Genomic DNA, 57,671 nt, shown 5'->3' with positions numbered 1-57,671 from the left:
TAGATGTACGCCTGGCCGCGATGGCGCTAGTGATTGTCCCCTTAGTTTATATTTGGATGATTCTGTACCGAAAATATGCGTCGAACTACAATCATATCGTTCGTACAAAACTGGCTGATATGAATGCGATGATTAATGAATCGATTCAAGGGATGTCAATCATCCAAGCGTTTCGTCGTGAAAAACAAATGGCTCGTGAATTCGAAGAAATGAATGAAAGTCACTTTAAGCATCAAAGCAAACTGTTAAAACTTGATTCAGCCACATCATTTAATTTAGTATTTGTGCTCCGTAACATGATGTTCCTCGGCTTTATTCTTTATTTTGGAGCAGCCTCTGTAGGAGCAGAAGCAGCCGTGACGGCAGGAACACTTTACGCATTTGTCGATTACATCACACGGTTGTTCAACCCATTGACTGGAATCGTGAATCAGTTTTCACAACTAGAGCGCTCTCTCGTGGCGGGAACACGCGTATTTGAACTTCTTGATGAACCAGGAGAGCAAGTATCTGAACAACGAGTTCCTCGCTATCAAGGAAATGTCGTCGTCGAAGATGTCTGGTTTGCGTATAAAGATGAAGAGTATGTATTGAAGAATTTAAACTTCTCGGCAAACAAAGGAGAGACAGTAGCGCTTGTTGGTCATACAGGATCGGGGAAGAGTTCAATCATGAATTTATTGTTCCGTTTCTATGACCCGTCAAAAGGCAAAATTTATATAGACGGTCAAGATATGACGTCTCTTTCTCGTCAAGCAGTTCGTGAACATATGGGAATCGTACTACAAGACCCTTATCTCTTCTCGGGAACGATTGCTTCGAACATCAGCTTAGATGACCCACGTATTTCACGTCGTCAAGTGGAAGAGGCAATTGAAGCTGTTGGTGGGGACCGTGTACTGAAGAATCTAGCACTCGGTCTGGATACGCCAGTCGTTGAAAAAGGGAGTACATTGTCTTCAGGGCAACGTCAGCTGATTTCATTTGCACGTGCTTTAGCCTTCAATCCAGCTATTTTAATTTTAGATGAAGCAACGTCGAATATTGATACAGAGACTGAAGAGTTGATCCAACATGCAATGGATGTGCTGAAAAAAGGACGTACAACATTCATTATTGCGCACCGCTTATCAACCATTAAAAATGCCGACCGAATCTTAGTGCTTGATAAAGGTGAGATTGTTGAAAACGGAAATCACGACGAATTGATTGCACTTGGTGGTCAATATGAAAAAATGTATCGTCTCCAAGCCGGAACTGCCCAACTAGCGTGAAACTTTTTTATTTTCTCAAACGTACTAGTAAGTAATCTAACGTAAAGGAGCGTTTCTCATGTCTTTATTCAACAAAATGTTAGCAAGTATTGGTGTAGGTTCAGCAAAAGTCGATACAGTTCTCTCGAAAGCAGTATTTCATGCAGGAGAAGTGATGGAAGGCGTGGTCAAGATTTATGGAGGGAAGACAGAGCAAAAAATTGATGCTCTATATCTAGCCGTCTATACGACCTATATTCGTGAATCAGATGATCGAAAGTTTACAGACAAAGCAATGATTCAAAAACACAAAGTTTTAGATGGATTTACACTAGCCGCGAATGAAGAAAGAGAAATTCCATTCTCATTCGTACTTCCTTTTGATACGCCTGTCACAAAAGGGGCCACACGTGTCTGGATTCAGACAATGTTAGATATTGCCTCAGCTGTGGATCCGACTGATAAAGACTATATTCAAGTAGAACCTACCACCCTTGCCAATACGGTGTTGAAAGAGATTGAAAATCTAGGTTTCCGTTTACGTAAAGCAGAATGTGAACAAGCATCAAGAAAATACAGAGGTGTCTATCCATTCATGCAGGAATTTGAATACGTGCCGATGACTGGAGAGTTTTACGGAAAGTTAGATGAAGTGGAAGTGGTCTTTTTAAGTCAAACTCCTGAAAAAGCAGAGCTGCTTCTTCAAATTGATCGGAAGGCTCGCGGGTTCGGAGGTTTCTTAGCAGAAGCGATGGATCAGGACGAAACATTTGTCCCGTTGACAGTACACAAGCACGAGGCTTCTGAAATTAAATCGCGTATCTATCAGCTTCTTCGTAAATACTCATAACAAAAAAACCAGTAGTTTCTCTTAATTAAGATTGAGAGAGCTGCTGGTTTTTTTGTACCAAGGTTTCATAGGTGCCTGTCACTCTTTACCAACTGTTTCCATTTGGTGCCTGTCACTCTTCTTCTTTTCTTGAGATACCACTTAAAATCGAAAAAAGTTTCCATAATATGACTTCGGTAGAACAAATATTGATTTGGGTAGAATAAATCATGAATAGTGTTCAATAAATCGCACATTCGTCCGATGAACGTTCGCTCAGTTCTTGATATGCGGAACGCAACGTCTTGAACAGTCGGCTCCACATCTAAATGGAATCGAGTTCCGAACGCCAGAAACACGCTCCGGAATCAGCCGCACCCGTAAAGGCTGAAAAGAGCCTTCACGGGCACGTCTGATTTCCTCGGAGTTTCTAGAGCGGCGTTCTCCACATCTAAAACTCAATCATAAACATGAAAAACCATTAACTCATGGATAAAAGACTTCACCTTGTCCTCATCTTCCGGAACACCATCCAACCACTGAATCGTGCCATCCTTCTCGTAAATTCCACGATACTTTTGTTGACGATAATAAAAACTAATCTCCCACCCAGGGAGCGACTTGTTTTCAAAAAGGGATTGATAACTAAAGTGTTGTAACATAGGGACACTCCTTTCATAGCTACATTAAGTGTAGCATATTGTGTTTCTATGAGGAGGTTCGTCTATGAGTAATGAATTAGAAAAAGCGATTCGGGATGAATACCAAGCGTACTATTCCTATCGACAATTGGAACAATTGACAGAAGATCCATTTTGGAAATAAGTAATCCGCCATATATATGAGGATGAGAAGTCGCACTATGAGATGTTTCAACAATTGCATTTCTTACAAACTGGCCGCTATGTAAGAGGTATTGAAAAGCCTAAGCCAATAGAATCTGTTCGGAAATTTTTACTGCAAGCATGGGAAGAGGAATTGGAAGCTGCGGATTTTTATAAAGTAATGGTACTAAAAACACCCTCGCCACAACCTTTTTGGATTGCGATGCATGACGAAATGGAACATGCCATACGCTTACCAGGATATATCCATTGGTTTGACGAGAGGTCCTGATATAGTCAGGGCCTCTCTTTTTGGTATACTATCACCTAGAGACTAAAGAAAAAGGTGAATGACATGGAAATCGTAACAACTATCGTCTTCATGGCTCTCATTGGAGCTGTCATCGGCGCATTTACAAATCACATTGCCATCAAAATGTTATTTCGACCATACGAAGCAAAATATATTGGGAAGTGGCGTGTTCCATTTACCCCAGGACTTATTCCAAAACGCAGAGAAGAACTGGCTTCTCAGCTAGGGAAACTGGTCATCCATTATTTATTGACGCCAGAACTCATCGAGAAGCGGTACTTAAACAAAGAAGTACAAGGGAGAATCCAACGTGTTGTTGAGGAACAAATTACTTCTGGTCTTGGATTTGAGACGACACCAATATCTAAGTGGCTTGAACGTGCAGAACTAAAAAATGTAACGGGTTCTGTGAAAGACTTAATTGATAGCCAAGTGGATTTTCAAGCCCTGAAAATTACGGATAAGCTTCAGACGGGCACAGTCCAAACCGTATTGCCAGTAGCTTGGCAGCTAAAAGTGGAAGCGAAGTTACCAGAGCTCACATCTGCCATTCTTCAAAAAGGAACCGACTTCATCGAATCACCAGAAGGCAATCGTACACTTAAACAATTAGTGGATGATTTTCTTGCCTCTAAAGGCACTTTTGGAAATATGATTCTTATGATGGTTGGCGATTCCAATACACTTGCGAACAAATTACAGCCAGAAATCAAGAAATTTCTAGATGCTCCTTCCACCCAAACATTGATTACAAATCTTCTTGTACAAGAATGGGACAAAATAAAAGAGCGTCCTTTAGTTGAGTTGTTGAACGGCTTTGATGCTGCACCAGTAGTAGAGCAAATCAAGGCGTATATCCATAAACAAGTCGCAATTGAGGAGCAATTGGAAAAACCAGTTACACACTTATTCCCAACAATTGGAGCAGTGGTGAGCGATTCGATTTTGCCAAAAGCTTTTGACTATACATTTAAGCGCCTGCATGCGGAACTTCCAGCCCTGTTTGAAAAGTTGAAGCTCGATCAAGTGGTAAAAGAGCAAGTGAATACCTTCCCGGTTTCGCGATTAGAGGAACTTGTGTTAGGCTTGTCTAGAAGAGAATTTAAAATGATTACAATTCTCGGAGGGGTTCTTGGAGGTCTGATTGGGGTCATTCAAGGAATTATTGCCCTCGTTATTAATAGTTAGGAGCTGTTTTGATGAACATTTATGACGATATTAACAAATTAGAGACAACATTGCGTTCAACTTCTGAAATGCAAGGAGTCAAAGAAGCAATTCAAGCCGTGAAAGACGATCAAGAAGCAAAAGAACTTTTTGAGTCGTTCCGTAAGATTCAAATGACACTACAAGAAAAGCAAGTCAAAGGGGAAGAAATCCCTGGAGAAGAGCTTGAGTACGCTCAGAAGACAGCGCAACTTGCTCAGTCAAATGAGAAGATTATGGCTATGTTAGAAGCTGAAATGAAACTTAGTCAGTTAATCGAAGAAATCAACCGTATTTTATTGAAACCAGTTCAAGAGCTATACGAGCAGTTTTAATAGACGTAAATCCAACCTCGCTTAACGGGGTTGGATTTTTTTGATGATTCAAGAAGTAGACATGGTGCCTGTCACCCTTTACCAACAGTTCCCATTTGGTGCCTGTCACTCTTCTTCTGAATAGACCTAAACAGAAAAATAGTTTCCATAATATGACTTCGGTAGAATAAATATTCATTTGGGTAGAATAAATCATGAATAGTGTAGAATAAATCTCACATTCATCCGATGAACGTTCGCTCAGTTTTAGTCCTCCAACGCAAAATTTCTGAACAGCCGGCTCCACATTTAATAAAAAAAGGACTTTTACAAAAGCTGTCGAATAGATACTAGGGGAGGGGAATCACAATGACATACGAAACACTAAAAATCGATCAAACAGGTGAAGTCCTGACAGTCACGCTCAATCGACCAGAGGCACTAAATTCTATGAATGGACAAATGATTGATGAACTAACAAATTTTTTTACAGACCTACATAACGATACAACATCAAAAGTTGTCGTTTTAAAAGGGGAAGGTCGTGCATTTTCAGCAGGTGGAGATATCAAAGCGATGCTTGCAAATGATGGGTCGTTCGACATTGGGGATATCATGAGTAAACTTGAAAAGTTAGCTCTCGCGTATTACACGCTACCAAAACTTACAATTGCGGCTGTTCACGGAGCAGCAGCGGGATTAGGGTTCAGTCTCGTATTGGCGAGCGATTTTATTTTAGCTGAAAAATCAGCAAAACTAGCCATGAACTTTATAGGCATTGCACTTGTTCCGGATGGAGGAGGCCACTTCTTCTTAAAAGAGCGAGTGGGTGTACCAAAAGCGAAGCAGATTATTTGGGAAGGCAAGATGATGACGGGTCAACAAGCTCACGAAGCTACACTTGTCGATCAAGTAGTAGAAGATGGTCATCTTCAGGCGACCCTGGATCACTTTACAAACCAGCTAACAGCATCTCCAGTTCAAGCTATGCTAGAGTCTAAGAAGATTTTACATGGAATTAAAACTAAAGAGTTGCAACAAGTTCTTGCAGGTGAAGCAGCTGCTCAGACAGCTATGCGTTCTGCAGCGGATCATCTAGAAGGCATCGATGCTTTTGTAAACAAGCGCAAACCACAATTCAATCAATAAAAAATAGCCGCTCTCTCAGGAGGCGGCTATCTTCTATACATGGAATAAAATTAACTTTCCAGAAGTATTGACTAAGCGATGCGTCGTTTCCCCGTATCCTAGTTCTTCAATACGCGATTCCCCTTGACGTTTCGCTTCTTCATCTGAAGCGTATTCCCATTTTTCTTCCGCTAAAAGTTTCCCCGTTTTTTCAAACGCAGTAAAAGTGTACGTATGCATGTGCTTCTTCCCCTTTCTCTCTACTATCAGTATACAGAAAAATCCCATATGATATAATAGAACAAATATTCGATTTAAGGAGTAGACTATGGTAATCCGATTCTTTCATGCAGCAGATCTTCATCTAGAGAGTCCTTTTGCAAAAATTCAAAGCATGCCGGAACACTGGCAACAACGCATCCGAAATGCATCGTTTGGCGCATTTGATTCCTTCGTCCAAGATGCTATTACGAATAAGCCGGACTTTATCCTACTTGCAGGAGATATTTACGATGGTGAAACCCGTAGTTTACGCGCACAAGCCTATTTTAAGAAAGCTATGGAAACACTTGCACAGTACGATATTCCGGTTTATATCATTCATGGAAATCACGATCATTTGGCAGGGAATTGGACGCGTTTTAAGCTTCCGCCAAATGTGACTATATTTGGTGAAACTCCTGAATCGTATGAACTCGAAATAGATGGACAAGTTGTTCAAATTAGTGGGTTCAGTTATCCACGACGTCATCTTCCTGAAAGTTATATTGAAAAGTATCCACCAAGAAAATCCTATGCAGATTATGCGATTGGCTTGCTTCATGGAAGTGAGCAAACACAACAAGAACATGATGTATACGCACCGTTTACACTAGAGCAACTTCGCCAAACTTCCTATGATTATTGGGCTCTCGGCCACATCCATAAGAGGCAACAACTTAGCACAAAACCAGCAATTGCGTACGCAGGGACTTTACAAGGTCGCAATCGAAAAGAGCAGGGAGTTCAAGGCTATTATCATGTCGAACTATCAAACGGTGAGCCTACCATTACATTTCAGAAGGCTTCACAAGTTGTATTTGACGAAATTGAAGTTGTATTCGAATCGACAGCGTCAATTGATCACTTCCAAGAACAACTAATCAAAGCGCTGGAGCCGAAAACGGATCACATTTATACATTAGTACAAGTGACTATAAAGACTCCGAAAGAAGACTGGATGCTGACGACGAACGAAAACGAACTGCGAGAATTTATACTAGAGCAGGTGAATCAAACAATTCAAACTGTTTATATTACTCATCTAAACCTGCATTGGACTACTGAACTGGACCCAGCATTTCAACAGTTGATGAATCAGTTTGCTTTACCAACGATTCCTACAGCTATGCAACAAGTACTTGATTCATCTACTTTAGAAGATCAAGTGAAAGAGCGAATGCACGCCATTCTTACTGATCGGAGTGGTGGTCAATGAAACTTCTCGAAGTCCATCTTTATGGATTTGGCAAACATGTTGATCGTACATTTTCATTTTCAACACAAACAGTGGTTGTAGGGAACAATGAAACAGGGAAGAGTTCTCTTTATGAAGCGATTCTGCAAATCTTCTTCGGATTTCCGACTCGTGCGTCTGCGAATCGTTTAGAACCTAAATTTGGAGTTCGGTATGGTGGCTGGGTGAAAATTGAGTTACAGGACAAGCTATATCAAATTGAGCGCGTGGAAGGGAAGTCCTCTGGAGTAGTTACTGTTACTGAAAATGGCATCTACTACGGAGGCGAAGAAGAACTACGGAGTTTACTTAAAGGATTAACAAGAGAACAAGCAGAATCTGTCTACGCTTTTCACCTTTTTGACTTGCAGCAAATTCACCAACTTTCTCAAGAAGACCTGACAGAACTTTTTTTTGCTAGTGGAACGACAGGTACGAATCCCTATGCGGTGTTAAATAAAGACGCAACGAAAGAATTACAAGCGCTCTATAAACCAGGTGGAAAGAAACCGCACATCAATCGCCAGTTAGAAGAATTGCGTGATTTAGAGAACCAACTCGTGAAAGGGTTGGAACAAGAGCGGTATTATGCAGAACTTACACAGCAACAACAGCAAGTAGAGAATCGTCTAGGTGAGGTTCGAAATGAAATTCGACTTACAAAACAGCAGATTTTTGAAGCGGAAGAACAGCAGATGTTGCATCCACTATTTGAGGAATATGAAATGTTGCTCCACGTTACAAATGAGAGAGTCGACGTCTCCCAAACCGACCAAGACGACGTTCGGGAACTCTCGAATCGCATTTTGGATCTCACGCAAAAAGAAACGACGCTTTTGAGTACTTCCGTTGATGCTAATCAGTTGCATGAAAAAGAACGGGAAATTGAAGAGTTAGAATTGATTTTAGCTGATGAGACGTCTTGGAGGGAAGTGCACAGTAAAATTGCCGAATTAGAAGAGCAACTTGAAGGTATCGTCCGCGAACAACAACCTGCACTTGCAGCTTTAGCAATAGACCCATTCGACTTGGAAACAAAACTGGAAGGGTACGATTTGTCTTATCAAAAAGAACAACAACTGGATACATTACTCAAACCCACGTCTAATTGGGACAATACGAAATATAAGTTTCTTTTACTGACAGCTGGAGCTTTTGTCGTGCTTGGATTTGTGACGGATTGGCTATTCTTCTATCTTCTCTCACTAGTTCTCATTGTAGCTGGAATCGTTGTGCCTTCTCGATTTAGTGATGTGGAGAGCGATAAAGCAGACAATTTCTTAAAAGAGTACGGTGTAAAGCCAACAGGAAATTATAGAGCGCGAGATATTTTCGATCAACTACGCAAGTTGCAACAGCTGCAGCTAAGTTACCGACAAATCGAAGAGCGTTTAACTAGCACACTACTTGAACGTGCAAAAATTGCGGCAAAGTTTCCTCAACATGCACAATCTGAATCCGTATTCCAAGAGGCTAGAAGACGACTTACAAAGCTTCATGAAGACTATCGCCTTTTGAAAGTGCGAGAAGCTGAACATATGTATACTGTGGAGCAGAGAAAAAAAGCTCAGAAGGCTAAACAAGTAGTAGAGGCGCAGTTACAAACGATCTATGAAAAGTATAGCGTTCCTAGTAGAGATGCTTTCGACACCTTAGTCAAAGATGCACAAGAAACCGCCAAAAAGATGGAGCGGCTTCAAGAATTGAAACGTCGATTGCATGGCAAAGCTCGAAAAGATTTTGACAATGCAAAGCTCATCTTTGAACTGGATCGTTTAGAATCGGAACAGACAGAACTTACACGATCTGTTGTCACAATCGAACAACAGATTGATCAGCTAGTGAGTGATGAACAAAGAGCCAAATTGCTTCAACAGATCGAAGCAAAAAAAGGACAGCTAGAAGAACTGGTCATCGACTATCTTGCGTGGCAAGGAATAGCATCAAGTATAGAAGCACACTATGAGCATTATCAAAAAGATGTCTTTCCAGCCACTATTCAGCGAGCTAGTGAGCTGTTTGCTCGGTTTACTGCAAGTGCCTACAAATCATTAGGTTATAGCGAGAACCGATTTGTAGCAGTATCAAAAGATGGTACGCTTTTCGAGATGAAAGAGCTGAGCCAAGCTACGAAAGAACAAGCCTATTTAGCGCTACGATTCGCACTTGCAGAAGAACTATCAAAAGAAAAACCATTTGTTATTTTGATGGATGATCCATTTGTCCATTTTGATGCGATTCGTTTTCAACAAGTGGTACAATGGTTGATGAGTGAGGAGAATCAATTGCCTTATCTATATTTCACATGCCGCGATGAGTGGCTGTCTCCACACAAAGTGCTGCATATGGAGACTGAAAGGAGCAAATCATGAAGGGGATTACAACACTTCGAGTAGGCGATCCAGTCGATCACTATTTACTAATAAAGCAGAGTACTGTTGGAGTTACAACAGTTGGAAAACCATTTATGTCTCTTGTATTGCAAGATAAAAGTGGGGATATTGAGGCGAAACTTTGGGACACGACAGATGAACATGCCCGTCTTTATGGAGCGCAAAAAATCGTTCGTGTAGGCGGCGAAATCCACGACTACCGTGGAAAGTTACAACTGCGTGTTAAGAGTATCCGTCCTGTAAAAGATGAAGAAGGGATCACAATTACAGATCTTGTACCATCAGCAGAAAAGTCTAAGGAAGAGTTAATGAATGAATTGACTCCATATATTTTCGAGATGACAAATCCAACCATTCAACGTCTTACGCGTCATCTTTTGAAAAAACATCACCTCGCATTCACAACGTATCCAGCTGCTACCCGAAATCACCATGACTATGCAACAGGGTTACTGGACCATGTCGTGTCGATGTTACGTCTTGGCAAATCGTTAACGGAGTTATACCCGAGCCTTAATAAAGATTTATTGTATTCAGGTATTTTACTACACGATGTAGGAAAGGTCATTGAACTTTCTGGGCCTGTAGCGACAAGCTATACAATAGAAGGAAATTTGCTAGGACATATTTCAATCATGGTAAATGAGATTGCGATGGCTGCAAAAGAATTGGAAATCGAAGGGGAAGAAGTCATGCTTCTTCAACACATGGTGCTATCTCACCACGGCAAAGAAGAGTGGGGAAGCCCGAAACGTCCGATGCTTCGTGAGGCTGAAATTCTGCATTATATTGATAATATAGATGCGAAGATGGCGATGTTAAATCGTGCGCTTGAAAAAACAACGCCAGGTGAATTCTCAGAACGCCTATTCCCGCTCGAGAACCGTTCATTCTACCGACCTACGTTTGATATTTAGATGTGGAGCCGACTGATCAGAAATTTTGCGAGATGACAGCGTAGACTTTGAAGGCGAAGTATACTTGAGAAATCCAGATTCACCTTCCGACGATTGCTTTCAAGATCAAATTAAGAAAGAAAAGGACTGGGGCCGCTCGATTCGAGCGGCCCCAGCGCGGTTCTTCTTAGTTTGCCCTTACGCAATCTTCTACAGTTGAATCAGGCTAGTTCAAGTGCTTGTTGAGATGAAGTTGTGACCTGCAAGTTTAAGATTCGGCTTCGCCTCTATATAATAATTGAAATAACCTTTATAGCTACAACTGACATTAGTAGTGCCAGGCTGTGCTAACGCAAGGCCTGATTTAACAATCTATAGAACACAGTTTAGGACAGCGAGTCTTATGGTGATGAAAGGTGACAGACACCATTTGTAACTCAATCTCTGGCACTACCTCCTCTTGTCGATTGAGACTGCACTAGAAAAAAACTCCGATCACATGCTGATCGGAGTTTTTTGTATTATTCGTTTGTTTCTTCTTCTTCAGCTGGAGCCTCGTAATCTAAGAAGTTTGCTAATGCGCCTTCAAGCTCTTCGTCTTGAATTTCAACATTTGCATCTTTCATTAGTTGTGCAACTGTACCGAATAAAGCAGATGAATCTGCTTTCGCAATTTTCACTTCACGCTCTAACTCTTCACGCATATCCTCGAAAGATTCTTCCGTTTCACGCTTTTCAATTACTTCAATGATATGGAAACCAAAATCAGACTGAACAGGTTCACTAATAACGCCAGGCTCTAAAGAAAACGCTGCTTCTTCAAATTCTGGAACCATTGCACCGCGACCAAACCAACCTAAATCGCCACCAGAAGTTTGAGCTTGTGGCTCAGTTGAATACTCAGCAGCAAGTGCAGCAAAGTCTTCGCCTGCATCAAGCTTTTCTTTCACTTCGTTTGCAGTAGCTTCATCTTCTACTAAGATGTGACGAGCATTTACTTCTGTTTTAATCTCATCGTATTTCGCTTGAATTTCTTCTTCTGTTGCCTCAACACCATCAATTAGTGCTTCTTCTTGAAGAAGATTCAATTTAAGAAACTTTTTATAAGACTCTTCTGTATAGCCTTGTTGAGCGATGAATGCATCAAAGTTTTCACCTTGTTCTTCTTTGTCCGCAGCTAAGGCCGCTTCTACTTGCTCATCGGATACATCGTATTCAGCATCAAGAGTTTTTTCAATCATTAACAATTGAAGTGCTTGATCACCGATAGATGCTTTCATTTCATTGTACAAATCATTTTGAGTAATATCGCCATATTCAGAGCTTACAACCACAGGTGATGAAGCTTCTTCGTCTGAGCATGCGCCTAAAGTAAAGATTGAGGCTGCCAGAGCAGTTGTCATTAATGTTTTTTTCATTTTGGTATCTCTCCTAACTAGATTCAGACAATGCTTACTATAACATAAACGTTTAAAAAACAAAATAGTTCCATATTTGCCTACGGACTCACAGAGACATCCGCATACTGTAAAGGACAAGGAGGTGATTGTAATGGGTCATAGCTATTAAAACGGCTCAGGCTTTTCCTTGATTGTCGTTCTTTTCATTCTTCTTATTATTGTCGGCGCAACATCCTTAATGTAACAAAAAAGAACGGATGCCATTTGGCGTCCGTTCCATCTATACTGCATATGTTATTTTTACATAAAGTGAAACAAATAATAGAGTAATACAAATATTTACCATTCGGAATACTTTTGTCTGCTTCTCTTCTGATAGTTCGCGAGACGTGACAAATGCAAGTGCCATTCGATTTATTTGAAAGAAATAGAAGGCGGCAAATCCAAGTAGTGCCAAAATAATCATACTGTGACTCCCTTCGTGAACACTTTCATCATAGCAAAACAACGAGTTGCTAGCAATAGTTACGTACGAGGAGAGACGAGGATCTCATAACCATCCTCAATTTCTTCAATCCAAGCCTTCTTAGGTGAACGAATTAACTCTTTTACATAAATCAAGTCAATGACACACATGCCACAATGGTATGCAAAAAGTAAGATGAAGTAGTGAGCGAACTCTGGGAATATATAGATTCCTAGTAAAAACACAGTGGATAGCACTAAAAACGGCAATAACAATGCAAAAATGAATCGACTTTTTCCAATCGGTTCACAAATTTTAATCATAAACATTGGAATCACACCGAAGTGCATAGATTTTTTTAATTTCACACGCCCATTTAAACGAGAGAGGGGAATGTAATGCAACAACTTGTGCACAGGATATACTGCTAAAGATGAAGCAACAAAGATGATGAAATATTCACTAGAACGCGTGCTTTCACTTACAAAAGACAGGCCAATATATGCGAATGAAAAAATCAAGAAAACAATAAAAGATGAAATTAAAAACAAACGGTCATAGCCGTACTGACGGCGGATATTAATGCTTTTCCAGCATTGCATGTAAAACACCCCTAAACTGATAGTTCAAGAGTTTACAATACGATGTTTCACCAATTAATTCAAGAGGGAAATTGTAAATTATTTGATGGCGCTTTCATCTTTTTCGTCAAAATCGAATTCATGTTCAATATTTGCAAGTGATCGTTCGAAAATATCCATGAAATCATCCCCGTAAATATTGCGTATGACTGCCATCATATCCATAAATTCTGGGAAGCGACCGTAAAGTTGTTTGATAGGAAGAGAACCTTCAATGACTGAATGGGAAGTATTGTGATAATTCTCATACATTTCTTCTAACAAGTTTGCGCCTTTTTCTGTAACGGTAACATAAGTGTTGCGCTTATCGTCTTCTCTTTTTGAAAAAGCTAAAAGTTCACGTTGCTCCAACTTTTTCGAGAAGTTAAATGCCGTAGAAACATGCATCACACCGAACTTCGCTATATCAGAAATTGTGGCACCTTTTAAATGATAAGCAATCCACAAAATATGGTGCTCATTGATATTCAAGTCGTATGGTTTGATCCAAGTTTGCCAATCTTTTTCAACAGCTTTCCAGAGTGCTTTTGACAATTGACCAAGTCGCTGACTAAAAATCATTGCTTCTTTTAGAGAATAATTTTGTGACATAGGGTTCGCCACCTTTTCTTATTGGATTGGGAAGAAGACTTTGTGCATTTGGTTATGTAGTGAGTGGATTCTGTAGTTCTTTCTAGTATAACAACTGAGAGGAATAAACGGAAATATAGGAGTATAATATTATGATGATAAAAATAAAAAGCATCTTCTCTTATTAAAAGAAAGAGAAAATGCTTTTTGATGTCAACCAGCCTTATCGGATTTTTTTGCCGGTAATGCTTGCTGAATTTCATCCATTGATTTTTGAATGGCCTCAAGGTCTTGTTGAATTTTTGCTTGAATGGGTGCAGTTTCTCGTTGCCACGTATCCACGCTTTCCTTCATTCCTTGTAAAGCATCCGGTGCCACTTCTTTCGCTGACGTGATCAATTGTTGCAATGCAGTTTTCATTTCTTGAAAATGTGTCTTTACCTCATTTAAATCGTATTTAACAGTGGTTGAAGTAGCACGAAGCTGACTACGCACTTCAGGCCCGCTTTTAGGAGCAGATAATAAAACGGCTGTCGCTGAAACGGCAGCACCTGTAAGTAGGCCCCAAACAAAACGACTTTTATCCATGGAATGTCCCCGCCTTCCAAACTATGTAGTTGTTTAAAGTATACCAACATACCTATGTATATAAACATAATACCATATAAATTAAAAAACCCTCCACCGTATACGGGGGAGGGAGTACGTATTATGAATTAGCTACAGATGTTCGCAAAGTTGAACGTTTCAATGTCTGCTGAACAATCGGATAGATGACCACAAATGCAATTGTATTTAATGCAATAGCTGGCAGAACGACACCAAGATACAGTGCTCCGAATGGAACGTCCGCGCCCATAATGAAAATTGCACTTGCTAAGAAAATTGCTCCTGAAAGTGCTGTTCCTAAAGCTGTGATAACTGCTTGCGCGGCAAGCTTTTTAGCGAATCCTTGAATAGCGACTGCAACTGCGAAAAACACTAATGCTGTAATGAATTTGTCGATTACGTTTGGTAGGAAGCCTCCTGGGAATGTTGTAAATAATCCAGAAAGAATTCCAGTTGCAAGACCGACTACTATTGTATGTTTAAGATTTAAAGAAAGTAAAATCGTGATGAACATCATCGTAAGTAGAAAATCGGGCTTCATTCCTCCGTTAATCCCTGGGATCACAAGGTATAAAACAGTCCCTACTCCTAATAACATTGCGGATAATACTAAGTTTTTTGTATTCATTTTTTTCTCTCCTCTGCTATGTCTAAACTCGTACTCTCCTTGTATGCACTCATTGCTACAAGCGAAAGCTTATTGATTAGTATACAACATTCATCTAATAGTGCAATAGATAGAGTTTATATATTTTCAGATAATTCAGTAGCAAGTGCCTGAATCTTCTCGAGTGGGTATTCTTTTTCTTTCGTTCTCCATGTTGCTTTAAATCCATCTGTCTCATCATAACGAGGAATTAAGTGTAAATGGAAATGAAAAACGCTTTGTCCTGCAGGAGCTCCATTATTGTTTAATAGGTTCATTCCTGCCGGATGGAAGGTTTTTTTCAAAGCTGTCGCAAGTTTTGGGACCACTCGAAAGAGATTTGCTGCTTGTTCTTCTGAAAGGTCGTAAACAGATTCTTTATGTTCTTTTGGAATCACAAGAATATGGCCTTTAGTAAGCGGCATAATGTCCATAAAAACAAATACATGGTCATCTTCATAAATCTTCGTACTCGGGATTTCACCAGAAATTAATTTGCAAAAAATACAATCTGACATCGTGAACACTCCTTTTCGTATGACTAGTTGTAGTTTACCATATGCTAGAATGAGATAGAGCAAGATGCTAAATTGAAATGTGAAAGGGGTCACTTTGATGTCACTCTTAAAATTAGATAAAGTAACGGGCGGCTATTCCAAAAAAGCAGTTATCCATAACATTTCCTTTACTGTTGAACCGGGGGAACTGGTCGGACTGATTGGCTTGAACGGAGCAGGGAAAAGTACAACGATTAAACACATTATCGGATTATTACAACCTCATTCGGGTGAGATATCCATCAATGGTCATACGATTTCAACGCAATCGGAAGCCTACCGTAAATCATTCACATACATTCCTGAAACACCTGTATTATATGATGATTTAACACTGCAAGAACATCTTGAGTTAGTTGCCCTTGCTTATGAGATTGATGAAGACCAAGCAAAACAGCGAGTGGACGCTTTATTAGAAGAGTTTCGTATGCAAAAGCGATTAAAATGGTTCCCTACGCATTTTTCTAAGGGAATGAAACAAAAAGTGATGATTATGTCTGCTTTCATGGCGAATCCTGCACTCTATATTATTGATGAACCGTTTGTAGGTCTTGATCCACTAGCAATTCGAGCTCTTTTAAATCAACTTGAAACGCGCAAACAAAATGGAGCGGGTATTCTTATGACGACACACGTTTTAGCAACTGCTGAAAAGTATTGCGATAAATTGATTCTTCTGCACAACGGAAAAATTCGAGCAGCAGGTACGATGGAGGATTTACGAAAAGCTCTAGGAATGCCCGGGGCGAGTCTGGATGACTTGTATATTGCGATGACTGAGGAGCAAGAGTATGCGTAATTTACAGTCACTTTATGGCCAACGCTTTCAAAGCTACTTCCTCGATATCCAAAAGTACATGCAATTTATTATTTCCGGTCACATCGCAATCGTTCTATTATTTGTTATCGGTGCAGCAGGTTACTCCTATAGCGAGTGGTTGAAAACTCCGCCTGAAGGGTTTCCTGTATTTTTGGTAGCGGCTAGTTTATTAATGCTCGTTGTCGTGCCTAATCGGCCCGCCTTGTTATTAAAGCAAGCCGATCACTATTATTTACTTCCAATGGAAAGTAAACTACTGTTCTATTTGAAACCTGCTTTGCGTTGGTCAGTCACCATTGTCGTCATTCGTGCACTCGTCGTAACAGTCGTGTTACTACCATTGCTTACGCGTGTCGGTGAACTCGAAACGTCTATGCTTCTTGCTCTAGGGGGAGTGGTGGTAGCGGCGAGTTACTGGAATGTGCACACGAAATTTCATGTACTATGGGGTAGACCGGATGCTTTGCTATTAGATTTTTTCGTACGTGCACTCCTGTTGTTTGGTATTTTTTATTTTCTACTCGTGGGCAATCTAGTATTGTTCATTGCTTGTTTGGGACTAGCCGGAGGATACTTCCTCGCTACGAAGAAAATGGCTATGACTCCATTCCCGTTTGATCGAATGATTGATTTTGAACAACAACGGATGCAACGCTTCTATCAATTTGCAAATTATTTTACTGAAGTGCCACATGTACGCAGTAAAGTATCCCGCAGAGCGTGGGCAGATGGGATTTTGACGAAAAAAGATTTACACAGCTTCTTAATCACCCGAAGCTTCATCCGTAAAGATGAATTGTTTTATATGTGGATACGCCTTGCCCTGTTAGTAATTGTATTCCCATTTCTTTCATTTTCGTATGTGGTGGCAGGTTTGATGGTCGTTTTTACATTTGCGATTGCAATCCAAACGTACCAAGGCCTGTTGTTTAACCAATTGTTTCGGATGGATATGTTATATCCGCAAACACATCTCACAAGGTCACAAGCTGTCAGCCGTTTTGTGCGAATTGTGAGTTATAGTCCACTGGCAATCAGCCTTCTTGTTGCACTGTCGCAACATCCTCCAATTTTTGGGGGGCTTGGGGCACTTGCAGCTGTGGTGTCTGTAGAATGGTATTTACTACGTAAAAAGAAGCAGCCTTAATCGGCTGCTTCTTCGTCGTTTTTCGTACGGTACGTTTGTGTATAAGGCGAACTTGTGAAAATGTTTTGTTTAGCTGCCAACGTTTCGAGTGACGTAAGGTGGCGGTCTGCCCATTGTTTATAACTTGAAGGACCTGACCACTGGGAAAGAATCAAATATGTGTCGGCTTTTTTAGGGCGTAATATTCGAAGCGCAAACAATCCAGGTTCATTCGTCACACCTTGCATCATTTGCTGAGCAGCATGTTCAAACACTGGCCTTCCTTCATCTGTAACAGGAATGTGGTAGAAGTAAAAGTAACCTTTCTCTTCAAAAGTGCCGTGACTCGCAAGTACTTCGTATGAACGAGGTGTTTGAAATTTTGTTTTGCCAGTTGTTTCATGAATGAGAAGTGTACCGGATGAGCCGTATAAAACGTGCATCGATTCCGAACTGTATTTCTCCTGAAGCTTTATCATAAATTCTGGTGTTCCGGACGTTGTATAAAAATTAGTCATATATGTACCCCCTGTGGCTAGTTTTACTTTAGTATTTCCCATTGTTCACAATTTGAAAACACTTTCGCTTGATAGAAAGGCAATTCTATGACATTTTGCCTCGAAATCTATACAATAGATGAGAGAAGTTCTAAAGTAGTAGATAGACTAATTGTGTAGGGAAGGAAAGACTTCAATGAAAATTACAAATGACACGCTATTGCGTGCAGCACGTGGCGAAAAAGTAGAGCATACACCTGTGTGGTTTATGCGACAAGCTGGCCGATCGCAGCCCGAATATCGTGAAATCAAGAAGAAGTATTCGTTAGAAGAAATTACGCGTCAACCTGAGCTTTGTGCATACGTCACAAAACTTCCTGTAGATAACTACAACGTAGATGCAGCGATTTTGTACAAAGACATCGTGACACCACTTCCTGGTATGGGTGTAGATGTTGAAATCAAAGCGGGTATCGGACCAGTCATCTCCAATCCGATTCGCTCTGTGGCGGATGTTGAGAACCTTCAACAGTTTGATCCGGAGACGCATGTACCGTTCGTGTTAGAAACAATTGAAATGCTAACAAAAGATCAGCTGACAGTGCCTTTAATCGGATTTGCGGGTGCACCATTTACATTGGCAAGTTATATGATTGAAGGTGGACCTTCAAAAAGCTACAACAAAACAAAAGCATTTATGGTCAGTGAACCACAAGCTTGGTACGCACTGATGGAAAAGCTTGCGGATATGATCATTATAGATATTAAAGCGCAAGTAAAAGCGGGTGTTAGTGCCGTTCAAATCTTCGACTCATGGGTAGGGGCATTGAATGTAGAAGATTATCGTCTTTACATTAAACCTGTTATGACACGCATCTTTACGGAGTTACGTGAAACAGGTGTGCCACTGATTACATTCGGAGTTGGCGCAAGTCACTTGGCTAACGAATGGCATGATCTACCTGTCGATGTTGTAGGGCTTGACTGGAGATTATCCATTGAAGAAGCCCGTCAGCGCGGGATTACAAAAACGGTTCAAGGAAACTTGGATCCATCGTACTTGATCGGCTCTTGGGATGAAGTTGAAAAACGAGCACGACGTATCGTAGAGCAAGGGGTCGCTCATCCTGGCCATATCTTCAATTTAGGCCACGGTGTATTCCCAGAAGTTGATCCAGACGTTTTAAAGCGACTAACAGATTTGGTTCACACATATAGCCGTGAATTGATCTCCCAAAAATCGAATTGAGGTGTCTTTGATGAAGAAAAAAGTTGGATTACTAGTCATGGCGTATGGCACGCCTTATACAGAAGCAGATATTGAGCGTTATTACACGCATATTCGTCACGGGCGTAAGCCGAGTGAAGAGGCGCTAAACGACTTAACAGAACGTTACCGTGCGATTGGTGGTATTTCTCCTTTAGCAAAAATTACAGAAGACCAAGCAAAAGCAATTCATGAAAAAATGAATGCTTCACAAGATGAAGTAGACTACGTATTATACATTGGGTTGAAGCACATCGAACCATTCGTAGAAGATGCAGTGGAAGCAATGGCAAAAGACGGTATTAAAGAAGCCGTGTCAATTGTATTAGCACCTCACTTCTCGACATTCTCTATCAAGTCATACAATGGCCGCGCAAAAGAAGAAGCGGATAAATATGGCATTGCTATCAAATCTGTAGAAAGTTGGTACGATGAGCCAAAATTCATCGAGTACTGGAATCAAAAAATTTCAGAAACGTTCAATGCGATGTCTGAAGAAGAGCGCGCGAAAGCTGTTTTAGTCGTGTCTGCCCACTCGCTACCTGAAAAAATCTTGGCAAATGGTGACCCATACGCGCAGCAACTTGAAGAAACAGCACGTTTGATTCAACAAGCAACAGGTGTTGAGAATGTTGAAGTCGGCTGGCAATCGGCTGGACAAACTCCTGAGCCATGGATTGGACCAGATGTTCAAGATTTAACAGAAGAGCTCTATGAAGAAAAAGGTTACCGAAGCTTCGTCTACACGCCGGTTGGTTTTGTAGCGGATCACCTAGAAGTTCTTTATGATAACGACTACGAATGTAAAGTTGTTTGTGATCGATTAAACGCAAATTACTACCGTCCAGAAATGCCAAACACGCATCCTCTATTTATTGAAGCGGCAGTTGATGCAGTAAATAAAGTGTTAGCAAAGTAATCTGATACAGGAAGAGATGAATGAAATGGCTGAGAACAGAAAAAAAGTGGCTATTATTGGTGGGGGGATTACGGGTCTTTCGGCTGCCTACTATCTGCAGAAGCAGTGCCGTGAACAAAACTTACCAATCGACATTTACCTGATTGAAGCCAGTTCACGCTTAGGCGGAAAGATTCAAACGGTTCGCAAAGATGGTTTTACAATCGAACGCGGGCCGGATTCCTTCCTTGAACGCAAAAAAAGTATGGGAATTCTTGCACAAGAGCTTGGTATCGCGGATCAACTGGTCCACAATGCAACCGGACAATCGTTTGTTCTTGTGAATGATCAATTGCATCCGATACCTGGTGGTTCGATTATGGGTATTCCTACTGAATGGAAGCCATTTGTAACAACTGGACTTTTCTCATGGAGTGGTAAACTCCGTGCAGCAGGTGACCTCGTGATGAGTAGATCAGGTATAGAAGAAGATCAACCACTTGGTACGTTTTTCAGACGTCGTTTCGGTTCAGAAGTAGTTGAAAATTTAGTTGAACCATTGTTAGCTGGAATTTATTCTGGAGACATTGATAAACTCAGTCTTCACGCAACGTTCCCTCAGTTCTACGAAGTAGAGAAAAAACATAGAAGTTTAATGCTTGGTATGAAAAAGACACGTCCTGCTTCCTCGACTCCACAAGCTGCTAACCGGAAACCACAAGGGATCTTCCAGACATTTAGTGGTGGACTTCAGTCGATTGTAGAGGCACTTGAAGATGCCTTGACAGATGTCACTATTCTAAAGGGCTCAAAAATTCAAGGGGTTCATAAGCTATCGGATGATCAATTGAAACTTGTGTTTACAACGGGCGACAACTTGATAGTAGATAGTGCCATATTCACGTTGCTTCATCACCAACTCGCAGAGATATTTGAAGACCATGGCATCTTACAGCATTATGATGAAATACCGCTATCTTCAGTGGCTACTGTTGCTATGGCATTTTCAAAGTCCCAAGTAGTGCAAGAAAAAGAGGGAACAGGATTTTTGGTGTCACGAAAAAGTGACTATGCGATCTCGGCTTGTACATGGGTCAATAAAAAATGGCCGACTTCAGCCCCAGAAGATAAAGTCTTGTTAAGGAGTTTCGTTGGCAAGTCTGGTGACGAGTCCATCGTCGAATTGCCAGACCATGAAATCGAGCAAATTGTCCTTCAAGACTTACGAAAAGTGATTTCCATAACGGGAGAACCAGAATTTACAATTGTGACACGCTACCAAAAGGCAATGCCTCAATACTTAGTTGGTCATAAAGAGCGTTTACTAAAAGCAAAAACCGAGCTTGCAGCGCATTTTCCAATGATTCAATTGGCAGGAGCGTCGTTTGAAGGGTCTGGGTTACCGGACTGTATCGATCAAGCAATTCGTGCAAAAGACCACGTCCTGGACTATTTAAAACCACATCTAACTTAAGGTGTGGTTTTCTTCTGTTTAAAATTGGTCATGTGGATTTCAAACATTTTTCACACTTTCCCAGTACATTAGAAGGCGAGGTGACAGGATGAGAAGACTTTTTGTGTTGATTGTATTACTAATTCTAGCCGGTTGTTCATCTTCCTACCCGGGGATGACTGCTTCTGAAGAACCAACAATTTTAGTTTATAGTCAGCTAGATGCAACACTGTCGTCGTACTCAGAACAATTAAAGTTGGGACAGACTTGGGAGCTAGAACGAGCCTATACCGGAATGATTTTGTTGCCTGAAGATCAGATTTTATTTTACGGGTACGGGCTCGATACAGCTGGAATTTACAACTTGAGAACAGGTGAACTACTTGCAGAGGTCGAGACTCCTGAAGGGACAGTCGGTGGTTATAGCGATGCATACGGCTTTTACCTAGCTAATAGTCAAACAAATACTGTTACCATCTATGATTTTACATTTAACGAAATCAAACAAATTCAAACAGGTAGGTATCCGATGTCGATAACGTCCCAGGATGCTATGCTCTACGTCGTCAATTATCAAGATGACCATTTGACACTAATAGACCAAGTGCAATGGGAGATACATGATGAATTTTCAATTCCACGTGCTTCTCAAGGCGTCAAAATTCACAACGATTCAATTTACATTGGGGGCCATGGCAGCGGTTCTGAAGTGAATACGAAAGTTATACAGTTGGACAAAGAGACGGGGGAAGTTGTTACTACTATTGAAGCACCGATTATGCCGATTTCCTTTATAACGCATCAAGACGAACTGTACACATTGAGTCATGGAAGTAATCAATTATATAGATTAGATGAACAATCGGTAACTGATGAAATGGAAGTAGCATCGAATCCATTTGCAATGGGGGCGTCACAAGAGTTTATTTATTTGGCGGGGTATGACGATGATACACTGTACAAAATAAACGAGATGGAAGTCGTCGATTCTATTCCTACAGGAGACGGTCCATTGCAACTTTTACTCTGGGAGGGATCAAAGTGACAACTGTATTAATCGTAGATGACGAGCAGTCCATGCGAAGGTTGCTTGACCTCCAACTTACTCAAAAAGGATACAATGTTGTTACTGCTTCAAGCGGAGAAGAGGCTTTGCATCTTCTTAAGTCCGTGCGTATAGACTTAGTCGTAGTGGACGGTATGATGCCTGAAATGGATGGATTTGAATTGAGTCGAAAAATCCGTGAAATTTCTGAGACGCCTATTGTATTTCTGACAGCACTAGATGATCGGGAATCGTTACTTAAAGGATTTGAGAGCGGTGTGGATGATTATGTGACAAAACCGTTCGATAGTGAAGAACTGCATGCGCGCATTCAGGCGATTTTAAAACGTTCAAAAGTGGAATCGATGAATGGACATGAGCTTTTCCGCTCGGGCCTTCATGTGAATATAGAATCGAGATCCGTGACAATGGACGGGGAGAAAAAGCAGTTGACACTAAAAGAGTTAGAACTTCTAATACTTTTGATGAAAAGTGAAGGACGAGCCTTTAGCCGGGAAGAATTACTGACTCATATTTGGGGAAGTCATTACGAAGGAACTACACGTACAGTAGACACACATGTCAAAACGTTACGTTTAAAACTAGGGTCTCCTGCTGATCAGTTTATACACACGGTTTGGGGGATCGGCTACAAATTCGAGGTGATGGAATGAAGCGTTTATCCACGAAAGTGTGGGTGCTCTTTGTAATTATTTCAGCTCTATCGATTGGTATCATTACGATTCTTTCCTATTATTTTTATGAATCGATCTATGTAGCGGAAGTTCAACAGACACTAGAGCAAGAAGCAACTAACTTTGCAGTAGTAGCAGATGGCACAGTAACAGACGCCTTTATTGAAGAAGTAGATGCCTACAATCAGTATGCCACTACGGAAATCTTTGCTGTACGAAACCCACGTGAATTAAGCGCTTGTCTACCGTTTGAAATTGATTATGATGCATTGATTTCAGGAGAGGATCGTCAGCGATTGGTTAATGGGGAAGTAGTTGTGAAAAGGGGCTATCAAAGCCGCTTTGATCGAGACGTATTAAGTGTCATTTATCCAATCAAAGAAGACACGCGGCTGAATGGAATTCTATATTCCTATGTTCCGCTTTCTCCCATCCGTGATTTCTTACAGAGCCATCTTGTTTTAGTGGGTGTAAGCGGAGGTTTATTGTTTATTTTGTTCGCTTTTATAAGCCGCTTTATTCTCCTATCTGTCTTAAAACCACTACATGATTTGCAGAAAGCTACTGAAGACTTTGCACAAGGAAATTATGGTGTACGCGTAGATGTGCATTCATCAGATGAGATTGGGACGTTGAGTACGACATTTAATCAAATGGCAGAAGCAGTTGAAACAGAAGACCGACGTAAGAAGCAATTTCTCGCGACAGTCTCTCATGAGTTGAGAACACCCCTAAGCTCACTTGTGGGCTATAGTCAATCTTTGCAACAGGGATCTTTAGATGCACAGCATTATCCAGAAGTCTTTCAGTTACTGGCATCTGAATCGGCTCGAATGAAGCGGTTGACAGAAGATTTACTAGCTGTCGCACGTAATGAAGATCGGGTGCTGGCGAAAGAGCCGTTGGTAGCAGCTGAACTTGTTCATCAAACTGTTCGTATAGTAAAACAAAAAGCAGAGCAACGAACTATATCGTTACTAGTTGAACTGGATGATTCCCTCATCATTGAGGCAGAGGAACAGGCTATGATGCAGATTCTTGTCAATCTAGTGGATAATGCAATCGCATATAGCATAGAGGGCAAAAGTATTCACATACGTCTGACTAGCAGACAAAATGAAGCGATTTTTGAAATCGAAGATGAAGGGGTGGGCATAGCGCCCAACCATTTGCCACATATTACAGAAAGATTCTATCGAGTGAATGAAGCGCGCACCCGGTCTGATGGAGGATCTGGATTAGGGTTAACAATTGTCAAACAACTCATAGAGGCGTCTGGCGGGAAGTTAGAAATCTTTAGTGAACTAGAGAAAGGGACTACTGTAAAAGTAACGGTTCCCCTATGGAAGGAAGAGAAAGCATGAAGAAGTTTTTAGTCATTGGAGCCATTACGCTGGCACTAGCAGGCTGTTCAAATGATGCGCACGAGGGGATGCATGAACCTTCACTAGAAGTAGTGGAAGTTGAAGTGTTAACAAATAAGCAACTAGAGCCTGGTGAACAAGTTACTTTGTCTGCTCGTGTCACGCAAGAACAGCAAGCGGTGAATGATGCAGAAGAAGTGAAGTTTGAAGTATGGGAGTCTGGTTTGCGCGATCAAGGTACTACCTTGGAAGGTGAACTAACAGAAGATGGCGTTTACGAAGTCGCGTATACATTTGAAACAGAAGGCGTCTATTACATGTTTGCGCACACAACAGCTCGCGGTATGCACGTCATGCCGAAGACAGAGTTCATCGTAGGAGACCCAGATATGTCAGAAGTGTTGGAAGATAACTCAACCGATACTATGGACCATGAAGAAGACCATAATGACCATAAGTAAAAAAATCCGGGTACCTTGTCTAGTTTAAGCAGGGTACCCGGTTACTGTTTCGTATTCATTTTGATAAATCTCCTTTAAGCTTGCGAGTTACACTTTTCACATTGCGTTTGATAGCACTCATGCATTTCTTCTAGTTTATCGCCACAAGTAGCACATTGTTTTGCAGGTAGGTTACGGAAATACTCTACTACGTTTTCAATCATTGTGTTCACCTCCATCTGTTATAGTACTGTTTAACTTATTTGAAGTGTAATATAACACAGATAACTTTGTCAACCCAAAACTTTCAGAATCATGTAAAATACTTATGAAGGGAGTTTTGACAATGCTTTTTATTGATAATAAAGGAATTACAGATCCTCGTATAAATTTAGCGATTGAAGAATATGCACTTACTACAATGGATGTGGAAAAAGATTCTTTCTTCCTGTTCTATATCAACCAACCGTCAATTATTATTGGACGCAATCAAAATACAGTAGAAGAAATCAACACAGATTTTGTAGAGCAAAATGGAATCATCCCGGTTCGTCGTCTGTCAGGTGGAGGCGCAGTGTATCATGATCTTGGGAATTTAAACTTTAGCTTCATCACAAAAGATGATGGGGAGAGCTTCCGGAACTTTAAGAAGTTTACGCAACCGATTGTAGATGCGTTAAAAGAAATGGGCATTGACGCAGAGCTTAGTGGGCGTAATGATATTATGGCTGAAGGTCGAAAGATTTCTGGCAATGCACAATTTGCAACAAAAGGCCGTATGTTTAGTCACGGAACACTTCTGTTCGACTCGGAAATGGATGCCGTCGTATCTGCTTTAAAGGTACGAAAAGATAAAATCGAGTCAAAAGGGATCAAATCAATTCGCAGTCGTGTTGCAAACATATCTGAATTCTTAGAGCAACCTATGTCGATAGAAGAATTTAAGAAGCGTCTTTTAATTTCTATCTTCGGTGGAGAACAAAACATTGTCTACCAAGAGCTTTCTGAACAAGACTGGGAAAATATCCATAAGCTCTCTGAAAAGCGCTACCAAGCGTGGGACTGGAACTTTGGGAAATCACCGAAGTTCAACTTGGATCACACACAGCGTTTTGCTCCAGGGTCAATTGACTTAAAGCTTCAAGTGACAAAAGGCAAGATTGAAGATGCAGCGATTTTTGGTGACTTCTTTGGAGTAGGGGACATGGCCGACGTTGAACAACGTTTGGTAGGAATCGACTACTCACGCAAAGCAATCGATGAAGCGCTCGCAGATATTGATATCCCGACGTACTTCGGTGGTATTACACGTGAAGAATTTTTATCTCTTATTTATTAATATGCGTTGAAACTAAACATGCTCACTCAGTCCTTGGGAGAGCTGTTTTTTTATAAGGAGGCGACGAATTTGGAGAAACACCGGATATTTATTGTAGAAGATGACGTGAAAATAGCTGAGATGTTAGCAGGAATGCTTGCTAAATATCAATATGATACACGTGTAGTTGAAGATTTTGACAAGATTGCGGAAGAAGCAGCTGTCTGGAATCCTCACTTAATTTTGTTAGATATTAATCTTCCGACGTATGACGGGTATTTTTGGTGTCGTGAACTGCGTCAAGTGACGACCTGCCCGATTATTTTTGTCTCGGCACGAACATCTGAAATGGACCAAGTATTTGCGATTGAAAACGGAGGAGACGACTACATCACGAAACCATTTCATTATGAAATCGTCTTAGCTAAAATAAAGAGTCATATACGAAGAACTTACGGTGAGTATGCAGTGAAGCAAGAGGAGCGCACAGTAAAGCTTGGTAGTATGACATTATTTATGGAGCGACTAGAGCTGGATTGCAAAGGGACAATCGTGCCTTTACAAAAAAAAGAATGCGTTATATTGGAGTTATTGTTCGATCAGCATCCAAAAGTAGTATCACGCGAACGGTTGCTTGAAGAATTATGGGACGACCAATCGTTTGTAGATGAAAATACGCTCAATGTGAACATGACCCGCGTCCGGAAGAAACTTAAGGACTATGGTGTGAAATCCACCATCGAGACAGTGCGCGGAGCAGGATACCGATTGCTCCTTCATCCGGAGGAAGGATGACGTGATCCGTTTATTTATACGTGAACACCTTATCTCTCTTTTGTTTCCTGTATTCATTGCATTTTTAGGAATTTTACTGTACAGCCTAGACGGCTATCAATCTATTAATACAATGATATATGTCGTTGTATTAACAATTATTTTAACGCTACTCGTCCATTTTTATTTGTATTTACGAAAGTACAAGTATTATAAACGATTGCTAACACCACCTAAGGCGATGGAAGATTTATTAGAGAAAATTTACCCATCTCCGGAACAAAAGCAAGAACAATTATACTGGCAACAACTGTATCGATTGTATCAACAGGAAGTGCAACGACTCTATGCTGCCCAGAAAAGACATCTTCAGTTTATGAATGGTTGGGTTCATCAAATGAAGACGCCAATAGCAGTCATTGAGATGATGGCCCAGCAAGATGAAAAATTAGATAGTCAATCTGTCAGTGAAGAAACGGAGCGAATCAAAAAAGCATTAGAAGCTGTTCTGATGAATGCGCGCCTCGATACATTTGAAGAGGATTTGCGGATTGAAAAAGTTAATCTAGGTGACCTCGTTACGTCCGTAATCAATGAAAACAAACGGTTATTTATTAAGCGACAAGTTTTTCCTGTACTAGAAGTAGACGAAAGTTTAGTCGTATCTACAGATCGCAAATGGCTTCAATTTGTCGTTTCTCAGTTTATTACGAATGCGGTAAAGTATTCCTTCACGCCCCAATCAAAAATTTGGGTGTCGACAACATGCGGAGAATCCGATTGTCGGTTAATCGTCAAAGATGAAGGAATTGGTATTCCAAAGAGTGATTTAAAACGTGTAACGCGCGCTTTCTTTACAGGTGAAAATGGGCGTAAAACTGGTGAATCTACAGGTATGGGTCTTTACATTGCAAATGAGGTAAGTACAAAGCTCGGTCATGAGCTGACAATTGAGTCAGAAGTTAATCAAGGAACAACGGTTACATTGACTTTTGGGGATTATGAGAAAGTAGGGGACTAAAATGGCAGTTGTTAAAGCAAATCATATTACCAAAATCTACGACGGGAAAGTTGCACACTCTGCCATTAATCAACTGTCATTTGAAGTGGAAAAAGGAGAATTCCTGGCCATTATGGGTCCTTCGGGCTCGGGCAAAACGACGCTTTTAAATATACTCTCCACAATCGATCAACCTACCTCTGGGACCTTAACAATTGATGGGCAAGACCCACAATCGTTATCAGCGAAGCAATCTGCTTTATTTCGGAGAGAACGTTTGGGGTTTGTGTTTCAAGATTTCAACTTACTACCTTCGCTAACAGTAGAAGAAAACATGGTATTGCCACTGACACTCGCAAATCAAACAGTTTCTGAAATGCAGACACGTTTAGATGAACTTGTCACGGAACTTCATCTTGAATCGGTGCGTGCTAATTTTCCAAATGAATTATCTGGGGGACAAGCGCAGAGAACAGCGATTGGACGTGCACTTATTCATCAACCGACAGTCCTTCTTGCAGATGAACCAACGGGAAATTTGGACTCGAAAGCTTCGAAAGATGTGTTGGAACTATTGACACGGGTGAACAGAGAATTGGATACCACGATTATTATGGTGACACATGATCCGATTGCAGCAAGCTATTGCGACCGGGTGCTGTTTATTAAAGATGGGGAATATTTCAATGAAATCTACAAAGATGATTTACGCCAAACATTCTTCCAGCGTATTTTAAATTTACTCTCGCTACTTGGAGGGAACGTTAATGACCTTTCTACAGTTCGCCTATCGTAATGTAGTGCGAAACCGCAGGGTCTATGCGGCGTATTTTATGGCGAGCAGCTTTTCTGTCATGGTGTTCTTTATTTATTCCATGTTATTATTCCATCCATCCATTGAAAATCAATTCATCCAAGACATTGCCTTTATGGGGATGGCTGTAGCGGATGTCGTGTTAGTCATCTTCACATTGTTTTTTTTATTGTATTCTTTGAGTGCTTTTTTACAGGCTCGATCCAAAGAGTTTGGGATTTTGCAGCAACTGGGAATGGATCGTGGTCAACTACAGCGTTTAGTCTTCACGGAAACAATGATTTTAGGGATTTTCGCATTAGCAACGGGGCTCTTTTTTGGCTACATTTTCACGAAGTTTTTCTTTATGATCATTCGTGCCATGCTTGTTCTTGAAAGTCTGCCTCTTTACTTCAGTCTGGAGCCCTTTTTACTAACAACGGTTGTCTTTGTCACCCTTTTTATCATTATTTCAATTGCAGGAAGCGTGTTTATTAGGCAGAGCCCGATTGTTCAGTTAATGATTGGGGGAAATCGCGTTAGTGAGTCGACACATTACTCTTCTGTTAGGGCATGGGTCTCTTTCGGTTTGCTTTCTGTCGCCTATGGTCTCGTAATTTACTCATTGTTTAATATGAATGTGTGGTGGTCACCAGTAATCGTGCTCTGTGCGATCTGGGGAAGCTACTATTTCTTTAAAGATGGAATGTTGTATTTAATCTATTCGTTACGAAATCATAAAAATGTATATTGGCGATCAACGCGTATTGTGACGTTTTCAGATGCCATTGAAAAGATTCGTGAGAACTCTCGTATGTACTTTATTGTGACGATGGTCTCGACTTTAGCTATAATCTCAGTTGGGGTGGTTGCTTCGTTAACTAGCTTTGCAAATCAATATAGAGAAAGCAATCCCATCAGTGTACTCTATTTGAGCGAAGCGACAAACCCTTTTGAGCGCCAACATATCGCGGGTTTGACTGCAGACTTTTACGAGCAAAACTTAACTTATACTCTCTTGACTGCACCGATTGTAAAACAAACATCTGCCGCTACAAATGACCCGGTTCATTTATTACGTGAAACCGACATCAATACAATAGCGGCTGTATTAAAGGAACCCTTGATTGATCTTGAGCCAGGGGAAGGGATGCGATTTGGGCAACGGGTGAACGAGGCGAACCAGCAATTGATTCACCTCAGAGAAAATACAATTTATTTTCATGTGAGAGAAGGCTATATGCACTTCCCCCTGCCAGAAGCCGCTTTTGATGGCCCAGCTTATATTTTGTCGGATGAAGATTATGACCGAATTTCAAATGCCTATCTCTATGGTCGATGGGATGAAAATTTGACAACAATATTTGCGTTTCACGTACCTGATTGGTTACGAACAGATGCGATTGGTTTGGATCTCGATAGGGAAATGATTGCCTCCTACGAAACAGGAGAACAGCTGCCGTTTTACTTTGATAATCCAGGACTCAACTATTCGTATATTAGTTCCACATTCTCGCTCTTACTTGTCACTGGGCTCTTAGTAGCTGCTGTACTTATTCTTGCGGCGGGCAGCTTTATCTACTTTAAGTTCTACACAAATCTCGAGAAAGATAGACGACAGTTTGAAGTGTTACGACATATGGGATTGACAAACCAAGAATTGCGTATGATTGCAGATCGCCAGTTATATCCGCAATTTTTCTTACCGTGGGGACTTGCTATGCTCCATGCTACCTTCTCATTTTTATTTTTACAGGCAGTTTGGGTCGATATTGCAGCACTGTCCATTGCGATGGAAATGCTAATCGTACTTGGAGTATTCACAACCATTCAAGCAGCTTATTATTTCTTGATTCGTTGGCGCTATTTAGCGCATCTTCAATTAAATGATGAGTAAAGCTCTCCTTCTGGAGGGCTTTTTTTGAACATTGCTATTCGGTGGAATTTTTAGTAGAATGAAAACTATGAAATGAATGACTATTCATTCAATTTGAAAGGGGAATTCTATGAGTCTAGTTTCACGCGTACAGCAACAGGCTGTGCAAAATCCAACGAAAGCAGCATACAGTTTTATGGGGAAAGAGACGTCTTATGCAGAGTTTGAAGGAACAGTCGCAAAATTTGCAGGAGCATTACAAACTCTTGGCGTTAAAAAAGGAGACAATGTTGCCTTTTTATTAGGAAATACACCTCATTTTTTGATTTCACTTTATGCAACAATGCGTTTGGGTGCTACAGCAGTACCAATCAATCCGATTTATACACCGGATGAAATTTCCTACATTATCAAAAATAGCGATGCAAAGGTAGTCATTGCTCTTGATTTGTTATTGCCACTCGTAGAGCAAGCTGCAGGAGCGTTCCCAAAAGTGGCACAATACATCATCTGTGAAACAACACCTGAAACAGGGGATAAGCTGCGTGCACTTCCAGAATCTTTACAAGCAAAACTGAAACCGTTTTCAGTATTAGTTCAAGCAGGGGAGATGGTTGCTCCGGTAGAAGTAGCGGACAATGATACTGCTGTTATTTTATACACATCTGGAACTACAGGTCATCCAAAAGGCGCGATGTTGACGTTTGAAAACATTTTTTCAAATGCTCGAGATGTTGCAGAATATCTACAATTCTCGCCAAATGACCGTGTGCTTGCGACATTACCTGTATTCCATGTATTTGCATTGACGGTAGTTGTAAACGCGCCACTCGTTACGGGGGCTACTATACTTTTAGTACCAAAATTCTCACCAGCAGATGTATTCCAAGTGGCTAAAGAAGAAAAGGCAACTGTCTTTGCAGGCGTACCTACGATGTACAATTTCTTATATCAATTCCCAGATGCAGATCCAGCAGACTTCTCAACTGTTCGACTTGCTATCTCAGGTGGAGCATCACTACCTGTAGCGCTACTTCATAATTTTGAAGACAAATTTAACGTGCGTATTTCAGAAGGATACGGTTTATCAGAAGCCTCTCCAGTAACGTGTTTCAATCCACTAGACCGTGAACGAAAAGCAGGTTCCATTGGGACATCCATCATCAATGTGGAAAACAAAATTGTAAATGAACTTGGTGAGGAGTTACCTGTAGGAGAAGTTGGAGAACTGATTGTACGAGGCCCCAATGTAATGAAAGGCTATTACAACATGCCGGAAGAAACAGCCAATGCAATTCGTGATGGGTGGTTATATACAGGAGACCTTGCACGAAAAGATGAAGAAGGGTACTTCTATATCGTTGATCGTAAAAAAGATATGATCATCGTTGGAGGGTACAACGTGTATCCTCGTGAAGTGGAGGAAGTGTTGTTCGCGCATCCGGGAATTTTAGAAGCAGCTGTAGTCGGCGTGCCAGATCCAAACTTTGGTGAGCAAGTGCTGGCATTTGTAGTTCTAAAAGACACAGCACTTTCAACAGACGAGGTAGAAGCATTCTGCCGTGAAAAGCTTGCGAAATACAAAGTTCCAACTCGAATCGAAATACTTGCAGAACTTCCGAAGAACACAACAGGAAAAATTCTTCGCCGTACATTAAAAGAACAATCCACTACAAACTAATACTATTGCCAGTTTTCTCCCTAGTACACGAATAGGGGAGGGAGCTGGTTTTTTTATCATCTTTTGTATGAATAGTTTGGCGATTTAAATAAATTCAAGTATACTGAGAAGGTATTTTGATAATCGAAATAAAAGGAGTGTGTCTTATGACGAAACAAAAAGTAACTGCTCAAGATATCACAGAAATTACATCTGTTGCGGCTCCAGTCTTTCACCCAACAGAAGATAAAGTTGCCTATGTAGCCACTGCAATCAATGCGGAAAAAAATACATATGAAAGTAGTATATATGTAACAACGGTCACAGGTGAGCCAGTGCAATGGACACATCAAAAAGACCGCATTTCATCGGTGAAATGGTCCCCAAATGGAAGCTATTTATCATTTCTGTCTAACCGCAATGAGAAAAATCAGCTCTATATTTTGCCAGTTACAGGAGGAGAAAGCCGCCAACTGACAACACTCCCATATGGTGTTTCTAGTTATGAATGGGATCCTTCAGAACAAACTCTATGGATTACAGCACGGTATGATGCCGAAACAGGATGGGAAAAACCTGAAGAAAAAAAGGATGAATTTCCAAAAACCTATACAGCAAAGAAGATGAAATACATTCAAGATGGCGGCGGTCTTGTGGATCACTCGAAGTATTCACAAATCGGCAGGATTTCACTCGATGGAAACCTTGAGTTATGGTCAAATGAACATAAAAACGAATCTGTTCAAGCGGTTTCACCCGATGGAAAACAAGTCGTGATTTCATCAACTACGCTTGAAGATGATCAAGTGTTTGAATCTGCCGTGTATTTAGCAGATGTTGAAACTAAAACTAAAACTGCTGTAACCAATGAACCGGGATATTATGGAGGCGCTGCATATTCTAAAGATGGCCGTTATTTGGCATTTGTAGGATCAAATCGCACATTTGAAAACGCGACGCATTCGAACGTCTATGTATATGATCTACAAGCAAAAACAGTAGAAAGTCTTACAGAAGGTCTAGATGCACCAGTAGGCGATTATGTCGTAGCAGATGTCCAACAAGGAGTAAGTGCGCCATCTGTTGTGTGGACGAAAGACAATCATCTGTATTTCCAACTCTCCACACAAGGAGACGTGCGCATTTACGCAGCGGCTCTTGATGGACAGATTTATCCAGTGACGGATGAAAATGAACATGTCTATGGATATTCAGTGAATGCAGACGCAACTACACTTGCTGTAACTGTGAGTAATCCCGTATTCCCTGGTGAGTTAATTTTTCACGAGATTCAAAGTGGAGAGAGAAAACAAAAAACAAATCATAACAAAGACTACATGGAGACAAAGCAGTTAATTGAGCCAGAAGCGATTGTCTTTGAAGGACCACTCGGTTGGCAAGTGCATGGCTGGTTAATCAAACCACCTGAAGCACAAGAGGGGAAAGTGCCACTTGTGACAAATATTCATGGTGGCCCTCATGCATTTTATGCAAATACGTTTTTCCATGAGATGCAGCTACTGGCATCACAAGGGTTCGGTGTCCTGTATATCAATCCGCGCGGAAGTCATAGCTATAGCCAAGAATTTGTAGATGCCGTGCGCGGTGATTATGGTGGCAATGATTATCAAGACATCATGGCAGCAGTTGATTATGTCGTAGAGCAGTATGAGTGGGTTGATTCAAATCGTCTTGGTGTGACAGGTGGGTCCTACGGCGGTTTCATGACAAACTGGATTGTCGGTCACACAGATCGTTTCAAAGCAGCTGTAACACAGCGATCTATTTCGAACTGGATTAGCTTCTACGGCGTCTCAGATATCGGCTATTATTTTACGGAATGGCAAATTCAAAGTGATATGACAGATATCGATAAACTATGGGACCATTCTCCACTCAAGTATGCGGCAAATGTAACTACACCTTTATTGATTTTACACGGTGAAGATGATTTACGTTGTCCAATCGAACAAGCACAACAACTTTATATCACCTTGAAGCGGATGGGGAAAGAGACAGAGTTTGTGCGATTCCCGAATGCGGATCACAATCTCTCTCGTACAGGTCTGCCAAACCTACGCATTGCGCGTTTAGAAGAAATTACAGGGTGGTTCGTAAATCGCCTTTAAGTTGAAAGTTTACCATGTTTTATAGTGCGCAAAAGGAGTTTCTCAGTTTAGTCGAGAAACTCCTTTTTCATTAAGTTTATTTTATTTCCCTTTGAATTGTGGCTTCCGCTTTTCACCAAAGGCAAGCAAAGCTTCCACACGATCTTCTGTAGGAATCGTAAGTTCATAAGCTTTTCTCTCAATTTGAAGGCCTGTTTGCAAATCTGCATTCATACCATTTTTTACAGCAAATTTCGCTTGAACTAAAGCGACAGGACCGTTCGAGAGTATCGAAAGTGCAAATTCTTCTGTCTGATCAACAAGGGCGTCATCTGGAGCGACTTGCGTAAGTAAACCATAAGAATATGCTTCTTCGGCAGTCAATTTTCTAGCCGTTAAAATCAATTCAAGAGCTTTGGATTCCCCAATCAAACGAGGTAGACGTTGTGTCCCTCCAGCCCCAGGAATGATGGCCAAGCTAGTCTCTGTAAGACCCATTACACTTTTTTGTGAGGCAATACGGAAATCACAAGCAAGAGCAAGCTCCATACCGCCACCAAATGCAAACCCATCAATCATGGCAATTGTAGGCTGGGGCAAGTTTTCGATTGTTGTAAAAACCTCACCAATTTTGTATAGATTTCGTTTTACTTGTTCAGTAGTTAATGTCTTTCGTTCTTTAAGGTCAGCCCCAACACTAAACGCACGTCCGCCAGCTCCCCTAAAAATCACTAAGCGAATATCTGGGTTGATGCGAATAGCATCGACCACTTGGCCAAGTTCTGAGAGCATCTCATAATTAAACGCGTTCATCGCATCTGGTCGATGCAAAGTGACAACCGCCACGTGTTCTTTTTGTTCGTAAAGCAATGTTTCCATGTCAATCCCTCCCCATTCTAGACTACCATTTTCAAAATTCGCTGTCACTCCATGAAAAAAGCCTTCCGCAGAGGGAAGGCTAGACTTTAGTTAGTTGTTGCATCTTGTGCAAATTCAGATGAACCCGGTTTTAATTCTAAATGAGTTTGAAGAATAGAGGATGTTTCTTCTAAGCTTTCTTGATCTAGCTGCCAGTAATATGTGCCTGTTGTCATATCATCATATCCTTCTAAGGTAAGTGTTTCCACTTGGGGGCGTCCTTTCGTCAAATAATCGAAAAATGAACGCATCTCATCAAATGTTAAATCGGTCTTCATATTATTTCCGACAGCATCGATGACATCTCCGTAACGTGTAAACGAGGAAGCAGAAGCAGCTTTTTGAATAATCGCTTCTAAAATCATTTGTTGTCGTTTTCCACGTTCGATATCATTGTCAAGTTTACGTGTTCGAGCTAGTGCCAAAGCTTCTCGACCATCCAGTAGTTGGCGACCTTCTTTTAATTCGACTGTGTATTGATCATTTTCATCAAGTTCCAAGTGATCATAAGGAACGTCGACATTGACGCCACCTAGGGCATCCACAGTATCAATAAACGCATTGAAATTCATTTTTACATAATAATCTATTGGAATATCCAAAAGCTCTTCGACTGTCTCAATTGAAGCTCGTGTGTCTCCATATGCATGCGCGTGTGTAATTTTATCTTCATAACCGACTTCTGGGATATACACATAAGAGTCACGTGGAATACTCACAAGTTTAATGGACTTCTCTTCATTATTCAGTGTTGCAACCATTAAGGCATCTGACCGACTTGAATCTTGTCCTTCACTGCGTTTTTCGCTGTCATCAATTCCTACAAAGAGAATGGATACATTGTCAGTTAAAGGTTCAACTTCCTCTTCTCTTAATTCAGAGCCATTCGCGCGATCGGCTAGCGCTTCAAAACTACGTTCTGCAGCAACCTCGGCACGTTTTGTCAAATACACGCCATAAGTAGCAGATAAGATTGCCACCGTTCCGAACAAGATTAAAATCGAATAAATAATCGTGCGCTTTTTCGATCGTTTTTTTGTTTGTGTTCTATTCATTTTTAAACGCCTCCTGAAGATTTTAAAATCTTCATTTATAATACCGTGTCATGTTTATCAAATTCCAGGTAATGGATGGCTTGTTGGTGGAATTTACATGTAGCACTTGTCAAAGAAGTCATCCAATCCTCAAAAACTTGGGTGTCTTTTTCATTAACATAAACCAATAGTTCTACCTTATCTGTATACCTGATTTCATCCAGTCTATAAACATTTTGACGCAATTCATTTTCAACTTTGCCAAGTAAGGTGTAATCAATTTCTACACTATAGAGCTGATGACGTACACGTTGGACAATTCCTGTATGTTTAAGTCCTTCAGATACAGTACTTCCATAGGCGCGAATCAATCCACCGCCGCCTAACTTAATTCCACCAAAGTAACGAGTAACTACAGCAGTCACATTTCGAAGGTCTTGTTTTTTTAGAACTTCTAACATAGGAACGCCTGCTGTGCCAGTAGGTTCCCCATCATCTCCAGCCTTTTGAATTGCATTGTTTTCGCCAATCACGTAAGCAAAACAATTGTGATTTGCAGATTTATGCTGTGTACGTATTTCATTGATAAATTCTTGCGCTTGTTGTTCAGAATCTGTCCGTTTTAAATGACAAATAAAGCGAGATCTTTGAATGACGATCTCATGGGAAGACGACTTTTTGATTGTATAATAATTAGAATTCATTGCATACTCCTTTAGAGAAATGAAATCGTTCTGTAACGTAATTTTAATATGTTATTGGGAAATTAGTGCTATAATGGTTTCTGTCAGGTTTTTAATTTGAGTAACTTGAGATACAGAAGTGCACATCCGAACTAGGAGTTGAAAACTAGAAGATAGAAGTGTATATCACGTACCTACAAAACTTCTAACTCGTGCAGGAGTTAGAAATAGGAACATTTTATGCGACAAGATCGTCTTATTATACGTGGTATTGGCTTACTTTGTAAAAGAAGTCGCATGAACGTTTAATGAGGCAATGAATGAGGAATAAGAATGATAAATGCATTGCTGGTATAGGAGGATATTCATATGACGAAAATTATAATTATAGATGATCACCAATTATTCCGCGAAGGAGTAAAGCGAATTTTAGATTTTGAAGAAACGTTTGAGGTAGTAGCAGAAGGGGACGATGGTACAGATGCAGTGCGTCTATACGAGAACTACCGCCCTGATATTATTTTAATGGATATCAACATGCCGAATAAAAGCGGAATTGAAGCTACAGCTGAATTGATCAGTCAATACCCAGAGGCAAAGGTGATCATGCTGTCGATACATGATGATGAATCATTTGTTTCAACGGCTTTGAAAACGGGCGCTTCTGGCTATATGCTAAAAGAAATGGACGCTAATGCTATCGTTCAAGGGATTAAAGTTGTGGATAAGGGCGGGAATTACTTACACCCGAAAGTTACCAAAAACCTTGTGAATGAGTTTAAACGTTTAAGTGAACGTGAGAATAAAGGGAATTTCCATCAAACAGACATTCGCCGCCCATTCCATTTGTTAACGAAGCGTGAATGTGAAGTATTGCAATTGCTCACAGATGGTCAGAGCAATCGTACAATTGGAGAGACTTTATTTATTTCGGAGAAAACGGTGAAAAACCACGTATCGAGTATTCTCCAAAAAATGAATGTTAATGACCGTACACAAGCGGTTGTTACAGCAATTAAAAACGGCTGGGTAGAAGTACGCTAATTTCCAGGCACCCCTTTTAAAGGGGTGCTTTTTGTTTGTATTTGAACGAAAACACTCGGGCTGTGAGATAATTAGTTTCCATAATATGACTTCGGTAGAATAAATTTCGATTTGGGTAGAATAAATCGGGAGTAGGGTAGAATAAATTCTCTATTCGTCCGATGAACGCTCGCTCAGTTCCTTTAGTGGCGTTTCAAAGGTGAAATAAAGTTACTCTGAGCTGATTATAATTGGAAATCCCTCCACCCAGATCGCCACGCCCTCGGAAAGCAGCTCCGAAATGGAGCTAAACGTGTAATTCAACAAGATTTATATAGGGTTTATTTAAAAATGAGGAGAGAGAGGGAAGGAACCTTCCAAAACGAATCACGTCGTATAAAGTGTGTAGACGTTCCAACAAAAAGCGACAGTTTATTGACAATAGGAGATTCTGTTTGATTCCTAGTCAAAACTATGCCAAAATACGTCTAGCACAGGAGGAATGAACCCGTGAAAAAAATTGTAAAATTTGGTTTTCTCGCTCTCATAAGTTTTCTACTTTTAGCCGCTTGTTCATCACAGGATGAAGAAGTCAATTCAAGTTCAGCTGGCGACTTAGTGCCTCAAGGAGCAGGACAAATTGAAACACATTCTGCCACTGAGAATACTGAATCGACAGAAGGACAACAAACTGAAGTAGGATTTGAAATGTCTGGCGAATCTATAGAAGAAGCAGCAAATGTTCCGCAAGAAGAACAAGCAGCAATCTTAGAGGCATTTAGTACTTATATTGAAGCATTCAATGAAGAAGATATTGATACGTACATGTCTGTAATTTCGAGCGAACCAAAAGGTTTTAGCTATGAAACAGAGCATCAATTCGTGAAAGATACATTCGAACAATATGACACAGAGCGCATTGCAGAAGATGTTACCATCATCAACTATACAGAACAAGAAGCACAAGTTTACGCAAACATCGGAATCAACTTGGCTCAGAGTTCGACTGGTGGTAAAGCTTCTAGTTCAGGTCGACAAGTAACTGTCTTCGCTAAAGAGGACGGGAACTGGTTAGTGACAAGTGTCTATTTTATTCGTGATTAATCCAAACCGTATCCGCTACTTAAGCGGGTGCGGTTTTTGATGTTTCACATAATTTGCAAGTGAGTCAGAAGGATTGTTATGATACGTGTGAGAGAAGCCTCCAAGATGGAAAAAGGAGAGCTACATGAACTATCAAGAGTACTTCGAAGGGAAAATTCAAGACCGAAAAACGATTCATCTTCCGGACAATGAGATTCAACAGTTAGTAGAACAGGACCTCATCGTAAGTTATCCAGGTGTAAAAGCGCTAACGCCCTCTAGATTCTCCATGCTTAAATCCCCAATTTTTCAATGTATGCGTTGTCAATCTACTGATCCAAAAAAGTTTGCGACCCACTATTGTTTAAACTGCGCAAAAAATTGTACGTATTGTCGTCATTGTCTATCTATGGGCAAAGTCGCCCAGTGCACCCAACTTCTAAAGTGGAAGGGAACACTATCTTCTATCCAAGATACACCTTTGTTTACTTGGCAGGGGTCCTACTCAACTGACCAACGTCGAGCAGTAGACGAATGGATTGTAAGTTGTAATCAAGGGAAAAGTCATCTCGTGAATGCCGTCTGCGGAGCCGGAAAGACGGAAATTATGTTTGGCGCAATTCAGCATCTGCTCACGTTAAACAAACGTATTGCAGTTGCGTGCCCAAGAACAGATGTCATTCTAGAGCTCGAACCGCGATTTCAAGATGCATTTACAAATTGTCGAATCGACAGTTTGTATGGAGGGTCAGAAAAACCTGTAGGCCTGGGAACGATAACACTAGCTACCACACATCAACTTTATCGATTTCATGAAGCTTTCGATGTTGTGATTATCGATGAAGCGGATGCTTTCCCTTATTCAGCAGATCAGACACTTGTGAAAGCAGTAAAAAAATCATTGAAATCTGACGGTGTAATCCATATGATTTCGGCCACTCCAACGAAAAACCTTCTCTTTGATACTGAAACGGTATTGCCGAGACGATTTCACCAACATCCACTACCTGTCCCACGCTATGAGAAATTACTCACCTATGAAAAGAGTTTAAAAAACAAAAAAATCCCTCCAAAGTTAGCAAACTGGATTTCTAAACAAATCGAGTCGAATTGTCCATTTCTTGTATTTTTTCCAAGCGTCCGTATGCTAGAAGAATTTCCAGGAGACTTAAAACGTGTTCACGCTGAACATCCAATGAGAAAAAACTATGTACAACTATTACGTAATGGAAAGATACCTGGACTACTCACAACGACCATTCTGGAAAGAGGCATCACGATTCGGAATTTACAAGTAGCCGTTGTGGGGGCTGAACAAGCTATTTTTACGAAAGAAGCATTGATTCAAATTGCTGGAAGAGTAGGGCGAGCTGCTGATGCACCAACAGGAGATGTCGTATTCTTTCATAGAGGCGTAACGGAAGAAATGCACAGAGCGAAAAAAGAAATTGAAAAGTTGAATGCGCTATGAACTGTTTACTTTGTGGAACCACCTATCATGAAATCAGTTGGTATGCTCTTGTTACGGGAAAACAGCCGCCAACTTGCAAGGATTGCCACTTGAAATTTAATTATATTGAAAGTACACCCAGTCGTACCTACTTTCAAGGTACACCACTTGAAGATTGTTTAGACTCGGTCACCTGTCTCTATGAATACAATGAGTGGATGAAAGACTATTTTCATCAGTACAAGCGTCTTGGAGATCACGCTCTGAGCAGGGTTTTTAGTCATCATTTCACTCGGGGTCCCTATACGCCGATTCCTATTTATCATGCTACATCTCCCTCTAAAACTTTCCCACACGTCGAAGCATTTCTGCCCAAAAAATCAACGCAACATCTTCTAATGAAGGTAGATGCAACTAATCAATCCCAGCGGACATTATCTGAACGACTTGTATCTTCCAATCCATTTCGCTGGATTTCAACGGAACCCCCACCTAAAGAAATTTATTTAGTCGACGACATTTATACAACCGGCACAACACTTCATCAAGCGGCGTATATAGCCAAACAAAATGGTGTACAAATTGTGCGAGGGCTTTGTTTAGCAGAAACTTTTTTAAAAAAAGAATAAAAATAGGACCGCGCACTATGCAACAGTTGTAAGCGATTACACCAATTCAAAACTTTCATAAAAAACTGATAATTCTAGAAAAGGGCGTTGACACAGGCATTTGTGGATTGTATGATAATTGCAATATATTTCATATTGCAGGATATTACATACAAAGATGGTGATGCAGTTGAGAAGTGACATGATAAAAAAAGGAATCGACAGAGCGCCACACCGTAGTCTACTTTATGCGACTGGTGTAAAGACGAAAGATCTTCAAAAACCATTTATTGGAGTTTGTAACTCATACATTGATATTATTCCAGGACATAAACACTTGAACCAATTCGCTGAGATTGTTAAAGAAGCGATTTGGGAAGCAGGTGGCGTACCTTTTGAATTCAATACAATTGGGGTAGATGACGGAATTGCGATGGGACACATTGGGATGCGCTATTCTCTTCCAAGCAGGGAGCTAATTGCTGATTCAGCAGAGACCGTTATCAATGCTCACTGGTTTGATGGAGTATTTTACATCCCAAACTGCGACAAAATTACACCAGGCATGCTGATGGCAGCTGTGCGTACCAACGTTCCTTCAGTATTTGTAACAGGAGGGCCTATGGAGGCTGGGGAATCTGCAGACGGTAAACCTCTTTCATTGACGTCTGTTTTTGAAGGGGTAGGGGCGTATAAGTCAGGGAAGATGTCAGAGCAAGAGTTGCTCGATATTGAACAAAATGCTTGTCCAACATGTGGGTCGTGTTCAGGGATGTTCACAGCAAACTCGATGAATTCCTTAATGGAAATTTTAGGTGTGACACCCCCAGGCAATGCGACAATCGTAGCGACATCAAAAGAACGTCATCGTTTGATAAAAGAAGCCGTTGGACACCTTTTACGGATGATTGAAGACGATGTGAAACCGCGTGACCTTGTCACAAAAGATGCAATTGATGATGCGTTTGCACTTGATATGGCAATGGGTGGTTCGACAAATACTGTGCTGCATACACTTGCCATTGCGCATGAAGCAGAAATCCCATACGAGATGGAACAGATTAACGAGGTAGCAAAACGAATTCCGTATCTTGCAAAGATTATGCCAGCGAGCGATTATTCGATGCACGACGTTCACTTAGCAGGAGGATTATCAGCAATCATTAAAGAGCTTTGTGAAATTCCAGGTGGGATTCATGGAGACCGGTTAACAATCACAGGAAAATCTGTATTTGAAAACGTAAAGGATGCAAAAATCTTAAATCCTGCCGTTATTCGACCAAAAGACAATCCCTATAGTCCTGTAGGAGGTTTGTCTGTTCTATTCGGAAATCTAGCTCCGGATGGAGGAGTAATTAAAGTTGGGGCAGTGGATCCCTCCATTCAAACATTTGAAGGGAAGGCAATCGTCTTTAATTCCCAAGAAGATGCACAGCAAGCAATTGACGATGGACGTGTGCAAGAAGGGCATGTTGTTGTGATTCGGTATGAAGGACCAAAGGGTGGGCCAGGAATGCCAGAGATGCTTGCACCTACTTCGGCGATTCAAGGTCGTGGTTTAGGAACGAAGGTTGCTTTAATTACAGATGGTCGCTTTTCAGGCGCTTCGCGTGGAATCTCAATTGGACACATTTCTCCAGAAGCAGCAGAAGGAGGTCCTATTGCTTTAGTAGAGGATGGAGATACGATTGTGATCGACCTACCTAATCGCACGATACACCATGATGTAGATGAGAAAATTTTAGAAAAGCGCCAGCAACAATTACCAGTATTTGAACCAAAAATCAAAAAAGGTTATTTAGCTCGCTACTCCAAACTTGTAACTTCTGCAAGTACAGGTGGCGTTATGAAAATATAAAGCGTTGAAGAGGTAAAAGATCAAGTGTGGACTATTGCAGAGAGCCGGTGGTGCTGAAAACCGGTATAGCCCCTTGTATCGACATCCCCTCTGAGCGAAGGATGAACGTCATCGACTAGTAAGTCCTTCCGGATCACACCGTTAACTAGTGACACACGAGGCAGCGAAAGCTGTGAAGTAGGGTGGTACCATGAAGTCAAATTCATCCCTATGCAAGGAACATCTCTGTTCATTTGCATAGGGTTTTTTTATACCTAAAAAGGAGTGATACCAATGGTCATGCAGGCGGATAAACAGCAACTCAAACAACTTTCAGGTGCAGACGTGCTGATTGAACTGCTACACGAACAACAGGTTGAAATGATTTTCGGATACCCAGGAGGAGCTGTACTGCCGATTTATGACGCATTGTATCGCAACCCAATTCCTCATATTTTAGCGCGTCATGAACAAGGTGCTATACACGCAGCAGAAGGATATGCACGCGTAACTGGAAAACCGGGGGTAGTCATTGCTACATCGGGTCCTGGTGCAACAAATCTAGTAACAGGGATTGCAGATGCAATGATGGATTCATTGCCTCTCGTTATCTTTACTGGACAAGTAGCCAGCACGGTAATCGGGACAGACGCTTTTCAAGAAGCAGACATTATTGGTATTACGCAACCGATCACCAAACACAATTATCAATTAAAAGATGCAAAAGACCTTCCACGAATTGTGCGAGAAGCATTTCATATTGCTTCGACAGGACGACAGGGACCGGTATTAATTGATATCCCTAAAAATCTGGCAGCGAACGCGGCTCAGCAGCTCAACTGGCAAGTTGAACCGATTCATCTACCTGGATATCAACCGACGACTGAACCGAATTATTTACAAATTCAAAAAGTGGCTGAGGCGATCAATCAAGCGCAACGACCTTTGTTGTTGGTCGGAGCAGGAATTCTCGCTTCAAAAGCAACACAAGAAGTAGCGCAATTTCTCGAGCAAACAAAAATGCCAGTTGTTTCAACTTTACTAGGTTTGGGTGTAGTGGATGCCGACCATCCGCAGTTTCTAGGAATGGCTGGGATGCACGGCACGTACACAGCGAATATGGCGATACAAGAATGTGACTTGCTCATCAATATCGGTGCACGATTTGATGACCGTTTGACTGGCAACCTAGCAGAGTTTGCACCGAAAGCAACTGTAGTTCATGTAGATATCGATCCCGCTGAAATCGGCAAGAATGTACCTACGTCCATCCCAATTGTGGCGGATGCAAAAACGGCTCTATCGGAATTGGTGCAATTTACGTACAACCCGACTACAAGCTTTGATTGGCAAGAAGCACAGCAAATCAGTAAGCAGCACTATCCACTTCACTACAGAGAGGATGGATTAAAAGCGCAACATATTTTGCAAATCGCACGAAATGTTACACGTGGGGAAGCAATTGTAGCAACGGATGTCGGGCAGCATCAGATGTGGGCAGCTCAGTATTATGGCTTTTCAGCACCACATAAATGGATCACATCAGGAGGGCTCGGCACGATGGGCTTTGGATTCCCAGCAGCAATCGGTGCACAGCTCGCATTTCCAGATGAGAAAGTACTTGCTGTTGTAGGAGACGCGGGTTTTCAAATGACCTTACAAGAGTTGTCGCTTCTTCAAGAAAAGAGATTGCCGGTCAAAATCCTTATCTTAAACAATCAAAGTCTCGGAATGGTAAGGCAGTGGCAAACGTCCTTTTATGAAGAAAGGTTTTCTCAGAGCTTGATGCCTGTCCAGCCAGACTTTGTGAAGCTCGCAAACGCCTATGACATTCAAGGTGTAAAGCTTGAGACATTAGAAGAAGCCGAGCGATTGCTTCCAGAACTCTTGCTTTCGAATGAACCCGTATTAATTGATTGTAGAATCGAGCAACTAGAACCGGTGACTCCAATGGTAGCACCTGGAAAAGCATTGCATGAAATGATTGGAGTGAAGCCGTTTTGAGACGAATCATTACTGTCACTGTCCTGAATCAAAGCGGCGTATTGAACCGTGTGACAGGTTTGATGATGAAACGCCAATTCAATATTGAAAGTATGACAGTCGGCCATACTGAACAACCAACTATCTCGAAAATGACGTTTGTTGTCCATGTTGAAGATGCACAAAAACTTGAGCAGTTGTTGAAACAGCTGCAAAAACAAATTGATGTTTTAAAAGTACAGGATTTGACGGACCAAGTGCTGGTAGAACGCGAGCTCGCCTTGATCAAAGTCCAAGCAAGTGCCACCAAGCGACTAGAGCTCGCAACACTAATTGAACCTTTCCGAGCACAGATAATCGATGCTGGAAAACAAGTCGTAACGTATCAACTGACGGGACGCCCTGATAAGATTGATGCTTTTGTAGAACTTGTTAGGCCCTATGGAATTAAAGAATTAACACGAACAGGTGTGACGGCATTTACTCGTGAGCACCAAAAAGTACAGACACCAATTAAATTACTTACCTACTAGGAGGAATGGAAAATGACAAACATGTACTATAACCAAAGTATCAACGAACAGGTATTACAAGGAAAGACAGTGGCAATCATCGGATACGGATCACAAGGGCATGCACATGCGCGCAACCTTCAAGATAGTGGCTTCCAAGTAGTGGTGGGTGTTCGTCCTGGAAAGTCTTTTGATCAAGCAAAAGAAGATGGTCTGCAAGTCACAACAGTTGCACAAGCCGCTGAACAAGCGGATGTCATCATGGTCCTCCTTCCAGATGAGCGACAAAAAGCAGTATACGAGGCAGAAATTCAACCGCACCTAAAAGAAGGAAAAGCACTAGTTTTTGCACATGGGTTTAATGTTCACTTTGATCAAATTGTAGCTCCTGAAGGGGTAGATGTGTTCCTAGTGGCACCGAAAGGACCAGGCCACCTAGTGCGTAGAACCTATGAAGCAGGAGCAGGTGTTCCAGCACTGTTCGCAGTCCATCAAAACGCTACAGGGCAAGCGACAGAACTCGCACTGGCCTATGCAAAAGGAATTGGGAGTGCACGTGCTGGAGTGCTTGAAACGACGTTCAAAGAAGAAACGGAAACAGACCTTTTCGGGGAACAAGCCGTACTATGTGGGGGTCTAACTGCACTTGTAAAAGCTGGATTTGAAACACTTGTGGAAGCTGGGTATCAGCCAGAACTTGCTTATTTCGAAACAATGCATGAGTTAAAACTAATTGTAGACCTAATGTATGAAGGGGGTATGACAGGAATGCGCTACTCGATCTCAGACACGGCTGAGTGGGGAGATTTTGTATCGGGGCCTCGTGTAGTTGATGCAGATACAAAACAGCGTATGAAAGACATTTTGACAGATATCCAGCAAGGGAAATTTGCAAAAGAGTGGATTCAAGAAAATGAACAAAATCGACCGAATTATACACGAATCAAAGAAAGTGAAACTACACATCAGATCGAGGAGGTAGGTGCCAAGCTTCGTGAAATGATGCCGTTTGTGCAAGCAGCTAAACAACCGAAGAAGGAAGTGGTGACCAGTGGGCAAAATTGATATTTTCGACACAACATTACGAGACGGGGAGCAATCTGCTGGTATCAATCTAAACACGGCAGAAAAAGTAGAGATAGCACGTCAATTGGAGCGGTTTGGAGTCGCAGTCATTGAAGCAGGTTTTCCTGCTTCATCCCACGGGGACTTTGAAGCAGTGAAGCAAATTGCTCAAACTGTGAAAAACTCTACTGTGACAGGTTTAGCACGCGCAGTTCAATCCGATATTTTGACATCTTTTGAGGCGTTGAAGTACGGAGAGCAACCTCATCTACACACGTTTATCGCGACTTCACCAATCCATATGGAATACAAGTTGAAAAAAACGCCGGACCAAGTAGTTGAAATTGCAGTCGAGTCCGTAAAGCTTGCGAAAAAATATTTCCCGCTCGTACAGTGGTCAGCAGAAGATGCCACACGTTCGAATAAAGAATTTCTTGCACGCATCATCACCGAGGTTATAAAAGCTGGTGCAACAACGATTAATATACCGGATACAGTTGGCTATGCCACGCCTTCAGAATACGGGGCATTGTTCCACTACCTTCGTGAAACAGTTCCAGGAATCGAAAAGGTGAAACTGTCAGCCCATTGTCACGATGATTTGGGACTTGCAGTAGCGAATTCACTGGCTGCCATCGAGAACGGGGCAACTCAAATCGAAGGGACGATCAACGGAATCGGAGAACGCGCTGGAAATGCAGCACTTGAAGAAATTGCTGTGGCTCTAAAAATTCGCGGAGACTATTATCAAACGGAATCCGGAATTGTATTAAAAGAAACGAAACGCACGAGTCAGCTGGTGAGTCAATTGACAGGTGTAATTATCCAACCGAATAAAGCGGTTGTTGGAAAAAATGCATTTGCGCACGAGTCTGGGATTCATCAAGACGGCATGCTGAAAAATCCAGAGACATACGAAATTATCACGCCTGCAATGATTGGGGAAGTATCTACAGAACTGGTGCTTGGCAAACATTCTGGCCGACATGCTTTCATCAGCAGAGCAAAACAAATGGGCTTTGAATTGACGAACGAAAATTATGCAAAAGCATTTGTCGCATTCAAAGATCTTGCAGATCGTAAAAAGGAAATAACTGAAGAGGATTTATTTGTACTCTTAACAGATCAACAAGTACAAGCAGAGGATGTTCCTGTCTATGTGTTGGAAAGCGTTCAAGTGCAATACGGTACTTCTAATATTCCGACGGCAACAGCGCGTGTAACGAGCCCGACTGGAGAAGTTGTAACGGTTTCTGATACTGGAGCAGGTTCTGTAGAAGCGATTTTCAATACACTTGAAAAAGTGGTTTCTGGGACCGTTCGCGTACTTGACTATCGTGTCACATCGGTGTCAAAAGGGCGAGATGCTCTGGGTGAAGCTGTCGTGAAACTACGTTTTGATGACAGAGACACCATTGGACGAAATGCTTCCCAAGATGTATTAGAAGCAAGTGCTAAAGCGTATTTAAATGCTATCAACCGTCAATTGCAACAAACATTAGTCGCCACAGTTTAACTATAGGAGGAATGAATATGAAGAAACGAATCGCTGTATTACCAGGGGACGGTATTGGTCCAGAAGTCACGCAAGCGGCTGTCGACGTAGTGAAGGCTACAGCCAAACGGTTTCATCATGAATTTGAATTCCACTATGCAGCAATTGGAGGAGCCGCTTATGATGCGGTAGGTGAGCCCCTTCCGGATCAGACGATTGAAGTATGTGCTGCATCAGATGCAGTACTTTTAGGGTCCGTAGGCGGTCCAAAGTGGGATCAGGTAGCTCCTGAAGTTCGACCGGAAAAAGGATTATTAGCCCTTCGTAAACAGTTTAATCTCTATGCAAACTTAAGACCTGTCAAAGCGCATGAAGCGCTTCAAGAAGCTTCTCCTTTAAAACCTGAAATTGTAGAGGGCACAGATTTTGTAATCGTTCGTGAACTGACTGGAGGGCTTTACTTCTCTGAACCTCGTAAAAAGACAAAAGACTCAGCGGTCGATACGCTCGTTTACACAAGAAAAGAGATTGAGAGGATTGTTGAGACAGCGTTTCAATTGGCACGTAGCCGTAACGGAAAATTGACATCTGTTGATAAAGCAAATGTACTCGCTTCAAGTAAGCTTTGGCGAGAAATAGTAGAAGAAATGCGCACAGGTTACCCGGACGTTACGGTTGAGCACATGTTAGTAGACGCCGCAGCGATGCAATTAATCAAAGAACCATCTTCATTTGATGTCATTGTGACTGAAAATCTGTTTGGTGATATTTTAAGTGATGAAGCTTCTATGATTACAGGCTCTCTCGGTATGCTTCCTTCCGCTAGTGTACGTGACGATTCCTTTGGTGTGTATGAGCCGATTCACGGTTCCGCACCAGATATTGCTGGACAAGGAAAAGCAAACCCTGCCGGAGCGATTCTATCTGCAGCGATGCTTTTGAAGCAGTCGTTTGGACTGACAGCAGAAGCTCAGGCGATTGAAGATGCTGTAGAACGTGTGTTGAAAGACGGATACACAACAGCGGATTTAAAAGGAGGAAGAGTTCTTTCAACAGAGCAATGGACAGCAAAAGTGATAGAAGAATTGGACAGTGAATCTGTCTCAGATAGCATTTGTTTTTCGTACATTTCAGGATAACTGGGGGCACTTTATATGGCAAAAACAATTATCGAAAAAATTTGGGACACCCATATCGTAGTCGAAGAGCAAGGAAAACCAGATCTTCTCTATATCGATTTGCACCTGATCCACGAAGTGACATCTCCTCAAGCGTTTGAGGGACTTCGTATGGCCGGAAGATCAGTTCGACGACCAGATCTCTGTTTTGCGACAATGGATCATAATGTGCCGACTATCAATCGTCAACAGATTACTGATGTAGTTGCTAAAAAACAAATGACAACGCTCGAGAAAAATTGCGAGGAATTTGGAATCCAACTGGCAAACATGGATCATCCCGATCAGGGAATTGTGCATATTATTGGTCCTGAACTCGGGTTGACACAACCGGGGAAAACCATTGTCTGTGGTGATTCTCATACATCTACTCATGGTGCGTTCGGCGCTCTTGCCTTTGGAATTGGAACGAGTGAAGTGGAGCACGTTTTATCCACTCAAACACTTTGGCAGGCAAAACCTAAAACGATGGAAGTGCGTGTCACAGGAGAACTTGGATTTGGTGTGACAGCAAAAGATGTGATTTTAGCGATTATCGCAAAGTTTGGTATCGATATGGGAACGGGCCATGTCATTGAATATACAGGTGAAGCAATTCGGAACATGACGATGGAAGAACGTATGACGATTTGCAATATGTCGATTGAAGCAGGAGCAAAAGCTGGTCTAATCTCACCTGATGCTACTACTATCGAATTCCTTCGTGGCAGACGGTATGCACCTCAAGAAAACTTTGAACAATTCGCTGCAGAATGGTTATCACTAGCTAGCGACAAAGAAGCAAGTTATGACACGGTACATGTGATTGACGCGAAAGAAATCTCGCCATTTGTAACGTGGGGAACCAATCCAGCGATGGGGGCGGGCATTCAACACACAATCCCAACACTTGCGGATTGTCCAACAGAAGCGGACAAAGTGGCGTTACAACAAGCTTTAAATTATATGGGCCTTGAACAAGGTCAAGCGCTTCAAGACATTGCCATTCAACATGTTTTCATTGGTTCATGCACCAATGCGCGTCTCAGTGATCTGGTGGAAGCGGCAAAAGTAGTGGAAGGACGACAAGTGGCGAAAGGTGTGAGAGCTCTAATTGTTCCGGGCTCCCAAACAACGAAAAAACAGGCCGAAGAGCTTGGCTTAGACAAGGTTTTCTTAGATGCAGGTTTTGAATGGCGAGAATCAGGATGCTCCATGTGTTTAGCAATGAATGATGACAGTGTACCTGCAGGTGAGCGATGTGCTTCTACAAGTAATCGAAACTTTGAAGGCAGGCAAGGTGCTGGGTCCCGCACACATTTAATGAGTCCAGCAATGGCTGCCGCTGCTGCCATCGAAGGAAAATTAACGGATGTCCGGAAGTATGAAATGGCATTTGTCTAAAAGGAGAGAGATGTATGAAGCCTATTCAATTAATCGCGAGTATCGTCACACCGCTAAATAAAAAGAATGTCGACACGGACCAAATCATCTCGAAAGAATTCTTAAAGCGAATCGAACGAACAGGATTTGGAAAGTACTTGTTTTATCACTGGCGGTATCAAGAAGATGGAGCAGAGAATCCAAGTTTTGTATTGAATGATCCAACATACAGTGATTCTAGAATTCTTGTTGCTCATGAGAATTTTGGTTGTGGGTCTTCACGAGAACATGCGCCATGGGCCATTGGTGATTATGGTTTCCGAGTCGTTATTGCGCCAAGCTTTGCAGATATTTTCTACAACAACTGTATGAAGAATGGTATTTTACCGATTCGTTTACCGGTAGCAGAAGTGGAAGAAATTTTAGCAAAACCGTATTACACTTTGACAGTCGATCTACCCAATCAACAATTGTTAGGGACAGATGGTGTCATGTATAATTTTTCAATCGATCCCTACCAAAAAAAGATGTTACTCAATGGCTGGGATGAGATTTCCCTCACTTTCCAGTACGAGAAGCAAATTAAGGAATACGAAGCGAAACACTTTAAGATGACTGCCATTTGATGGTAGTCATTTTTTCTTGAGTGAAACCTACAGAATTATTGGATAATTAGGCGGATTACGTGTACAATCTTCACAAGTCATCTTTTTTAATTCTTTCAAGAAAAAGAAGGGATTTTGAAGAAGATGTCGAAATAAGTAGTATAGCAATTATAAAGGAGGAGTTTTCATGCTAAACTTTAACATCCGTGGAGAAAATATCGAGGTAACTCCTGCAATTCGAGAATATGTGGAAACAAAAATCGAAAAAATTGATCGCTACTTTAATGAAGAGCTGAATTCTACAGCCAATGTAAACCTAAAAGTTTACAACGACAAACAGACGAAAGTGGAAGTCACAATTCCTATGAAAAATCTAACTCTTCGTGCGGAAGAGCGTCATACAGATATGTATGCAGCGATTGATTTAATTGTAGATAAATTAGAGCGCCAGATTCGCAAACACAAAACAAAAGTAAATCGTAAATTCCGTGAGCGTGAAGGTGTAGGCAGTTATTTTGCTACTACTGAGGGTGCTTTAGCTCCAGAACCTGAAACGGCAGAAGAAGACTACACAATCGTACGTACGAAAACGTTTGACTTAAAGCCGATGGATCAAGAAGAAGCAATCCTTCAAATGAACATGCTTGGTCACAACTTCTTTATCTTTACGGATGCAGAATCAAATGGCACAAATATTGTGTATAAACGTAAAGATGGGAAATACGGATTGATCGAGACAAACTAATTCAGTAAAGCTTCTGCCTCGGCAGGAGCTTTTTTTATGCAAACCGGTAGCTTCGCTTGATGAAGCTTTTCAAAAAGTGGTAAAATGAAAGATAAGTCTGAAATAGGAAGTGACCTTCATGTTAGGTGTATTGAATAAAGTGTTTGATCCAAACAAACGCGAAATTAAAAAACTTGAAAAAATTGCTGATTCTGTTGAAGCGCTAGCTTCTCAAATGGAATCGTTATCCGATGATCAATTAAAAGCCAAGACAACTGAATTTAAAGAGCGTTATACAAACGGCGAAACAATCGATAAATTATTGCCGGAAGCATTTGCAGTAGTTCGTGAAGCTTCTAGACGTGTGTTAAATATGTATCCATTCCGCGTACAAATCATGGGTGCTGCTGCTCTTAATGATGGCAACATTTCCGAAATGAAGACAGGGGAAGGGAAAACATTAACGTCTACAATGTCTGTTTACTTAAATGCTTTGACAGGCAAAGGTGTGCACGTTGTAACGGTCAATGAATATTTAGCAAGTCGTGATGCAGAAGAAATGGGTAAACTGTATAATTTCTTAGGGTTAACAGTTGGTTTAAATACAAATGCATTAACAAAAGCAGAAAAGCGTGAGGCTTATTTAGCAGACATCACGTACTCAACAAATAATGAATTAGGGTTCGACTACTTACGCGACAATATGGTCCTTTATAAAGAAGAGAAAGTACAGCGTCCGCTTCACTATGCTGTAATCGATGAAGTCGATTCTATTTTGATCGATGAAGCGCGTACACCACTTATCATTTCAGGACAAGCATCGAAAGCGGCCTTGCTGTACAAACAAGCCAATGCAGTCGTCCGCCTTCTTCGCAATGAAGAAGATTATAGTTATGATGAATCGACAAAGGGTGTAGTATTAACCGATACAGGTGTTGAAAAGGTCGAAAAATCTTTCGGGATCGACAATCTATTTGATTTGACGCATGTACGATTAAACCACGCTGTGAACCAGTCTCTAAAAGCGCATGTCTCTATGCATAAAGATGTGGATTACGTTGTTCAAGAAGACGAGGTTGTTATTGTTGACTCCTTCACCGGACGTTTGATGAAAGGTCGTCGTTACTCAGATGGTCTTCACCAAGCAATCGAAGCTAAAGAAGGCTTAGATATTCAAAATGAATCGATGACGATGGCAACAATCACGTTCCAGAACTTCTTCCGTATGTATGAGAAGCTATCAGGTATGACAGGTACAGCGAAAACAGAAGAAGAAGAGTTCCGTAACATTTACAATATGGACGTTGTTGTTATTCCTACAAATAAACCGATTATTCGTGACGATCGAGCGGATTTGATCTATGCGTCTACAAAAGGGAAGTTTGAAGCAGCTGCAGCAGATATTGCTGAAAAACACAAAAATGGCCAACCAGTTTTGATTGGTACAGTTGCAATTGAAACGTCAGAGATCATCTCTGCTCTTTTAACAAAACATAAAATTCCGCATAATATCTTGAATGCTAAAAACCATGAAAGTGAAGCGCAAATTATTGCCGATGCCGGTAAAAAAGGTGCAGTAACGATTGCTACGAACATGGCAGGTCGTGGTACGGATATTAAATTAGGTGAAGGTGTATTAGAAACTGGCGGTCTTGCAGTAATCGGAACGGAGCGTCATGAATCACGACGTATTGATAACCAATTACGTGGACGATCTGGTCGTCAAGGTGACCCTGGAGTTACACAATTCTACTTGTCATTAGAAGATGAATTGATGCGACGATTCGGTTCGGACAATATGAAATCAATGATGACTCGCTTAGGACTAGATGATACGCAACCTATTCAGTCAAAAATGGTATCGCGTGCAGTAGAATCCGCTCAAAAGCGTGTGGAAGGAAATAACTTCGATGCACGTAAGCGATTGTTACAATACGACGATGTCCTTCGTCAACAACGTGAAATCATTTACAAAGAGCGAAATGAAGTGCTCGAAACAGATAACATGCGTGCACTCGTTGAGAAAATGATTGAAGAAGTCATCGATCGTACTGTGGATGTGCACACGACTGCAGAACAGCCTGCAGAGTGGAACTTAAAAGCCATGACAGATTATATTAAAGCGACTTTATTACCTGAAGAATCTGAAGCAGAATTGAATTTTGAAGGAAAAGATCGCGAACAGATTCGTGAAGAGCTAAAACAGCTGATTACAGCAGAATACAATGGAAAAGAAGAACGCTTTACGGAAGAACGTATGCGTGAGTTCGAGAAAGTTATTTTACTTCGTTCGATTGATACAAAATGGATTGATCATATCGATGCGATGGATCAGTTGCGACAAGGGATTCATTTACGTGCTTATGGACAAACGGATCCGCTTCGTGAATACCAAAATGAAGGATTTGCCATGTTTGAAACGATGGTTGCCTCAGTTTCAGAAGATGTTGCGAAGTACGCAATGAAAGCAGAAATCCAACAAAATCTTGAGCGTGAAGAAGTAGCAAAAGGGCAAGCTGTTAATCCCAAAGATGATGGCAAGCCAGTCAAAAAACAACCCATCAAAAAAGACGCAGAAGTCGGACGTAACGAACCATGTCCATGTGGAAGCGGAAAAAAATATAAAAACTGTCACGGTGCAGTTAGCTAATTAGCGGAGGAATTACCATGATTGAATTATCAGCAGCACGCGCAGAGCTCGAACGCTCAACGCAAAAAATCCAAGACTTTAGGGGGTCTCTTTGACTTAGAAAACAAAGAGGCACGCATTCAAGAGCTGGATGAACTTATGACGTTCCCAGACTTCTGGGATGACGCACAAAATGCGCAAAAAACAATCAATGAATTGAATGGATTAAAAGCAATTGTTGACCAATACAATACGTTAGTAGACGATCAAGAAAATCTTGAAATGACAGTGGAACTGTTAAAAGAAGAACCGGACGAGGACTTGCATGCAGATCTTGAGAGTAGTTTAAAAGAGCATCAAACAGCACTTGCAAACTTTGAGCTCCAAATGCTACTTAGCGAAGAACATGATAAAAATAATGCGATTTTAGAACTTCACCCAGGAGCAGGTGGAACGGAGTCACAAGACTGGGGTTCTATGCTATTGCGCATGTATCAACGGTGGGCAGACAAACGAGGATTCAAAGTGGAGACACTTGATTATTTACCTGGAGACGAAGCGGGAATCAAGTCCGTAACTCTTCTCATTAAAGGACATAATGCTTATGGCTATTTAAAAGCGGAAAAAGGTGTACATCGTCTCGTGCGTATTTCACCCTTTGATTCTTCAGGTCGCCGTCATACCTCATTCGTTTCCGTAGATGTGATGCCAGAATTCAATGAAGAAATTGAAATCGACATTCGAACGGAAGATTTAAAAATTGATACGTACCGTGCAAGTGGAGCAGGTGGACAGCATATCAATACGACAGACTCGGCTGTTCGTATCACGCACTTACCAACAAACACAGTCGTTACATGCCAAACGGAGCGCTCCCAGATTAAAAACCGTGAACATGCAATGAAGATGTTGAAGTCGAAATTGTATCAATTGCGGATTGAAGAACAAGAAGCAGAACTTGCTGCTATCCGTGGTGAACAAAAAGAAATTGGATGGGGTTCTCAGATTCGCTCGTACGTATTCCATCCGTATTCAATGGTCAAAGATCACCGAACAAATGAAGAAAGTGGAAATGTTCATGCCGTTATAGATGGAGAACTGGACAACTTTATTCACGCATATCTTCGATCAAAAATCCAATAACGCATTCTCATCCACTATGGTATACTCTACCGTAGTGGATTTTTACGAGTTGAGAAGGGTTAGCTGAGTGTGAAAGGCGAAGTGCTTATATGAAGGAAAGAAAACCTAGAAAAGAAGAAACGCCAATCGTCCGAGAAATCCGGGATTATATTTTTATTATTATTGGAGCAGCCATTGTAGCGGTTGGATTCAATGTATTTCTCTTACCAAACCAGATTGCATCGGGTGGGGTAAGTGGTATCAGTACGATTCTCTACTCTTTATTTGGATGGCAGCCAGGGATTGTACAATACGCATTCAACATTCCATTGTTTATTGCGGGTGTAATCATTCTTGGTAGAAACTTTGGAGTGAAATCATTTGTCGGAACTATCACTTTGCCAGCAGTGGTACTTGCTACTTCAAGTTGGGATGCTTGGACTATGAATCCTCTCCTTGGTGCCTTATTTGGTGGAATTGCTGTCGGTACAGGACTTGGCCTTGTCTTTAGAGGAAATGCTTCGACTGGTGGGACGGATTTGGCAGCTCAGATTATCACGAAATACACAGGCCTGTCGTTAGGTACCAGTGTCCTTCTCATTGATGGATTGATTGTTATTTCAGCAGCAGTGGTATTTGATATTGAACGGGCTCTTTATGCTCTGATTGGTCTTTTCACAACTACCAAAACAATTGATATTATACAACTCGGGTTCAGCCAATCGAAAATGGTGCATATCATAACGTCTGAAGAACAAGCTATGAAGGAAGCCATTTATCAACAAGTCAATCGTGGTGTCACAAAGATGACCGGGATTGGTGGTTATACGGAAGAACCACGTCCCATCTTAATGGTGGTTGTGTATCAAACAGAATTTACAAAGCTGAAACAAGTCGTAAGAACTGTAGATCCGAAAGCGTTTGTGATTGTTTCGGATGCATATGAAGTTCTTGGTGAGGGTTTTAAACGGTATTAACTTTGGTATACTATAGGAAAAGAGAAAAGGAGTGTTTTGGATGAAAAAATTGCTTCTTAGTTTGACAATTACTTCTGCATTTTTACTTGCTGCTTGTGGAGGAGATTCAACAGAAGAATCTGCACCTACGGATTCTGGGAATGTAGCAGATGTAGATGCTGAGGCTGTAGTGAATCAGCGTTGTATTAGTTGTCACGGTAACAATCTTGAAGGACAAGGAAACTTCCCAGCTCTTAATGATGTTGGATCACGATTAAGTGAAGCTGAAATCTTAACAGTTATTCTTGAAGGTAAAGGCGCGATGCCAGGTGGAATTATTGAAGGTGCTGAAGCGGAAGCAGTAGCAGCTTGGTTAGCGGAAATGAAATAGTATTAGATGTGGAGAACGCCACTCTAGAAACTCCGAGGAAATCAGACGTGCCCGTGAAGGCGTTTTTCAGCCTTTGCGGGTGCGGCTGATTCCGGGTAAGCGTCAAATAGTGAACACGTTGTTTCTTATTAAAGAAAATGCCGGTCAAAATCAGAAGTTGATTTTGACCGGCATTTTTCTATTTCTTTGATTGGATATAACAGTTCGTTGGTAAATTTTTCGACCACGGCATCAAATCTTCGAAGGATTCGAGTTTCTCTAGATCACGCTGTGGAAGTTCTTCGAAAAGAAGTTGCAGGTAGAAGAAAGGATTGAGCCCATTTTCTTTGGCAGTCTCGA

General features: G+C 41.3%; 57 protein-coding genes, 1 pseudogene and 1 other annotated feature (1 of these 59 running past the window's edge). Of the genes and pseudogenes, 43 read left to right on the top strand and 15 right to left on the bottom strand.

All coding sequences use genetic code 11. The features are described from left to right. Both AB5N96_RS10840 and AB5N96_RS10835 read left to right on the top strand, forming a co-directional pair. Window positions 1–1,274: the 3' portion of an ABC transporter ATP-binding protein gene (locus AB5N96_RS10840; protein WP_499705504.1), read on the top strand. It extends 466 nt beyond the left edge of the window; 1,274 of the gene's 1,740 nt are visible here — the last part of the coding sequence; the start codon falls outside the window, past its left edge; its stop codon occupies window positions 1,272–1,274. 58 nt (window positions 1,275–1,332) lie between these two features. Then, window positions 1,333–2,103, top strand: coding sequence for a sporulation protein (locus tag AB5N96_RS10835; RefSeq protein ID WP_499705503.1), 771 nt, complete (start codon window positions 1,333–1,335; stop codon window positions 2,101–2,103). A gap of 437 nt (window positions 2,104–2,540) precedes the next feature. On the opposite strand, the gene AB5N96_RS10830 is transcribed toward AB5N96_RS10835, so the two are convergent. Further along, window positions 2,541–2,744, bottom strand: a complete 204-nt coding sequence (locus AB5N96_RS10830; RefSeq protein ID WP_204588806.1) for a DUF5342 family protein — start codon at window positions 2,742–2,744, stop codon at window positions 2,541–2,543. Window positions 2,745–2,949: 205 nt separating this feature from the next. Here AB5N96_RS10830 and AB5N96_RS10825 point away from each other — a divergent pair, with 205 nt between their 5' ends. The 4 genes from AB5N96_RS10825 to AB5N96_RS10810 all read left to right on the top strand — a co-directional run bounded on the left by AB5N96_RS10825 (window position 2,950) and on the right by AB5N96_RS10810 (window position 5,888). Then, complete coding sequence (locus AB5N96_RS10825) at window positions 2,950–3,198, top strand: hypothetical protein (RefSeq protein ID WP_499705502.1); 249 nt, start codon at window positions 2,950–2,952, stop codon at window positions 3,196–3,198. 63 nt (window positions 3,199–3,261) lie between these two features. Then, window positions 3,262–4,407, top strand: a complete 1,146-nt coding sequence (locus AB5N96_RS10820) for a DUF445 domain-containing protein (RefSeq protein WP_204588807.1) — start codon at window positions 3,262–3,264, stop codon at window positions 4,405–4,407. 11 nt (window positions 4,408–4,418) lie between these two features. Further along, a complete protein-coding gene (locus AB5N96_RS10815) occupies window positions 4,419–4,760 on the top strand; it encodes a YlbF family regulator (RefSeq protein ID WP_204588808.1) in 342 nt (113 codons plus the stop codon). 348 nt (window positions 4,761–5,108) lie between these two features. Continuing rightward, the gene (locus tag AB5N96_RS10810; RefSeq protein WP_204588809.1) at window positions 5,109–5,888 is read left to right on the top strand and encodes an enoyl-CoA hydratase; all 780 of its coding nucleotides are present in this window, start codon (window positions 5,109–5,111) and stop codon (window positions 5,886–5,888) included. Between the two features lie 33 nt (window positions 5,889–5,921). Here the strand turns inward: AB5N96_RS10810 and AB5N96_RS10805 are convergent, their stop codons facing one another. Next, window positions 5,922–6,107 (bottom strand): YhzD family protein, encoded by a 186-nt coding sequence (locus AB5N96_RS10805; RefSeq protein WP_204588810.1) that lies wholly within the window; start codon window positions 6,105–6,107, stop codon window positions 5,922–5,924. 88 nt (window positions 6,108–6,195) lie between these two features. On the opposite strand from AB5N96_RS10805, the gene AB5N96_RS10800 reads away from it, so the two are divergent. From AB5N96_RS10800 to yhaM, 3 genes are read left to right on the top strand one after another with little or no spacing between them, the layout of a single operon-like run. Next, window positions 6,196–7,344: a metallophosphoesterase family protein gene (locus tag AB5N96_RS10800; RefSeq protein ID WP_204588811.1), complete on the top strand. Its 1,149-nt coding sequence runs from the start codon at window positions 6,196–6,198 to the stop codon at window positions 7,342–7,344. Continuing rightward, window positions 7,341–9,734 (top strand): AAA family ATPase, encoded by a 2,394-nt coding sequence (locus AB5N96_RS10795; RefSeq protein ID WP_499705501.1) that lies wholly within the window; start codon window positions 7,341–7,343, stop codon window positions 9,732–9,734. The genes AB5N96_RS10800 and AB5N96_RS10795 overlap by 4 nt, the downstream gene beginning before the upstream one ends. After that, entirely contained in the window at window positions 9,731–10,672 is a 942-nt protein-coding gene (gene yhaM, locus AB5N96_RS10790; protein WP_204588813.1) for a 3'-5' exoribonuclease YhaM, read from the top strand. Before AB5N96_RS10795 ends, yhaM begins: the two co-directional genes overlap by 4 nt. Before the next feature lie 500 nt (window positions 10,673–11,172). Here yhaM and AB5N96_RS10785 read toward each other — a convergent pair whose 3' ends face one another. After that, window positions 11,173–12,069 carry a peptidylprolyl isomerase gene (locus tag AB5N96_RS10785; RefSeq protein WP_204588814.1) on the bottom strand — a complete coding sequence of 299 codons (897 nt, stop codon included), beginning with the start codon at window positions 12,067–12,069 and terminating at the stop codon, window positions 11,173–11,175. A 154-nt stretch (window positions 12,070–12,223) separates the two neighbouring features. On the opposite strand from AB5N96_RS10785, the pseudogene AB5N96_RS10780 reads away from it, so the two are divergent. Beyond that, window positions 12,224–12,295, top strand: a pseudogene (locus tag AB5N96_RS10780) (YjcZ family sporulation protein); the annotation flags it as partial. A gap of 36 nt (window positions 12,296–12,331) precedes the next feature. Here AB5N96_RS10780 and AB5N96_RS10775 read toward each other — a convergent pair. The 6 genes from AB5N96_RS10775 to AB5N96_RS10750 all read right to left on the bottom strand — a co-directional run bounded on the left by AB5N96_RS10775 (window position 12,332) and on the right by AB5N96_RS10750 (window position 15,501). Next, window positions 12,332–12,517, bottom strand: coding sequence for a hypothetical protein (locus tag AB5N96_RS10775; protein WP_204588815.1), 186 nt, complete (start codon window positions 12,515–12,517; stop codon window positions 12,332–12,334). 59 nt (window positions 12,518–12,576) lie between these two features. Further along, window positions 12,577–13,119 (bottom strand): DUF3267 domain-containing protein, encoded by a 543-nt coding sequence (locus AB5N96_RS10770; RefSeq protein WP_499705500.1) that lies wholly within the window; start codon window positions 13,117–13,119, stop codon window positions 12,577–12,579. Window positions 13,120–13,197: 78 nt separating this feature from the next. Beyond that, a complete protein-coding gene (locus AB5N96_RS10765) occupies window positions 13,198–13,749 on the bottom strand; it encodes an HTH-type transcriptional regulator Hpr (protein WP_499705499.1) in 552 nt (183 codons plus the stop codon). 192 nt (window positions 13,750–13,941) lie between these two features. Beyond that, window positions 13,942–14,316: a YtxH domain-containing protein gene (locus tag AB5N96_RS10760; protein ID WP_204588818.1), complete on the bottom strand. Its 375-nt coding sequence runs from the start codon at window positions 14,314–14,316 to the stop codon at window positions 13,942–13,944. Between the two features lie 121 nt (window positions 14,317–14,437). Beyond that, window positions 14,438–14,965, bottom strand: a complete 528-nt coding sequence (locus AB5N96_RS10755) for a tryptophan transporter (protein ID WP_204588819.1) — start codon at window positions 14,963–14,965, stop codon at window positions 14,438–14,440. 116 nt (window positions 14,966–15,081) lie between these two features. Next, on the bottom strand, window positions 15,082–15,501 hold the full coding sequence (locus AB5N96_RS10750) for an HIT family protein (RefSeq protein WP_204588820.1): 420 nt from the start codon (window positions 15,499–15,501) through the stop codon (window positions 15,082–15,084). 94 nt (window positions 15,502–15,595) lie between these two features. On the opposite strand from AB5N96_RS10750, the gene AB5N96_RS10745 reads away from it, so the two are divergent. Beyond that, entirely contained in the window at window positions 15,596–16,339 is a 744-nt protein-coding gene (locus tag AB5N96_RS10745; protein WP_239584734.1) for an ABC transporter ATP-binding protein, read from the top strand. Then, window positions 16,332–17,507: an ABC transporter permease gene (locus AB5N96_RS10740; RefSeq protein ID WP_499705498.1), complete on the top strand. Its 1,176-nt coding sequence runs from the start codon at window positions 16,332–16,334 to the stop codon at window positions 17,505–17,507. Before AB5N96_RS10745 ends, AB5N96_RS10740 begins: the two co-directional genes overlap by 8 nt. Here AB5N96_RS10740 and AB5N96_RS10735 read toward each other — a convergent pair. Next, entirely contained in the window at window positions 17,504–18,004 is a 501-nt protein-coding gene (locus AB5N96_RS10735; protein WP_204588823.1) for an antibiotic biosynthesis monooxygenase family protein, read from the bottom strand. The two genes, AB5N96_RS10740 and AB5N96_RS10735, sit on opposite strands and share 4 nt — an antisense overlap. 175 nt (window positions 18,005–18,179) lie before the next feature. On the opposite strand from AB5N96_RS10735, the gene hemE reads away from it, so the two are divergent. The 7 genes from hemE (at window position 18,180) to AB5N96_RS10700 (ending at window position 25,166) form a co-directional block, all read left to right on the top strand. After that, a complete protein-coding gene (hemE, locus tag AB5N96_RS10730) occupies window positions 18,180–19,232 on the top strand; it encodes a uroporphyrinogen decarboxylase (protein ID WP_499705497.1) in 1,053 nt (350 codons plus the stop codon). A 7-nt stretch (window positions 19,233–19,239) separates the two neighbouring features. Then, entirely contained in the window at window positions 19,240–20,169 is a 930-nt protein-coding gene (gene hemH / locus AB5N96_RS10725; RefSeq protein WP_499705496.1) for a ferrochelatase, read from the top strand. Window positions 20,170–20,194: 25 nt separating this feature from the next. After that, window positions 20,195–21,622 carry a protoporphyrinogen oxidase gene (hemY, locus tag AB5N96_RS10720; RefSeq protein WP_499705495.1) on the top strand — a complete coding sequence of 476 codons (1,428 nt, stop codon included), beginning with the start codon at window positions 20,195–20,197 and terminating at the stop codon, window positions 21,620–21,622. Window positions 21,623–21,710: 88 nt separating this feature from the next. After that, the gene (locus AB5N96_RS10715) at window positions 21,711–22,646 is read left to right on the top strand and encodes a YncE family protein (RefSeq protein WP_499705494.1); all 936 of its coding nucleotides are present in this window, start codon (window positions 21,711–21,713) and stop codon (window positions 22,644–22,646) included. Then, the gene (locus tag AB5N96_RS10710; protein WP_499705493.1) at window positions 22,643–23,320 is read left to right on the top strand and encodes a response regulator transcription factor; all 678 of its coding nucleotides are present in this window, start codon (window positions 22,643–22,645) and stop codon (window positions 23,318–23,320) included. The genes AB5N96_RS10715 and AB5N96_RS10710 overlap by 4 nt, the downstream gene beginning before the upstream one ends. After that, the gene (locus tag AB5N96_RS10705; RefSeq protein ID WP_499705492.1) at window positions 23,317–24,705 is read left to right on the top strand and encodes a sensor histidine kinase; all 1,389 of its coding nucleotides are present in this window, start codon (window positions 23,317–23,319) and stop codon (window positions 24,703–24,705) included. Before AB5N96_RS10710 ends, AB5N96_RS10705 begins: the two co-directional genes overlap by 4 nt. Then, window positions 24,702–25,166 (top strand): FixH family protein, encoded by a 465-nt coding sequence (locus AB5N96_RS10700; protein WP_204588829.1) that lies wholly within the window; start codon window positions 24,702–24,704, stop codon window positions 25,164–25,166. Before AB5N96_RS10705 ends, AB5N96_RS10700 begins: the two co-directional genes overlap by 4 nt. 74 nt (window positions 25,167–25,240) lie before the next feature. Here AB5N96_RS10700 and yhfH read toward each other — a convergent pair whose 3' ends face one another. Further along, entirely contained in the window at window positions 25,241–25,369 is a 129-nt protein-coding gene (gene yhfH, locus AB5N96_RS10695) for a protein YhfH (protein ID WP_204588830.1), read from the bottom strand. 122 nt (window positions 25,370–25,491) lie between these two features. On the opposite strand from yhfH, the gene lplA reads away from it, so the two are divergent. The 7 genes from lplA (at window position 25,492) to AB5N96_RS10660 (ending at window position 34,695) form a co-directional block, all read left to right on the top strand. Next, window positions 25,492–26,484: a lipoate--protein ligase gene (lplA, locus tag AB5N96_RS10690; RefSeq protein ID WP_204588831.1), complete on the top strand. Its 993-nt coding sequence runs from the start codon at window positions 25,492–25,494 to the stop codon at window positions 26,482–26,484. Window positions 26,485–26,553: 69 nt separating this feature from the next. Beyond that, window positions 26,554–27,258 (top strand): response regulator transcription factor, encoded by a 705-nt coding sequence (locus AB5N96_RS10685; protein WP_275580350.1) that lies wholly within the window; start codon window positions 26,554–26,556, stop codon window positions 27,256–27,258. Window position 27,259: 1 nt separating this feature from the next. Further along, window positions 27,260–28,258 (top strand): sensor histidine kinase, encoded by a 999-nt coding sequence (locus AB5N96_RS10680; protein ID WP_499705491.1) that lies wholly within the window; start codon window positions 27,260–27,262, stop codon window positions 28,256–28,258. 1 nt (window position 28,259) lies between these two features. After that, window positions 28,260–29,033, top strand: coding sequence for an ABC transporter ATP-binding protein (locus tag AB5N96_RS10675; RefSeq protein WP_204588834.1), 774 nt, complete (start codon window positions 28,260–28,262; stop codon window positions 29,031–29,033). Then, window positions 29,005–30,927, top strand: a complete 1,923-nt coding sequence (locus tag AB5N96_RS10670) for an FtsX-like permease family protein (protein ID WP_499705490.1) — start codon at window positions 29,005–29,007, stop codon at window positions 30,925–30,927. Before AB5N96_RS10675 ends, AB5N96_RS10670 begins: the two co-directional genes overlap by 29 nt. 109 nt (window positions 30,928–31,036) lie before the next feature. Further along, on the top strand, window positions 31,037–32,587 hold the full coding sequence (locus AB5N96_RS10665; protein ID WP_499705489.1) for a fatty acid--CoA ligase family protein: 1,551 nt from the start codon (window positions 31,037–31,039) through the stop codon (window positions 32,585–32,587). A gap of 146 nt (window positions 32,588–32,733) precedes the next feature. Next, window positions 32,734–34,695, top strand: coding sequence for a S9 family peptidase (locus tag AB5N96_RS10660; protein ID WP_499705488.1), 1,962 nt, complete (start codon window positions 32,734–32,736; stop codon window positions 34,693–34,695). A gap of 81 nt (window positions 34,696–34,776) precedes the next feature. On the opposite strand, the gene AB5N96_RS10655 is transcribed toward AB5N96_RS10660, so the two are convergent. From AB5N96_RS10655 to AB5N96_RS10645, 3 genes are all read right to left on the bottom strand, one after another. Then, on the bottom strand, window positions 34,777–35,553 hold the full coding sequence (locus AB5N96_RS10655) for an enoyl-CoA hydratase-related protein (protein WP_499705487.1): 777 nt from the start codon (window positions 35,551–35,553) through the stop codon (window positions 34,777–34,779). A gap of 86 nt (window positions 35,554–35,639) precedes the next feature. Further along, window positions 35,640–36,647, bottom strand: coding sequence for an LCP family protein (locus tag AB5N96_RS10650; RefSeq protein WP_499705486.1), 1,008 nt, complete (start codon window positions 36,645–36,647; stop codon window positions 35,640–35,642). A 35-nt stretch (window positions 36,648–36,682) separates the two neighbouring features. Further along, on the bottom strand, window positions 36,683–37,330 hold the full coding sequence (locus AB5N96_RS10645; RefSeq protein WP_499705485.1) for a YigZ family protein: 648 nt from the start codon (window positions 37,328–37,330) through the stop codon (window positions 36,683–36,685). A gap of 348 nt (window positions 37,331–37,678) precedes the next feature. On the opposite strand from AB5N96_RS10645, the gene AB5N96_RS10640 reads away from it, so the two are divergent. The 17 genes from AB5N96_RS10640 to cccB all read left to right on the top strand — a co-directional run bounded on the left by AB5N96_RS10640 (window position 37,679) and on the right by cccB (window position 57,332). Next, a complete protein-coding gene (locus tag AB5N96_RS10640) occupies window positions 37,679–38,353 on the top strand; it encodes a response regulator transcription factor (protein WP_499705484.1) in 675 nt (224 codons plus the stop codon). Between the two features lie 489 nt (window positions 38,354–38,842). Then, on the top strand, window positions 38,843–39,436 hold the full coding sequence (locus tag AB5N96_RS10635; protein ID WP_499705483.1) for a nuclear transport factor 2 family protein: 594 nt from the start codon (window positions 38,843–38,845) through the stop codon (window positions 39,434–39,436). A gap of 124 nt (window positions 39,437–39,560) precedes the next feature. Continuing rightward, window positions 39,561–40,886, top strand: coding sequence for an ATP-dependent helicase ComFA (locus AB5N96_RS10630; RefSeq protein ID WP_499705482.1), 1,326 nt, complete (start codon window positions 39,561–39,563; stop codon window positions 40,884–40,886). Between the two features lie 89 nt (window positions 40,887–40,975). Continuing rightward, the gene (locus tag AB5N96_RS10625; RefSeq protein ID WP_204588842.1) at window positions 40,976–41,494 is read left to right on the top strand and encodes a ComF family protein; all 519 of its coding nucleotides are present in this window, start codon (window positions 40,976–40,978) and stop codon (window positions 41,492–41,494) included. Between the two features lie 169 nt (window positions 41,495–41,663). Continuing rightward, window positions 41,664–43,331, top strand: coding sequence for a dihydroxy-acid dehydratase (gene ilvD, locus AB5N96_RS10620; RefSeq protein ID WP_204588843.1), 1,668 nt, complete (start codon window positions 41,664–41,666; stop codon window positions 43,329–43,331). Continuing rightward, window positions 43,327–43,544, top strand: a binding site (T-box leader). (Overlaps the previous gene by 5 nt.) Before the next feature lie 60 nt (window positions 43,545–43,604). Further along, window positions 43,605–45,314, top strand: a complete 1,710-nt coding sequence (ilvB, locus tag AB5N96_RS10615) for a biosynthetic-type acetolactate synthase large subunit (RefSeq protein ID WP_499705481.1) — start codon at window positions 43,605–43,607, stop codon at window positions 45,312–45,314. Continuing rightward, window positions 45,311–45,826, top strand: coding sequence for an acetolactate synthase small subunit (gene ilvN, locus AB5N96_RS10610; protein WP_204588845.1), 516 nt, complete (start codon window positions 45,311–45,313; stop codon window positions 45,824–45,826). Before ilvB ends, ilvN begins: the two co-directional genes overlap by 4 nt. Before the next feature lie 12 nt (window positions 45,827–45,838). Further along, entirely contained in the window at window positions 45,839–46,870 is a 1,032-nt protein-coding gene (gene ilvC, locus AB5N96_RS10605; protein ID WP_204588846.1) for a ketol-acid reductoisomerase, read from the top strand. Continuing rightward, window positions 46,857–48,386 (top strand): 2-isopropylmalate synthase, encoded by a 1,530-nt coding sequence (locus tag AB5N96_RS10600; protein ID WP_392456021.1) that lies wholly within the window; start codon window positions 46,857–46,859, stop codon window positions 48,384–48,386. The genes ilvC and AB5N96_RS10600 overlap by 14 nt, the downstream gene beginning before the upstream one ends. A gap of 17 nt (window positions 48,387–48,403) precedes the next feature. Continuing rightward, entirely contained in the window at window positions 48,404–49,504 is a 1,101-nt protein-coding gene (gene leuB, locus AB5N96_RS10595) for a 3-isopropylmalate dehydrogenase (RefSeq protein WP_499705480.1), read from the top strand. Window positions 49,505–49,519: 15 nt separating this feature from the next. Then, on the top strand, window positions 49,520–50,926 hold the full coding sequence (leuC, locus tag AB5N96_RS10590) for a 3-isopropylmalate dehydratase large subunit (protein ID WP_204588849.1): 1,407 nt from the start codon (window positions 49,520–49,522) through the stop codon (window positions 50,924–50,926). Window positions 50,927–50,940: 14 nt separating this feature from the next. Next, the gene (gene leuD, locus AB5N96_RS10585; protein ID WP_204588850.1) at window positions 50,941–51,531 is read left to right on the top strand and encodes a 3-isopropylmalate dehydratase small subunit; all 591 of its coding nucleotides are present in this window, start codon (window positions 50,941–50,943) and stop codon (window positions 51,529–51,531) included. Window positions 51,532–51,697: 166 nt separating this feature from the next. Next, window positions 51,698–52,255: a ribosome hibernation-promoting factor, HPF/YfiA family gene (hpf, locus tag AB5N96_RS10580; protein WP_204588851.1), complete on the top strand. Its 558-nt coding sequence runs from the start codon at window positions 51,698–51,700 to the stop codon at window positions 52,253–52,255. Window positions 52,256–52,373: 118 nt separating this feature from the next. After that, the gene (gene secA / locus AB5N96_RS10575) at window positions 52,374–54,884 is read left to right on the top strand and encodes a preprotein translocase subunit SecA (RefSeq protein WP_204588852.1); all 2,511 of its coding nucleotides are present in this window, start codon (window positions 52,374–52,376) and stop codon (window positions 54,882–54,884) included. A 20-nt stretch (window positions 54,885–54,904) separates the two neighbouring features. After that, a protein-coding gene (prfB, locus tag AB5N96_RS10570) for a peptide chain release factor 2 (RefSeq protein ID WP_204589357.1) occupies window positions 54,905–56,006 on the top strand; the annotation gives its coding sequence in 2 pieces (ribosomal slippage) (window positions 54,905–54,976 and window positions 54,978–56,006; 1,101 coding nt in all). An 89-nt stretch (window positions 56,007–56,095) separates the two neighbouring features. Further along, on the top strand, window positions 56,096–56,962 hold the full coding sequence (locus tag AB5N96_RS10565) for a YitT family protein (RefSeq protein ID WP_204588853.1): 867 nt from the start codon (window positions 56,096–56,098) through the stop codon (window positions 56,960–56,962). A gap of 40 nt (window positions 56,963–57,002) precedes the next feature. Further along, on the top strand, window positions 57,003–57,332 hold the full coding sequence (gene cccB, locus AB5N96_RS10560; protein WP_392456023.1) for a cytochrome c551: 330 nt from the start codon (window positions 57,003–57,005) through the stop codon (window positions 57,330–57,332). A gap of 178 nt (window positions 57,333–57,510) precedes the next feature. Here the strand turns inward: cccB and AB5N96_RS10555 are convergent. Further along, on the bottom strand, window positions 57,511–57,671 hold a 161-nt coding region (locus AB5N96_RS10555), incomplete at its 5' end, for a transposase domain-containing protein (protein ID WP_499705511.1).

This window comes from Chryseomicrobium imtechense, from assembly GCF_041475995.1.
Classification (GTDB): domain Bacteria; phylum Bacillota; class Bacilli; order Bacillales_A; family Planococcaceae; genus Chryseomicrobium; species Chryseomicrobium aureum.
The sequence above is the reverse complement of the archived record's forward strand: the minus strand, read 5'-3'. Positions and strand labels throughout refer to the sequence as shown.

What these genes read in the sequence shown, in the direction of transcription:
- leuB (WP_499705480.1), top strand. Translation starts at nt 48,404, where the DNA reads ATGAAGAAACGAATCGCTGTATTACCAGGGGACGGTATTGGTCCAGAA.
- AB5N96_RS10660 (WP_499705488.1), top strand. Translation starts at nt 32,734, where the DNA reads ATGACGAAACAAAAAGTAACTGCTCAAGATATCACAGAAATTACATCT.
- AB5N96_RS10760 (WP_204588818.1), bottom strand. Translation starts at nt 14,316, where the DNA reads ATGGATAAAAGTCGTTTTGTTTGGGGCCTACTTACAGGTGCTGCCGTT.
- AB5N96_RS10785 (WP_204588814.1), bottom strand. Translation starts at nt 12,069, where the DNA reads ATGAAAAAAACATTAATGACAACTGCTCTGGCAGCCTCAATCTTTACT.
- AB5N96_RS10655 (WP_499705487.1), bottom strand. Translation starts at nt 35,553, where the DNA reads ATGGAAACATTGCTTTACGAACAAAAAGAACACGTGGCGGTTGTCACT.
- AB5N96_RS10715 (WP_499705494.1), top strand. Translation starts at nt 21,711, where the DNA reads ATGAGAAGACTTTTTGTGTTGATTGTATTACTAATTCTAGCCGGTTGT.
- yhfH (WP_204588830.1), bottom strand. Translation starts at nt 25,369, where the DNA reads ATGATTGAAAACGTAGTAGAGTATTTCCGTAACCTACCTGCAAAACAA.
- AB5N96_RS10765 (WP_499705499.1), bottom strand. Translation starts at nt 13,749, where the DNA reads ATGTCACAAAATTATTCTCTAAAAGAAGCAATGATTTTTAGTCAGCGA.
- AB5N96_RS10795 (WP_499705501.1), top strand. Translation starts at nt 7,341, where the DNA reads ATGAAACTTCTCGAAGTCCATCTTTATGGATTTGGCAAACATGTTGAT.
- AB5N96_RS10775 (WP_204588815.1), bottom strand. Translation starts at nt 12,517, where the DNA reads ATGATTATTTTGGCACTACTTGGATTTGCCGCCTTCTATTTCTTTCAA.
- secA (WP_204588852.1), top strand. Translation starts at nt 52,374, where the DNA reads ATGTTAGGTGTATTGAATAAAGTGTTTGATCCAAACAAACGCGAAATT.
- leuD (WP_204588850.1), top strand. Translation starts at nt 50,941, where the DNA reads ATGAAGCCTATTCAATTAATCGCGAGTATCGTCACACCGCTAAATAAA.
- AB5N96_RS10770 (WP_499705500.1), bottom strand. Translation starts at nt 13,119, where the DNA reads ATGCAATGCTGGAAAAGCATTAATATCCGCCGTCAGTACGGCTATGAC.
- AB5N96_RS10805 (WP_204588810.1), bottom strand. Translation starts at nt 6,107, where the DNA reads ATGCATACGTACACTTTTACTGCGTTTGAAAAAACGGGGAAACTTTTA.
- AB5N96_RS10750 (WP_204588820.1), bottom strand. Translation starts at nt 15,501, where the DNA reads ATGTCAGATTGTATTTTTTGCAAATTAATTTCTGGTGAAATCCCGAGT.
- AB5N96_RS10810 (WP_204588809.1), top strand. Translation starts at nt 5,109, where the DNA reads ATGACATACGAAACACTAAAAATCGATCAAACAGGTGAAGTCCTGACA.
- hemY (WP_499705495.1), top strand. Translation starts at nt 20,195, where the DNA reads ATGGCTGAGAACAGAAAAAAAGTGGCTATTATTGGTGGGGGGATTACG.
- AB5N96_RS10755 (WP_204588819.1), bottom strand. Translation starts at nt 14,965, where the DNA reads ATGAATACAAAAAACTTAGTATTATCCGCAATGTTATTAGGAGTAGGG.
- AB5N96_RS10740 (WP_499705498.1), top strand. Translation starts at nt 16,332, where the DNA reads ATGCGTAATTTACAGTCACTTTATGGCCAACGCTTTCAAAGCTACTTC.
- AB5N96_RS10800 (WP_204588811.1), top strand. Translation starts at nt 6,196, where the DNA reads ATGGTAATCCGATTCTTTCATGCAGCAGATCTTCATCTAGAGAGTCCT.
- hemE (WP_499705497.1), top strand. Translation starts at nt 18,180, where the DNA reads ATGAAAATTACAAATGACACGCTATTGCGTGCAGCACGTGGCGAAAAA.
- cccB (WP_392456023.1), top strand. Translation starts at nt 57,003, where the DNA reads ATGAAAAAATTGCTTCTTAGTTTGACAATTACTTCTGCATTTTTACTT.
- AB5N96_RS10705 (WP_499705492.1), top strand. Translation starts at nt 23,317, where the DNA reads ATGAAGCGTTTATCCACGAAAGTGTGGGTGCTCTTTGTAATTATTTCA.
- AB5N96_RS10700 (WP_204588829.1), top strand. Translation starts at nt 24,702, where the DNA reads ATGAAGAAGTTTTTAGTCATTGGAGCCATTACGCTGGCACTAGCAGGC.
- ilvB (WP_499705481.1), top strand. Translation starts at nt 43,605, where the DNA reads ATGGTCATGCAGGCGGATAAACAGCAACTCAAACAACTTTCAGGTGCA.
- yhaM (WP_204588813.1), top strand. Translation starts at nt 9,731, where the DNA reads ATGAAGGGGATTACAACACTTCGAGTAGGCGATCCAGTCGATCACTAT.
- AB5N96_RS10735 (WP_204588823.1), bottom strand. Translation starts at nt 18,004, where the DNA reads ATGACTAATTTTTATACAACGTCCGGAACACCAGAATTTATGATAAAG.
- AB5N96_RS10825 (WP_499705502.1), top strand. Translation starts at nt 2,950, where the DNA reads ATGTTTCAACAATTGCATTTCTTACAAACTGGCCGCTATGTAAGAGGT.
- AB5N96_RS10630 (WP_499705482.1), top strand. Translation starts at nt 39,561, where the DNA reads ATGAACTATCAAGAGTACTTCGAAGGGAAAATTCAAGACCGAAAAACG.
- AB5N96_RS10830 (WP_204588806.1), bottom strand. Translation starts at nt 2,744, where the DNA reads ATGTTACAACACTTTAGTTATCAATCCCTTTTTGAAAACAAGTCGCTC.
- AB5N96_RS10675 (WP_204588834.1), top strand. Translation starts at nt 28,260, where the DNA reads ATGGCAGTTGTTAAAGCAAATCATATTACCAAAATCTACGACGGGAAA.
- AB5N96_RS10650 (WP_499705486.1), bottom strand. Translation starts at nt 36,647, where the DNA reads ATGAATAGAACACAAACAAAAAAACGATCGAAAAAGCGCACGATTATT.
- AB5N96_RS10565 (WP_204588853.1), top strand. Translation starts at nt 56,096, where the DNA reads ATGAAGGAAAGAAAACCTAGAAAAGAAGAAACGCCAATCGTCCGAGAA.
- lplA (WP_204588831.1), top strand. Translation starts at nt 25,492, where the DNA reads ATGCTTTTTATTGATAATAAAGGAATTACAGATCCTCGTATAAATTTA.
- ilvC (WP_204588846.1), top strand. Translation starts at nt 45,839, where the DNA reads ATGACAAACATGTACTATAACCAAAGTATCAACGAACAGGTATTACAA.
- AB5N96_RS10665 (WP_499705489.1), top strand. Translation starts at nt 31,037, where the DNA reads ATGAGTCTAGTTTCACGCGTACAGCAACAGGCTGTGCAAAATCCAACG.
- hpf (WP_204588851.1), top strand. Translation starts at nt 51,698, where the DNA reads ATGCTAAACTTTAACATCCGTGGAGAAAATATCGAGGTAACTCCTGCA.
- AB5N96_RS10815 (WP_204588808.1), top strand. Translation starts at nt 4,419, where the DNA reads ATGAACATTTATGACGATATTAACAAATTAGAGACAACATTGCGTTCA.
- AB5N96_RS10670 (WP_499705490.1), top strand. Translation starts at nt 29,005, where the DNA reads ATGACCTTTCTACAGTTCGCCTATCGTAATGTAGTGCGAAACCGCAGG.
- AB5N96_RS10645 (WP_499705485.1), bottom strand. Translation starts at nt 37,330, where the DNA reads ATGAATTCTAATTATTATACAATCAAAAAGTCGTCTTCCCATGAGATC.
- AB5N96_RS10835 (WP_499705503.1), top strand. Translation starts at nt 1,333, where the DNA reads ATGTCTTTATTCAACAAAATGTTAGCAAGTATTGGTGTAGGTTCAGCA.
- leuC (WP_204588849.1), top strand. Translation starts at nt 49,520, where the DNA reads ATGGCAAAAACAATTATCGAAAAAATTTGGGACACCCATATCGTAGTC.
- AB5N96_RS10640 (WP_499705484.1), top strand. Translation starts at nt 37,679, where the DNA reads ATGACGAAAATTATAATTATAGATGATCACCAATTATTCCGCGAAGGA.
- AB5N96_RS10820 (WP_204588807.1), top strand. Translation starts at nt 3,262, where the DNA reads ATGGAAATCGTAACAACTATCGTCTTCATGGCTCTCATTGGAGCTGTC.